Origin of the sequence: Micrococcus porci, assembly GCF_020097155.1 — a bacterium.
In the GTDB taxonomy this organism is placed as follows: Bacteria; Actinomycetota; Actinomycetes; order Actinomycetales; family Micrococcaceae; genus Micrococcus; species Micrococcus porci.
Map to the genome: position 1 here is coordinate 1,008,874 of NZ_CP083691.1, position 56,373 is coordinate 1,065,246.

50 protein-coding genes and 1 pseudogene (2 of these 51 cut by a window edge) are annotated in these 56,373 nt (G+C 74.4%); 32 read left to right on the plus strand and 19 right to left on the minus strand.

What is annotated here, in order from left to right; genetic code table 11:
• Together purD and KW076_RS04845 are read left to right on the plus strand one after the other, a co-directional pair.
• Window positions 1-851: the 3' end of a phosphoribosylamine--glycine ligase gene (purD, locus tag KW076_RS04840; protein ID WP_224356469.1), read on the plus strand. It extends 1,336 nt beyond the left edge of the window; 851 of the gene's 2,187 nt are visible here — the last part of the coding sequence; its start codon lies beyond the left edge, outside the window; it ends in the stop codon at window positions 849-851.
• A gap of 198 nt (window positions 852-1,049) precedes the next feature.
• A complete protein-coding gene (locus KW076_RS04845) occupies window positions 1,050-2,021 on the plus strand; it encodes an endonuclease domain-containing protein (protein WP_224356470.1) in 972 nt (323 codons plus the stop codon).
• 103 nt (window positions 2,022-2,124) lie between these two features.
• On the opposite strand, the gene KW076_RS04850 is transcribed toward KW076_RS04845, so the two are convergent.
• From KW076_RS04850 to KW076_RS04865, 4 genes are read right to left on the minus strand one after another with little or no spacing between them, the layout of a single operon-like run.
• Window positions 2,125-4,053 carry an ABC transporter ATP-binding protein gene (locus KW076_RS04850; RefSeq protein WP_224356471.1) on the minus strand — a complete coding sequence of 643 codons (1,929 nt, stop codon included), beginning with the start codon at window positions 4,051-4,053 and terminating at the stop codon, window positions 2,125-2,127.
• Window positions 4,050-5,966, minus strand: coding sequence for an ABC transporter ATP-binding protein (locus KW076_RS04855; RefSeq protein ID WP_224356472.1), 1,917 nt, complete (start codon window positions 5,964-5,966; stop codon window positions 4,050-4,052). Before KW076_RS04855 ends, KW076_RS04850 begins: the two co-directional genes overlap by 4 nt.
• 56 nt (window positions 5,967-6,022) lie before the next feature.
• The gene (locus tag KW076_RS04860) at window positions 6,023-6,979 is read right to left on the minus strand and encodes a metallophosphoesterase (protein WP_224356473.1); all 957 of its coding nucleotides are present in this window, start codon (window positions 6,977-6,979) and stop codon (window positions 6,023-6,025) included.
• On the minus strand, window positions 6,976-9,237 hold the full coding sequence (locus KW076_RS04865) for a transglycosylase domain-containing protein (protein ID WP_224356474.1): 2,262 nt from the start codon (window positions 9,235-9,237) through the stop codon (window positions 6,976-6,978). The genes KW076_RS04860 and KW076_RS04865 overlap by 4 nt, the downstream gene beginning before the upstream one ends.
• Before the next feature lie 54 nt (window positions 9,238-9,291).
• Between KW076_RS04865 and sp36 the strand changes: the two genes are divergently transcribed.
• From sp36 to KW076_RS04880, 3 genes are read left to right on the plus strand one after another with little or no spacing between them, the layout of a single operon-like run.
• Window positions 9,292-9,459 (plus strand): Sp36 family protein, encoded by a 168-nt coding sequence (sp36, locus tag KW076_RS04870; RefSeq protein ID WP_224356475.1) that lies wholly within the window; start codon window positions 9,292-9,294, stop codon window positions 9,457-9,459.
• Between the two features lie 2 nt (window positions 9,460-9,461).
• Entirely contained in the window at window positions 9,462-9,947 is a 486-nt protein-coding gene (locus KW076_RS04875; protein ID WP_224356476.1) for a RidA family protein, read from the plus strand.
• A complete protein-coding gene (locus KW076_RS04880) occupies window positions 9,937-10,854 on the plus strand; it encodes an NUDIX hydrolase (RefSeq protein ID WP_224356477.1) in 918 nt (305 codons plus the stop codon). Before KW076_RS04875 ends, KW076_RS04880 begins: the two co-directional genes overlap by 11 nt.
• Window positions 10,855-10,944: 90 nt before the next feature.
• Here the strand turns inward: KW076_RS04880 and KW076_RS04885 are convergent, their stop codons facing one another.
• Entirely contained in the window at window positions 10,945-11,622 is a 678-nt protein-coding gene (locus tag KW076_RS04885; protein WP_224356478.1) for a Crp/Fnr family transcriptional regulator, read from the minus strand.
• Window positions 11,623-11,813: 191 nt separating this feature from the next.
• Between KW076_RS04885 and KW076_RS04890 the strand changes: the two genes are divergently transcribed.
• From KW076_RS04890 to KW076_RS04900, 3 genes are all read left to right on the plus strand, one after another.
• Entirely contained in the window at window positions 11,814-12,383 is a 570-nt protein-coding gene (locus tag KW076_RS04890; RefSeq protein ID WP_224356479.1) for a CvpA family protein, read from the plus strand.
• Window positions 12,384-12,542: 159 nt separating this feature from the next.
• Window positions 12,543-14,120, plus strand: coding sequence for a sodium-dependent transporter (locus KW076_RS04895; protein WP_224356480.1), 1,578 nt, complete (start codon window positions 12,543-12,545; stop codon window positions 14,118-14,120).
• 1 nt (window position 14,121) lies between these two features.
• Window positions 14,122-14,268, plus strand: coding sequence for a methionine/alanine import family NSS transporter small subunit (locus tag KW076_RS04900; protein WP_224356481.1), 147 nt, complete (start codon window positions 14,122-14,124; stop codon window positions 14,266-14,268).
• A 180-nt stretch (window positions 14,269-14,448) separates the two neighbouring features.
• On the opposite strand, the gene acs is transcribed toward KW076_RS04900, so the two are convergent.
• Window positions 14,449-16,386: an acetate--CoA ligase gene (acs, locus tag KW076_RS04905; protein WP_224356482.1), complete on the minus strand. Its 1,938-nt coding sequence runs from the start codon at window positions 16,384-16,386 to the stop codon at window positions 14,449-14,451.
• Window positions 16,387-16,589: 203 nt separating this feature from the next.
• Between acs and nth the strand changes: the two genes are divergently transcribed.
• The 8 genes and pseudogenes from nth to KW076_RS04945 all read left to right on the plus strand — a co-directional run bounded on the left by nth (window position 16,590) and on the right by KW076_RS04945 (window position 22,460).
• On the plus strand, window positions 16,590-17,396 hold the full coding sequence (gene nth / locus KW076_RS04910) for an endonuclease III (RefSeq protein WP_224356483.1): 807 nt from the start codon (window positions 16,590-16,592) through the stop codon (window positions 17,394-17,396).
• 31 nt (window positions 17,397-17,427) lie between these two features.
• Window positions 17,428-17,792 (plus strand): annotated as a pseudogene (locus KW076_RS04915) (LysE/ArgO family amino acid transporter).
• 22 nt (window positions 17,793-17,814) lie between these two features.
• On the plus strand, window positions 17,815-18,585 hold the full coding sequence (locus tag KW076_RS04920) for an NUDIX hydrolase (RefSeq protein ID WP_224356484.1): 771 nt from the start codon (window positions 17,815-17,817) through the stop codon (window positions 18,583-18,585).
• Between the two features lie 151 nt (window positions 18,586-18,736).
• Complete coding sequence (locus KW076_RS04925; protein ID WP_224356485.1) at window positions 18,737-20,080, plus strand: TadA family conjugal transfer-associated ATPase; 1,344 nt, start codon at window positions 18,737-18,739, stop codon at window positions 20,078-20,080.
• Complete coding sequence (locus KW076_RS04930; RefSeq protein ID WP_224356486.1) at window positions 20,077-21,099, plus strand: type II secretion system F family protein; 1,023 nt, start codon at window positions 20,077-20,079, stop codon at window positions 21,097-21,099. The genes KW076_RS04925 and KW076_RS04930 overlap by 4 nt, the downstream gene beginning before the upstream one ends.
• 215 nt (window positions 21,100-21,314) lie before the next feature.
• Entirely contained in the window at window positions 21,315-21,548 is a 234-nt protein-coding gene (locus tag KW076_RS04935; protein WP_224356487.1) for a DUF4244 domain-containing protein, read from the plus strand.
• Window positions 21,541-22,029, plus strand: a complete 489-nt coding sequence (locus KW076_RS04940) for a TadE family type IV pilus minor pilin (RefSeq protein ID WP_224356488.1) — start codon at window positions 21,541-21,543, stop codon at window positions 22,027-22,029. The genes KW076_RS04935 and KW076_RS04940 overlap by 8 nt, the downstream gene beginning before the upstream one ends.
• Entirely contained in the window at window positions 22,026-22,460 is a 435-nt protein-coding gene (locus KW076_RS04945) for a hypothetical protein (RefSeq protein WP_224356489.1), read from the plus strand. Before KW076_RS04940 ends, KW076_RS04945 begins: the two co-directional genes overlap by 4 nt.
• On the opposite strand, the gene KW076_RS04950 is transcribed toward KW076_RS04945, so the two are convergent.
• Window positions 22,450-24,789: a DEAD/DEAH box helicase gene (locus KW076_RS04950; RefSeq protein ID WP_434084371.1), complete on the minus strand. Its 2,340-nt coding sequence runs from the start codon at window positions 24,787-24,789 to the stop codon at window positions 22,450-22,452. The genes KW076_RS04945 and KW076_RS04950 overlap by 11 nt on opposite strands.
• Before the next feature lie 170 nt (window positions 24,790-24,959).
• Window positions 24,960-25,736: a GNAT family N-acetyltransferase gene (locus KW076_RS04955; RefSeq protein ID WP_224356490.1), complete on the minus strand. Its 777-nt coding sequence runs from the start codon at window positions 25,734-25,736 to the stop codon at window positions 24,960-24,962.
• Window positions 25,737-25,853: 117 nt separating this feature from the next.
• On the opposite strand from KW076_RS04955, the gene trhO reads away from it, so the two are divergent.
• The 6 genes from trhO (at window position 25,854) to proC (ending at window position 34,279) form a co-directional block, all read left to right on the plus strand.
• On the plus strand, window positions 25,854-26,801 hold the full coding sequence (gene trhO, locus KW076_RS04960) for an oxygen-dependent tRNA uridine(34) hydroxylase TrhO (RefSeq protein ID WP_224356491.1): 948 nt from the start codon (window positions 25,854-25,856) through the stop codon (window positions 26,799-26,801).
• On the plus strand, window positions 26,798-28,492 hold the full coding sequence (locus tag KW076_RS04965; protein ID WP_224356492.1) for a DUF7059 domain-containing protein: 1,695 nt from the start codon (window positions 26,798-26,800) through the stop codon (window positions 28,490-28,492). Before trhO ends, KW076_RS04965 begins: the two co-directional genes overlap by 4 nt.
• Before the next feature lie 123 nt (window positions 28,493-28,615).
• A complete protein-coding gene (gene topA, locus KW076_RS04970; protein WP_224356493.1) occupies window positions 28,616-31,459 on the plus strand; it encodes a type I DNA topoisomerase in 2,844 nt (947 codons plus the stop codon).
• A gap of 3 nt (window positions 31,460-31,462) precedes the next feature.
• Window positions 31,463-32,485: a Ppx/GppA family phosphatase gene (locus KW076_RS04975; protein WP_224356494.1), complete on the plus strand. Its 1,023-nt coding sequence runs from the start codon at window positions 31,463-31,465 to the stop codon at window positions 32,483-32,485.
• Between the two features lies 1 nt (window position 32,486).
• Window positions 32,487-33,398 carry a sugar phosphate isomerase/epimerase family protein gene (locus KW076_RS04980; protein WP_224356495.1) on the plus strand — a complete coding sequence of 304 codons (912 nt, stop codon included), beginning with the start codon at window positions 32,487-32,489 and terminating at the stop codon, window positions 33,396-33,398.
• Window positions 33,399-33,421: 23 nt separating this feature from the next.
• The gene (gene proC / locus KW076_RS04985) at window positions 33,422-34,279 is read left to right on the plus strand and encodes a pyrroline-5-carboxylate reductase (RefSeq protein ID WP_224356496.1); all 858 of its coding nucleotides are present in this window, start codon (window positions 33,422-33,424) and stop codon (window positions 34,277-34,279) included.
• Between the two features lie 51 nt (window positions 34,280-34,330).
• Here the strand turns inward: proC and KW076_RS04990 are convergent, their stop codons facing one another.
• The 3 genes from KW076_RS04990 to KW076_RS05000 are packed head-to-tail and all read right to left on the minus strand — an operon-like array spanning window position 34,331 to window position 37,004.
• The gene (locus KW076_RS04990) at window positions 34,331-34,903 is read right to left on the minus strand and encodes an ATP-binding protein (RefSeq protein ID WP_224356497.1); all 573 of its coding nucleotides are present in this window, start codon (window positions 34,901-34,903) and stop codon (window positions 34,331-34,333) included.
• A gap of 54 nt (window positions 34,904-34,957) precedes the next feature.
• The gene (locus tag KW076_RS04995) at window positions 34,958-35,632 is read right to left on the minus strand and encodes a potassium channel family protein (RefSeq protein WP_224356498.1); all 675 of its coding nucleotides are present in this window, start codon (window positions 35,630-35,632) and stop codon (window positions 34,958-34,960) included.
• A complete protein-coding gene (locus KW076_RS05000) occupies window positions 35,625-37,004 on the minus strand; it encodes a TrkH family potassium uptake protein (protein ID WP_224356499.1) in 1,380 nt (459 codons plus the stop codon). The genes KW076_RS04995 and KW076_RS05000 overlap by 8 nt, the downstream gene beginning before the upstream one ends.
• A gap of 225 nt (window positions 37,005-37,229) precedes the next feature.
• Between KW076_RS05000 and KW076_RS05005 the strand changes: the two genes are divergently transcribed.
• From KW076_RS05005 to KW076_RS05015, 3 genes are all read left to right on the plus strand, one after another.
• Complete coding sequence (locus tag KW076_RS05005) at window positions 37,230-38,423, plus strand: acetoin utilization protein AcuC (protein ID WP_370643467.1); 1,194 nt, start codon at window positions 37,230-37,232, stop codon at window positions 38,421-38,423.
• Window positions 38,424-38,561: 138 nt separating this feature from the next.
• Window positions 38,562-38,660, plus strand: coding sequence for a 30S ribosomal protein bS22 (locus KW076_RS05010; protein ID WP_003792170.1), 99 nt, complete (start codon window positions 38,562-38,564; stop codon window positions 38,658-38,660).
• A 90-nt stretch (window positions 38,661-38,750) separates the two neighbouring features.
• Window positions 38,751-39,017, plus strand: a complete 267-nt coding sequence (locus KW076_RS05015) for a glutaredoxin family protein (protein ID WP_370643464.1) — start codon at window positions 38,751-38,753, stop codon at window positions 39,015-39,017.
• 1 nt (window position 39,018) lies between these two features.
• On the opposite strand, the gene KW076_RS05020 is transcribed toward KW076_RS05015, so the two are convergent.
• On the minus strand, window positions 39,019-39,717 hold the full coding sequence (locus KW076_RS05020; RefSeq protein ID WP_224356500.1) for a hypothetical protein: 699 nt from the start codon (window positions 39,715-39,717) through the stop codon (window positions 39,019-39,021).
• A 135-nt stretch (window positions 39,718-39,852) separates the two neighbouring features.
• On the opposite strand from KW076_RS05020, the gene KW076_RS05025 reads away from it, so the two are divergent.
• From KW076_RS05025 to ccsB, 5 genes are all read left to right on the plus strand, one after another.
• Window positions 39,853-40,527 (plus strand): histidine phosphatase family protein, encoded by a 675-nt coding sequence (locus KW076_RS05025; RefSeq protein WP_224356501.1) that lies wholly within the window; start codon window positions 39,853-39,855, stop codon window positions 40,525-40,527.
• 116 nt (window positions 40,528-40,643) lie between these two features.
• Window positions 40,644-41,255, plus strand: coding sequence for a TlpA family protein disulfide reductase (locus KW076_RS05030; RefSeq protein ID WP_224356502.1), 612 nt, complete (start codon window positions 40,644-40,646; stop codon window positions 41,253-41,255).
• A 9-nt stretch (window positions 41,256-41,264) separates the two neighbouring features.
• Window positions 41,265-42,023, plus strand: coding sequence for a cytochrome c biogenesis CcdA family protein (locus tag KW076_RS05035; RefSeq protein ID WP_224356503.1), 759 nt, complete (start codon window positions 41,265-41,267; stop codon window positions 42,021-42,023).
• Window positions 42,005-43,711 carry a cytochrome c biogenesis protein ResB gene (resB, locus tag KW076_RS05040; protein WP_434084356.1) on the plus strand — a complete coding sequence of 569 codons (1,707 nt, stop codon included), beginning with the start codon at window positions 42,005-42,007 and terminating at the stop codon, window positions 43,709-43,711. Before KW076_RS05035 ends, resB begins: the two co-directional genes overlap by 19 nt.
• 2 nt (window positions 43,712-43,713) lie before the next feature.
• Window positions 43,714-44,826: a c-type cytochrome biogenesis protein CcsB gene (gene ccsB, locus KW076_RS05045; protein WP_224356505.1), complete on the plus strand. Its 1,113-nt coding sequence runs from the start codon at window positions 43,714-43,716 to the stop codon at window positions 44,824-44,826.
• Window positions 44,827-44,931: 105 nt separating this feature from the next.
• Here the strand turns inward: ccsB and KW076_RS05050 are convergent, their stop codons facing one another.
• Window positions 44,932-45,336 (minus strand): PLDc N-terminal domain-containing protein, encoded by a 405-nt coding sequence (locus KW076_RS05050; protein WP_224356506.1) that lies wholly within the window; start codon window positions 45,334-45,336, stop codon window positions 44,932-44,934.
• Between the two features lie 41 nt (window positions 45,337-45,377).
• Between KW076_RS05050 and KW076_RS05055 the strand changes: the two genes are divergently transcribed.
• Window positions 45,378-45,653 (plus strand): DUF4229 domain-containing protein, encoded by a 276-nt coding sequence (locus KW076_RS05055; RefSeq protein WP_224356507.1) that lies wholly within the window; start codon window positions 45,378-45,380, stop codon window positions 45,651-45,653.
• A gap of 25 nt (window positions 45,654-45,678) precedes the next feature.
• Here KW076_RS05055 and KW076_RS05060 read toward each other — a convergent pair whose 3' ends face one another.
• The 5 genes from KW076_RS05060 to KW076_RS05080 all read right to left on the minus strand — a co-directional run bounded on the left by KW076_RS05060 (window position 45,679) and on the right by KW076_RS05080 (window position 52,133).
• The gene (locus tag KW076_RS05060) at window positions 45,679-46,551 is read right to left on the minus strand and encodes a 1,4-dihydroxy-2-naphthoate polyprenyltransferase (RefSeq protein ID WP_224356508.1); all 873 of its coding nucleotides are present in this window, start codon (window positions 46,549-46,551) and stop codon (window positions 45,679-45,681) included.
• Window positions 46,552-46,678: 127 nt separating this feature from the next.
• Window positions 46,679-47,860 carry an AMP-binding protein gene (locus KW076_RS05065; RefSeq protein ID WP_224356509.1) on the minus strand — a complete coding sequence of 394 codons (1,182 nt, stop codon included), beginning with the start codon at window positions 47,858-47,860 and terminating at the stop codon, window positions 46,679-46,681.
• Between the two features lie 66 nt (window positions 47,861-47,926).
• On the minus strand, window positions 47,927-49,492 hold the full coding sequence (locus KW076_RS05070; protein WP_224356510.1) for an aspartate:alanine exchanger family transporter: 1,566 nt from the start codon (window positions 49,490-49,492) through the stop codon (window positions 47,927-47,929).
• A 31-nt stretch (window positions 49,493-49,523) separates the two neighbouring features.
• A complete protein-coding gene (locus KW076_RS05075) occupies window positions 49,524-50,498 on the minus strand; it encodes a 1,4-dihydroxy-2-naphthoyl-CoA synthase (RefSeq protein WP_224356511.1) in 975 nt (324 codons plus the stop codon).
• 228 nt (window positions 50,499-50,726) lie between these two features.
• Window positions 50,727-52,133 carry a glucose-6-phosphate dehydrogenase gene (locus tag KW076_RS05080; RefSeq protein ID WP_224356512.1) on the minus strand — a complete coding sequence of 469 codons (1,407 nt, stop codon included), beginning with the start codon at window positions 52,131-52,133 and terminating at the stop codon, window positions 50,727-50,729.
• 145 nt (window positions 52,134-52,278) lie between these two features.
• On the opposite strand from KW076_RS05080, the gene KW076_RS05085 reads away from it, so the two are divergent.
• Window positions 52,279-54,171, plus strand: coding sequence for a glycoside hydrolase family 15 protein (locus KW076_RS05085; RefSeq protein WP_224356513.1), 1,893 nt, complete (start codon window positions 52,279-52,281; stop codon window positions 54,169-54,171).
• 70 nt (window positions 54,172-54,241) lie between these two features.
• Here the strand turns inward: KW076_RS05085 and KW076_RS05090 are convergent, their stop codons facing one another.
• Window positions 54,242-56,373 carry the 3' portion of a S9 family peptidase gene (locus tag KW076_RS05090; protein WP_224356514.1) on the minus strand. The gene runs 91 nt beyond the window's last position, so only the last 2,132 of its 2,223 coding nucleotides appear in the window; the start codon falls outside the window, past its right edge; it ends in the stop codon at window positions 54,242-54,244.

Here is a 56,373-nt window from a genome sequence, read left to right on the forward strand (position 1 = left end):
CCGGCAAGGTGCGCGACCTCTACGAGCCGGCCGACGCCGAGCCGGGGACGTCCGAGACGCTGCTCGTGGTGGCCTCGGACCGCATCAGCGCCTACGACTTCGTGCTGGAGCCGCCGATCCCGGGCAAGGGCGCCGTGCTCACCCGGCTGAGCCTGTGGTGGTTCGAGCAGCTGGCCGGCGTGGCGAACCACGTGGTGTCCACGGACGTCCCGGCCGAGGTGGCCGGGCGGGCCATGGTGGTGAAGCGCCTCGACATGCACCCGATCGAGTGCATCGCGCGCGGCTACCTCACCGGCTCCGGGCTCGCCGAGTACCGGGAGCACGCGACGGTGACGGGCATCCCGCTGCCGGACGGGCTCGTGGACGGCTCCCGGCTGGAGCCGCCGATCTTCACGCCCTCGGCCAAGGCGGAGGTCGGCGAGCACGACGAGAACATCACGTTCGAGCAGACCGTGGAGCGCGTCGGCGCGCCGACGGCCGAGGCGCTGCGCGCCGCGACCCTGGAGGTCTACACGCGCGCCGAGGCGATCGCCCGGAAGGCCGGGATCATCCTGGCCGACACCAAGGTGGAGTTCGGTGCCGACCCCGTGACCGGTGAGCTCGTCCTCGGCGACGAGGTGCTGACCCCCGACTCCTCCCGCTTCTGGGACGCCGAGGCCTACGAGCCCGGCCGCGCCCAGGCCAGCTTCGACAAGCAGTTCGTCCGTGACTGGCTGACCTCGCCGGAGTCCGGCTGGGACCGGACGTCGGGGGAGGAGCCGCCGGCGCTGCCCGCCGACGTCGTCGAGCGCACCCGCGCCCGGTATGTGGAGGCCTACGAGCGCCTCACCGGCCGCCGCTTCGAGGCTTGAGCCCCGCCCCCCTGGCACTTTCGCTGAAGAAGACGTCGCTACCATCTCGGCTCTCCGGGGTGGTAGCGACGCTTTTCTGAGCGAAAGTGAACGGGCCGCGGGGACCGCTCCTGCACAGGGGCATTCGAGACGGCGTGCCGTCCCCGGTCGTCTTCGCCTCGGCCCCGTCGCGACGCCGGTCCCTCCAGGATCGAGGGCATGGCACCTCGCGCCCCGCTCCCACTCCCCGCGCACCTCGCCGATCGGCCCTTCACACGGGTGGACCTGACCACCGCAGGGTGGAGCATCGAACGGGCGCGCCGCGGCGACCTGGTGCGTGTCGTCCACGGAGTCCACCGCTCCTGGGAAGCGGAGACCGGTGACTGGGCCGACCTCGGATTCCCCGTGGATCCGGTGCCGTGGCCGCCCGTGGACGCCGCCGCCGTCGTGCGCCGGGCGCGAGGAGTGCTCTCCCACCAGAGCGCGGCCCTCGTGCACGGGCTCGTCGTCCCGGCGTGGGTGCGCCCGGACGGGCGCCTGCACCTGAGCCGGCCGCACGACCGGGGTCTCAGCGGGCTGCCCCGGGTGCAGACGCATGCCCGATCGGTGCCGCCGGTGGACGTCACCAGCATCCACGGGATCCCCTGCACCTCGCTCGAACGCACCTGGGTGGACCTGGCGTCCCTGATGCCGCGGGGCCCCGTGGACCCCCTGGTGATCGCCGGGGACGCACTCGTGAACCACCCCTGGGCGGGGGAGGGGCAGGCTCGCGGGGCGGCCCGGACCACGGTGGTGTCCTTGCGCGCGGCGCTGGAACGGGCCGGCCGCTTCAAGGGGGTGCGAGCGGCGCGGCTGGCCCTGGACCTCGTCCGCGTCGGTGCCGACTCGCCCCCGGAGACCGAGCTGCGCCTCGCCCTGCTCGCGGCCGGCCTTCCAGAACCCGAGCTGCAGGCACGGATCGACCCGGCCGACCCGTGGGCGCCCGCCGTCGACCTCGCCTACCGCCCGTGGCGGCTGTCCCTGCAGTACGACGGCGCCCACCACAGGACCCGGGAGCAGCAGGGGCGCGACGCACGCCGGGACGGCCTGGTCCAGGACGCGGGGTGGCGTTCGCTCCGGCTCACTGCGGAGGACCGCCACGACGGTTTCCGACGCGCGGTCGAGTGGGTCCGTCGCCACGGGTCGCCGTGACTTTCGCTGAGGAAGCCGTCGCTACCATCCCGGGTCTCTGGGACGGTAGCGACGCTGTGTCGAGCGAAAGTGGGGGGTGGGGGGCGGGGCGGTGGAGCCCCGCTCAGCCCTCCCCGACGAGGGAGTCCTCCCAGGCCCGGTGCAGGGCGGCGAAGCGCCCGCCGGCGGCCACGAGCTCGGTCGGGGAGCCGTCCTCGACGATCCGGCCGTCGTGCACGACGAGCACGCGGTCGGCGATCTCCACGGTGCTGAGGCGGTGCGCGATGATCAGCGCCGTCCGGTTGCCGAGCAGCCGCTCCAGGCCGTCCTGCACGAGCCGCTCGCTGGGCAGGTCCAGGGAGCTGGTCGCCTCGTCGAGGATCAGCACCGCCGGGTCGGCCAGGAAGGCGCGTGCGAAGCTGACCAGCTGCCGCTGGCCCGCGGAGAGCCGTCCGCCGCGCTTGGACACGTCGGTCGCGTACCCCTCGGGCAGGTCCAGGATGAACTCGTGCGCGCCCACGGCCCGGGCCGCCGCCTGGATCTCGGCCTCCGAGGCGTCGGGCCGGCCGAGCGCGATGTTCTCCCCGACCGTCCCGGAGAACAGGAACGCCTCCTGGGTCACCATCACCACGTTGCGCCGCAGGTCCGCGCCCGCCAGGTCCTTGAGCTCCACGCCGTCGAGGGTCAGGGAGCCGGACGTCAGGTCGTAGAACCGGGCGATCAGCTTCACCAGCGTGGACTTCCCCGCGCCGGTCTGCCCGACGACGGCCACCGTCTGCCCGGCCGGCACCGTGAGGTCGAACCCGGGCAGCACGACGGCGTCCGAGCCGTAGCCGAACACGGCGTCGCGGAACTCGATCCGCCCGGAGGCCACGCCCTCGCCGGGCCGCTCGGCCCCGGGAAGCGCCACGGGGTGGGCGGGCTCCACGACGGCGGGCTCCTCCTCGAGCAGACCGGAGACCTTCTCCAGCGCGGCGGTCGCGGACTGCAGCGAGGAGTAGAACATGGCCACCATCTCCATGGGCTGGAACACGCGCCGGCCGGCCAGCAGCAGCGCGACGAGCACGCCCACCGCCAGATCCCCGGAGAGCACCCGGAGCCCGCCGAACAGCAGCAGCGCGGCCACGGTCAGGTTGCCCACCGCCACGAGCACGGGCTGCAGCACGCCGAACAGGTTCAGGGTGTGCATCATGTCGTCGCGGTAGTCGGTGGCCAGGCGCGCGTAGGCGCGTTCGCCGGCGCGTTGGCGGCGGAAGGCCTGCACGGCGCGGATGCCGGTCATGGTCTCCACGAAGTGCACGATGGACCGCGCGGAGGACACCCGCGACCGCCGGTACGCCTCCTCGGAGCGGACCTGGTACCAGCGGACGGCGATCGCCACGGGCACGAACGCCACGAGGATCACCAGGAACGACGGCGGGTCGAGCAGCAGGATGGACACGGCGGTGAACGCGGTGAACAGCACTCCGGAGACGAGCGAGGACACGCCCTGGTCCAGCAGTTCGCGGAGCGCCTCGAGGTCGGAGGTCTGCCGGGAGATCACGCGCCCGGAGGTGTAGGTCTCGTGGAAGCCGAGGGAGAGTCGCTGGGTGTGGCGGAACACGCGCACGCGCAGAGCCAGCAGCATCCGCTGGCTGGCCTTGGCGGTGAGCCATTGGTACAGCCCCAGCAGGACGCCGCCGACCAGGCCGGTCACCGCGTAGAGGGCGCCGGTCTGCACGACGACGCCGGTCGGGTCCGTCCCGGCGCGCACCGCCTCCAGGGCGCGGGGGAGGGCGTCGTCGATGGACCAGGCGATGACCAGGGGCATGGCGGCGCGGGCGGCGTTGGAGAGCACGACGAGCGCGGCCGTCAGCCAGAGCATCCCCCGGACGGGGCGGGCGAGCTGGCGCAGCAGGGCCCAGGAGCGGCGGCGGACGTGGCGGCGCTCGGCGGGGGTGTAGTCCAGGGACTCCTCGGCGCCCACGCCGAGCACGCGCAGCCCGGCGGCCTCGGCGGGGTCCACCACGGTGAGGGTGGACGTGACGGGGGCGGTGTCGGCGCGGCGGCTCATCGGGCGTCCTCCCGGTCGGTGGTGATGATCTGCCGGTACGCGCCGGAGCGGGCGAGCAGGTCGGCGTGGGTGCCGACGTCGGCGATCCGCCCGTCCTGCAGGACGGCCACGCGGTCGGCGAGGGCGACGGTGGAGGGCCGGTGCGCGACGATCAGCGTGGTGGTGCCGGCGAGGACCTCGCGCAGGCGCGCGGTGACGGCCTCCTCGGTGCGCACGTCGAGGGCGGAGAGCGGGTCGTCGAGGACGAGCACGTCGGGGCGGGCGGCGATGGCGCGGGCCAGGGCCAGGCGCTGGCGCTGCCCGCCGGACAGGCTGAGGCCCTCCTCGCCGATGGGGGTGTCCACGCCCTGGGGGAGGTCCGCGACGAACCCGGCCTGGGCGGTGTCCAGGGCGAGCTCCAGGAGGGCCTCGGCGGCGGGGGAGTCGGGCCCGTCGGCGACCTCCGCGGCGGGGGCGCCGAGCAGCACGTTGGCGCGCACCGTGTCGGAGAACAGGGTGGCGTCCTCGAAGGCGATGGACACCCGCCGGCGCAGCTCCTCCAGCGGGTAGTCCCGCACGTCCACGCCGTCCACCTCGACGACGCCGCCGGTGACGTCCCGCAGCCGCGGCACGAGCTGCAGCAGCGTCGACTTGCCGGAGCCGGTGAGTCCCACGAGTGCCATGGTCTCCCCCGGCACGAGCTCCAGGTCGACGCCGGCGAGCAGGTCGGGCGCGTCGTCGGGGGTGTCCGGGTGGCGGAAGCGGGCGCCGCGGAAGGCGAGCCCGCCGCGGGAGGGCGGCAGGGCGGAGACGTCCACGGGGGCGTCGGCGACGGCGGGGTCCGGGTCCTCGCCGACGGAGGCACCGGTGGCGGCCTCCTCGGCGGGGTCGGTGCCGGGCGGGGAGGCGATGGACACCGGCTGGCGCATCACCTCGAGGTGCCGGTCGATCGCGGTCTTGGCGGAGAGCGTCATGCCCAGGAGCTGGCCGATGCCCTCCACGGGGCGGGCGAGGACGGCGGTGGTGGCGAAGTAGGCGGCGAGCGCGCCCACGGTCATCTGCCCCGTGGCCACCAGCCAGACCCCCAGCGCCAGGGCGACGCCGAGCATCACCTCGGCCAGGGAGACCGTGAACGCGATGAACGAGGCCAGCACGCCGGCCTTGTGGACCTCCGTGCCCTGCAGGGTCTGCGCCTCGCCTCGGAAGCCCTCCAGGGCGTGCGGGCCGCGCCCGAACGCCTTGAGCACGCGGATCCCGTGCACGGACTCCTCGACGGTGGTGGCGAGGTCGCCGGCCTGGTCCTGGGAGAGGCGGGAGGCGGTGCGGAAGTCGTTGCGGAACCCGTAGGACCGCCACATGATCGGCAGCGCCGCCGCGAGGTAGACGAGCGCCAGCGGCCAGGAGAGCCAGAACAGCAGCCCCACGCCCACCACCAGGGTGACGGTCTCCACCACCAGCATCACGGAGCCGAAGGCGATCCACCGGCGCAGCAGGGACAGGTCGCCCTGCGCGCGGGAGAGCAGCTGTCCGGAGGGCCACGCGTCGTGGAAGGCGACGGGCAGGCGCTGGAGGCGGCGGTAGACCGCGATGCGGGCCCGGTTCTCCACGTCCGCGGCCGGCGGGAGGATGAAGAACCGGCGCAGCCAGATGAACAGGGCCTCCGCGGCCCCGAGCAGGGCGAGGCCGCCCACGGCCCACCACACGCTCGCCGTGGCGTCCTCGGCGGCGGGGGCGCCCGGCGTCGTCGGGGCGGCGAACACGGTGTTGACGAGCAGGCGGATGACCTGCGGGATGGCCAGGGCCACCAGGCCGGCGGCGAGGGCGGAGAGCAGGCCCAGCACCCAGCGGGTGCGCACGCCCTCCAGGTACGGTGCGATGCCGCGCACGGCGTCGCGCAGCGGGAGCGGGGCGGCGGCGGTGGTGGTGCGGGTCACCCGCAGGACTCTACCGGCAGCCCCGGACACGCTTCGGCCCCGGGGGCGGGGCGGGCTCACGCGCGGGGGACGAGGTCCAGGACCACGGCCTCCGGACGGCAGAAGGTCCGCACGGGGGCGGAGGGGGCGGTGCCGATGCCGGCGGAGACCTCGAGCGGCACCGTGCGGCCGGCCGCCGTCCAGGAGGACAGGCCGGAGGCCTGCGAGCGGGGCAGGTCGCAGTTGGTCACCAGCGCGCCCGCGAACGGCAGGCACACCTGACCGCCGTGCGTGTGCCCGGCGAGCAGCAGGTCCGCGCCGTCCGCCGTCATCGCGTCCAGCACGCGCCGGTACGGGGCGTGGGTGACGCCCAGGCGCAGCAGCGGGGCATCGCCCGCGGCCCCCTCGTCGGCGAGGTCGAAGCCGGGCCAGCGGTCCAGGCCGAGGTGGGGGTCGTCCGTGCCCGCCGCGCGGATCCGCACGGCGTCCGGGCCGGAGCCCACCACGACGTCGGCGGCCCGGTCCGTCAGGTCCGTCCAGCCGGCCGCGCGGAACGCGGAGAACAGGTCCTCCGTGGGCAGGCGGGAGCGGGAGGCCTCGAGCTCCGAGGGGCCGCGGAGGTAGCGCAGCGGGTTGGCGGGCTTGGGCGTGAAGTAGTCGTTCGAGCCGGGCACGAACACGCCGGGGACCGCCAGCAGCGGGGCCAGGGCGTCCAGCAGGAGCGGGATGGACGCGGCGGAGGAGATGTTGTCCCCCGTGTCCACGACGAGGTCCGGCTCCAGGTCCGCGAGGGAGCACAGCCACTCCAGGCGGCGGCGGTGCCGGGGCAGCAGGTGGATGTCGGAGAGGTGCAGGACGCGCAGCGGGCGCGCTCCGGCGGGGAGCACGGGCACCGTGTGCGTGCGGACCACCCGGGCCTCCGCCTCGACCCGGCCCCAGACCAGGGCGCCCGCACCGAGGGCCGACGCGCCTCCGGCGGCCCACGCGGCCGTGTGCGTGAGCCGCCGGAGGCGGGGACCGGGGGCGTCCGTCATCGGGTGAGCACGCCGCTCTCGAACTTCGCGGCGTTCTCCGCGCTGGAGAACGCGGTCTCGCCGGCGGCCGGGCCGAGGCTCGAGGTCGGGGTGCCGCCGTTGCGGTCGATGTCCTCCGGCCGGTAGAACCGGCCGTCCGGGTGGTCGCCCTCGAGGGCCGGGTCCTCGGACTGCGGGCCGTCGAACTCCGGCAGCTCCCCGGGGACGAAGGTGCGCTTGGCCATGTCGTTCCACTCGAGCCACGTGCCGCCGTTGACGGTGGCGCCGTAGAACTCCTTCTGCACCACGCCGTTGATGGTCTCGCCGCGCATGGTCTTCTGGCTGGTGTAGCGGCCGGCCCAGACGGCCGTGGCCAGCTCGGTGGTGTAGCCGATGAACCACGTGGAGGACATGTTGTTGTTCGTGCCCGTCTTGCCGGCGAACTCGTAGCCGGTGCCGTCCGGGGCGATGTTGTGCGCGGCGATGTGCCGGAGCAGCGGGGTCACCTCGGCCACCTGAGCCGGGTCCAGGACCTGACGGCACTCGGGGGCGGGGACCGTGTACTGGTTGCCGGTGGTGTCCGTGACCTCGGTGATGGCGCGCGGCTTGCAGTACTTGCCGTTCGCGGCGAGGGTCGCGTAGGCGCCGGCCATGGTCATCGGGGAGACGTCGTCCTTGCCGAGCACGAAGGAGGGCTCGGCCGGGCTCAGCGGGGCGCCGTCCCTGGCGGTGACGATGCCGACCTGCGTGAGCGTGTTGACGATGTCGCAGAGGTCCATCTGGTAGGCCAGGGCCACGGTCGGCGTGTTGACCGACCAGAAGATGCCCTCGTCGATGCGGTCGCGCTTCTTCATGCCGTCGATGACGTTGTTCAGCTGCCAGCCCTGCGTGCCGCCGCCGGCGGTGGTGTAGCCGCCGGGCAGGCAGGAGGCCTGGAAGCGGGCGTCCGGCGGGTAGCGGTCCTTGGAGCCGTCCACGGAGTCGATCAACTTGCCCCCGTTGCGCAGCCAGGTCAGGCCGATGAACGGCTTGAAGGTGGAGCCCGCGGCGAAGCCCGTGCCGCCGCCCCACTTGGCGTCCACGTTGAGGTTCAGGGTCGTCTTGCCGAGCTCGTCCTGGATGGAGTACTCGGTGTTCTGCGCCATCGTGACGATGTCGCCGGAGCCGGGGCGCAGGGAGATCAGCGAGTGGCCGGCACCGAGGGACTCGTTGTTCGGGATCACGCGGCGGGTGAGCTCCTCCGCCTTCTTCTGCAGGTTCGAGTCGATCGTCGTGCGGATGGTCAGGCCGCCGCGGTCCAGCAGGGCCTGGCGGGAGGCCGTGTCCGGGCCGAAGGTCGGGTCGGCCAGGATCTGGCGCTCCACGTAGTCGCAGAAGTACGCGCCGAAGGCGGCGCTCAGGCAGCCGGTGGACTGCCCCTTCATGGTGTAGGTGAGGGGCTGGGCGACCGCGTGGTCGTGCTCCTCCTGGGAGATGTACCCGTTCTTGAGCATGGCCTTGAGCACCGTGTTGCGGCGTGCCGTGGTGCCCTCCGGGTTGCGGGCGGGGTTGAAGCGGGTGGGGGACTGCACCATGCCGGCCAGGGTGGCGGCCTCCCACAGCTCCAGGTCCTTGGCGGGCTTGCCGAACACGTACTGGGAGGCGGCCTCGATGCCGTAGGCGCGGCCCTGGAACAGCACGAGGTTCAGGTAGCCCTCGAGGATCTGGTCCTTGGACATCTGCTTCTCGACGGCCACCGCGAGCTTGATCTCCTTGACCTTGTCCGAGGCCTGCTTGGTGCCGGAGAGGGTCAGGCGGGAGTCGCCGCGGACCTGCTGCGAGTTGATCAGCATGTTGTTGACGAACTGCTGGGTCAGCGTGGAGGCACCCTGCGTCGACGACGAGGACACGTTGTTCACCATCGCGCGGACCAGGCCCTTCGCGTCCACGCCGTCGTGCTGGTAGAAGCGCTCGTCCTCGATGGCGACGATCGCGTTGCGCATGTACGGGGAGATCTGGTCCAGGGGCACCGGCTGGCGGTTCTCCTGGAAGAACGTCGCGATCAGCTCGCCGTCCGCCGAGTAGATCTTCGACGGCATGGACACGGGCTCCGCCGGCAGCTGGTCCGGCAGCTCGTCCAGCATGTCCCGGCCGGAGGCGAAGACGATGCCGGTGGCGCCGGCGGCGGGCATCATCAGCCCTGCGACGAGGAGGCCGGCGAGGGCCGAGAGGCCCAGGAAGGACAGCAGCCGCCCCAGGGCGGAGGAGCGCGCGGGGAGGCGTGACGAGCGGGAGGCCATGGCGGGAAGTGTATCGCCCGTCCCTGGGACGGAGCCCCTCGCTAGGCTGGCCCCATGACTCAGCGCATCCAGTGGGAGTACGCCACCATCCCCCTCCTCATCCACGCGACCAAGCAGATCCTCGACCAGTGGGGCGAGGACGGCTGGGAGCTCGTCACCGTGATCCCCGGCCCGGAGGGTGCCAACCCGGTGGCCTACCTCAAGCGCCCGAAGGACGCGTGAGCATGGCCGGGCAGAACGCCTGGGGGGGCGGCCCCGCGGCCGAGCGCCTCGCCGCGCTCGGGATCGAGCGTCCGGCCGTCGCCGCCCCGGTGGGCTCCTACGTGCCCGCCGTGCGGGACGGGGACCTCGTCCTGACCTCCGGGCAGCTGCCGTTCGTGGCCGGCGCCCTGCCGCGCACGGGCAAGGTCGGCGCCGAGGTCACGCTGGAACAGGCGCAGGAGCTGGCCCGCACCGCCGCGGTGAACGCCGTGGCCGCCGTGCACGAGCTCGTGGGCGACCTCGAGGCGGTCGTGCAGGTGGTCAAGGTGGTCGGGTTCGTCGCCTCCGCCCCCGACTTCACGGCCCAGCCGGCCGTCGTCAACGGCGCCTCGGACGTGCTCGCAGAGATCTTCGGCGAGGCGGGCCGCCACGCGCGCTCCGCCGTCGGGGTGGCCGTGCTGCCCCTGGACTCGCCGGTCGAGGTGGAGATCACCGTCCGTGTCCGCTGAACCGGACGCCCCCCGCGTCCGCGTCCCCGGGCACGAGGAGGAGCTGACCCGCCAGTGGCTGGCCCAGCGCCACCGCCAGGTCCGCCCCGCCCGTCCCGCCTCCGCGGTGGTGCTGGTGCGGGACGGTGCCGACGGCGTCGAGGTGCTGCTGCGCCACCGGTCCGGCCGCACCCCGCTCGGCCGGATCGGCCTCCCCGGCGGCTCCCTCGTGGACTCCGACGCCGACCCCTGCACCTGGTACGGCCCCGCCCCCGACGAGTGGGCGCGTGCGCTGGGCCTGGCGGACCGCCGCCGGGTGCGCCAGCACGTGGTGGCCGCCGTGCGCGAGCTCTTCGAGGAGTCCGGCGTGCTGCTGGCCGGACCGGCGGACATGGACCTCGTCCAGGACGCCCGCGGGGAGACCTGGGGCGCCAGCCGCTCGTCCCTCGAGGAGGGGGACGAGTCCCTGCCGCGCCTGCTCGGCGACCGCGGCCTGGGGCTCCGTACGGACCTGCTCCGCGGCGTCGGTCGCTGGCTCTCCGCCCCGCACAGCCCGCGCCGCTTCGACACCGTGGTCTTCGCCGCCGCCCTGCCCCCGCAGCAGGAGCTCGTGCACCGCCCGGAGGGGCCGGTGCTGCAGGGGTGGTTCTCCGCGCGGCGGCTCCTCTCCGAGCCGGCCGCCCTGCCCGGGCCCGACGGCTGGCTGGGGGAGTCCGGCGTCGTCGCGCTGGAGGAGGTGTCCACGCCGATGACCCAGCTGGTGCTGCGCCGCGTGGCCGAGCACCGCACCGCCGCCGGGTTCCTGCTGTCCCCCGCCGGCTGCCGCGGCCCCGTGCCCGTGGTGAAGCTGCGGACCGAGGCCGAGCACGACGACCTCGCCACCGGCACGCTCTACACCGTCGCCGAGCGCGTGGACCCGGTCGGCTGACCGGCCCGCCGCCGACCGAGGAGGTCCGACGAGGTCCGCGGACGACGACGGCCCGCCCCCTGCCGGAGCGGGCCGTCGTCGTGGCGGGGGTCAGCGGGAGCGCTGGCGCAGGCGCTGCAGGTCGAGGATGACCACGGCGCGGTTCTCCAGGCGGATCCAGCCGCGCTGCACGAACTCGGCCAGGGCCTTGTTCACGGTCTCGCGGGAGGCGCCGACGAGCTGGGCGAGCTCCTCCTGGGTGAGGTCGTGGGCCACGAGGAGGCCGTCGGCGGCGGGGCGGCCGAAGCGGTCGGCGAGGTCCAGCAGGGCCTTGGCCACGCGGCCGGGGACGTCCGAGAAGACGAGGTCCGCCAGGGACTCGTTGGTCTTGGACAGGCGCTGGGCGAGGGCCTGGAGCAGCTGCAGGGACACGTCCGGGGAGGAGGCGATGGCGCGGCGCAGGTTCTCGTGGCGCAGGCCGGCCAGGCGCGCGGCGGAGACGGCCGTGGCGGTGGCGGAGCGGGGCGCCGGGTTGAAGAGCGCCATCTCGCCGAAGATCTCGCCCGGTCCGAGCACGGCGACGAGGTTCTCGCGGCCGTCGGACGCGGTGCGGCCCAGCTTGATCTTGCCGGACATGATCACGTAGAGCTGGTCGCCCTGATCGCCCTCGTGGAAGGCGGAGGCGCCGCGGGAGAGCTCCACCTCGGTGAGCTCGGAGGTGAGGATGGAGAACACCTCGTCGTCCAGGTTGGTGAAGAGCGGGGCCTTCCTGAGAACCTCGAGATCCATGCGTGCGCGTCCCTTCTGCGATACCGCGAGCCGCGGGCGCGGCGCGCCCGGGATGTCGGTGCCATTGTGCCCCATCGCACTGTCCCTGCCGAGTCGCGGCGGTCTCCGAGCCTGCGTCCAGGCGGGCTGGTTAGCGTGGGGGTCCACGCGCCACCCGGCCCCCCGGCCGGCCCGCGGGAAGGAGACCGACCATGACCACCGCCCCCACCTGGATCGACGCCGTCCTGGCCCTCGTGCTGCTCCTGGCCCTGGCCTCGGGGCTGCGGCGCGGGCTCGCGCTGACGCTCGGCTCGGCGCTGGGGCTGCTGGCCGGCGTCGCGGCGGCGGTGCTGTTCGCCGTCCCCCTGGGCGGGCTGGTGCCGGACCCCGCGTGGCGGCCGCTCGCCGTCGTGGCGGCCGGCGTGCTCCTGGTGGTCCTCGGGCAGGGGATCGGGCTGCGGATCGGCGCGGCCGTGCGTCGGGCCCTCGGCCGCGGCGCCCTGTCGCGGGCCGACGGGCTGCTCGGCGGCGTGGCCGGCCTGGCGGTCGCCGCCGTCGTGATCGCGCTGGCGGCGCCCGTGGCACGGCCCCTGCTTCCGGCCGACGCGGCGGACGAGGCCGGCCGTTCCCGCGTGGTGGCCGCGGCGGAGCACCTGACGCCCGAGCCGGTGCGCCAGGCCGCCGCCGACCTCGGGACCCAGGCGCGCCTGTTCGTCGCCGAGGCGATCGCCCCCGTGCTCCCCGAGCCGGGCCTGGGCGGGCGGGAGGCCGTGCGCGCCTGAGCCGCGGCGGGGGCCGCCCGATGTCCGAACCGGGAGGGTTCCAGCATGTGGACCGTCCGGGCCCACGCGGCGGCACGTGGAGTACGGTGTGCCCTTTCAGACGCACCGGTGGCCGCCGCGCATCCGCGCGCGGAGCCGCGACCCCCTGGAGGTCCTCCCATGTCCACGTCCACTGGCGCGACGGCGGCACCGTCGCGCACCCGCGAGGAGTTCACCGGCCGGTGGGCCTTCATCCTCGCGGCCATCGGCTCCGCGGTGGGCCTCGGCAACATCTGGCGCTTCCCGTACGTCGCCTACGAGCACGGCGGCGGCGCCTTCGTCATCCCCTACCTGGTGGCCCTGCTGACCGCCGGCATCCCGCTGCTGTTCCTGGACTACGCGATCGGCCACCGCTTCCGCGGCTCCGCCCCCATGGCGTTCCGCCGGATGAGCCGCTGGACCGAGGCCATCGGCTGGTGGCAGGTGCTGATCTGCGCGGTGATCGGCGTGTACTACGCGGCCATCATCGCCTGGTCGATCATGTACACCTGGTTCTCCCTGGACCAGCGGTGGGGCGACGACCCCGAGGGCTTCCTCTTCAGCACCTACCTGCAGCAGGTGAAGGACCCGAACCCGTCCTTCGACATCGTGCCCGGCGTGTTCTGGCCGATGGTCGCCGTGTGGGGGGTGCTGCTGCTCATCATGGGCCTGGGCATCCGCCGCGGCGTGGCCCTGGCCTCCATGATCGGCATCCCGCTGCTCGTGGTCATGTTCGTGGTGCTGGTGATCATCTCGCTCACCCTGCCCGGCGCCATGCAGGGCCTCGACGCCCTCTTCACCCCGAACTGGGCCGCCCTGAAGGAGCCCGGGGTGTGGATCGCCGCCTACGGGCAGATCTTCTTCTCCCTGTCCGTGGGCTTCGGCATCATGATCACCTACGCCTCCTACCTGAAGAAGCGCACCAACCTCACGGCCTCCGGCCTGGTGGTGGGCTTCTCCAACTCCGGCTTCGAGATCCTCGCCGGCATCGGCGTGTTCTCCGCGCTGGGCTTCATGGCGCAGGCCTCCGGCGTACAGGTGTCCGAGGTGGCCGGCTCCGGCATCGGCCTGGCGTTCATCGCCTTCCCGACCCTCATCACGCAGGCCCCGGCCGGCGCGCTCATCGGCGTGCTGTTCTTCGCGTCGTTGGTGATCGCCGGCTTCACCTCGCTGATCTCCATCCTCGAGGTCGTCGTCTCCGCCGTGAAGGACAAGCTCGGCTGGGGTCGCTGGACCGCCGTGCTCGTCGTCGTCGGGATCTCCGCCGTCATCTCGATCTCGCTGTTCTCCACCACCACCGGCGTGGCCATGCTGGACACCATGGACGCGTTCGCGAACAACTTCGGCATCGTGGGCGCCGCCCTCGTGGCCGTGATCGCCGTGATGTGGATCGCCCGGCGCGGCGGCGAACTGGTGGCGCACCTGAACTCGGTCTCGTCCTTCCGCGTGGGCCGCGTGTACCGGATCCTCGTGGGCGTGGTGATGCCCGTGCTGCTGGGCTGGATGTGGATCGAGTGGATCCGCGAGAACGCCGCCACCCCGTACGGCGGCTACCCGACGGACTTCCTGGCGGTCTACGGCTGGGGGCTGGCCATCGGGTCCGTCGTCCTGGCGGTCCTGCTCTCCCTGATCCCGTGGTCCCACAAGTCCAGCCTGCACGCGGAGGAGTCGGTCAACGAGATCGACCACACCGCCCCCGTCGCCTCGAAGGAGTCCTGACATGCACACCCCGGCGCTCATCATGATGGTCATCGCCATGCTCACGGTCTGGGGCGGCCTCGTCCTCTCCGCCGTCCACCTGCTGAAGCACCCGGACGAGACCTCCGGCACGCTCGCGGACGCCGTGGACGTCGACCACACCCTCTGAGTCCGCGCACCCGACGACGACGCCCGCCTCCCGGAAGGGAGGCGGGCGTCGTCGTCTCAGCGGTCCCCGTCCCCGTCCCCGTGGTGTTCACGGCTCGCCGCCGGCGACGGCGCCGGTGCGGCGAGTCGTGCACACGACGCGCCGGACGGGGGTGCCCCGCGCCGGCCGGGGTGCGGGAGCTCAGGAGCCGACGGCCTCCGTGATGCGGTCCATCACGGTGGGGTCGGCCAGGGTCGTGGCGTCGCCGGGACGGCGGCCCTCGGCGACGTCCTTGAGGAGGCGGCGCATGATCTTGCCGGAGCGGGTCTTCGGCAGCTCCGGGACCACGAGCACGCGCTTGGGCTTGGCGATCGGGCCGATGTCCTTGCCCACGTGCTGGCGCAGCTCCTCCTGCACGGCCTCGACGTCCTCGCCGGCGGCCGTGGCCTCCTCGGTGAGCAGCACGAACGCGACGACGGCCTCACCCGTGGTCTCGTCTGCGGCGCCGACCACGGCGGACTCCGCCACCTTCGGGTGTGCCACGAGGGAGGACTCGATCTCCGTGGTGGACAGGCGGTGCCCGGAGACGTTCATGACGTCGTCCACGCGGCCGAGCAGCCAGATGTCCCCGTCCTCGTCGTACTGGGCGCCGTCGCCGGCGAAGTACATGCCCGGGAAGCGGGACCAATAGGTCTCCTTGAAGCGCTCCGGGTCGCCCCAGATGCCCCGGAGCATGGACGGCCACGGCTCGCGGGCCACGAGGAAGCCGGGTGCGGTGCTGCCCTCCATGGGCTCGCCGAGCTCGTCCACCACCTCGAGGACGACGCCGGGCACCGGCCGCTGGGCGGAGCCGGGCTTGAGCTCGGTGACGCCGGGCAGCGGGGTGAGCATGTGGGCGCCGGTCTCGGTCTGCCACCAGGTGTCCACGATGGGGCAGCGGCCGCCGCCGATGACGTCGTGGAACCAGCGCCACGCCTCGGGGTTGATGGCCTCGCCGACGGTGCCGAGCACGCGCAGGGAGGAGAGGTCGTAGCCGTCCGGGATCTGCCGGCCCCACTTCATGAAGGTGCGGATGGCGGTCGGCGCGGTGTAGAGGATCGTCACCCCGTGCTTCTGCACGATCTCCCACCAGCGCCCCTGGTGCGGGGAGTCCGGGGTGCCCTCGTAGATGACCTGGGTGGCGCCGTTCACCAGGGGCGCGTAGGCGACGTAGGAGTGCCCGGTCACCCAGCCGACGTCGGCGGTGCACCAGTACACGTCCGTGTCCGCGTGGAGGTCGAAGGTGTCGTGGTGGGTGGCGGCGGTCTGCACGAGGTAGCCGCCGGTGGTGTGGAGGATGCCCTTGGGCTTCCCGGTGGTGCCGGACGTGTAGAGGATGAACAGCGGGTGCTCGGCCTCGTGCCACACGACCTCGTGCTCGTCGGAGGCGGTGGGGACGACGTCGTGCCACCACAGGTCCCGGCCTTCGGTCCAGTCGACGTCGGCCTCGTTGCGGCGGACCACGACGACGTGCTCGACGGTGTGGCCCTCGGCGGAGAGCGCCTGGTCCACGGCGGGCTTGAGCATGGAGGGCCTGCCGCGGCGGAAGGAGCCGTCGGCGGTGACGACGAGCTTGGCCTCGGCGTCGTCGACGCGGGAGCGGAGGGCGTCCGCGGAGAAGCCGCCGAACACCACGGAGTGCACCGCGCCGATGCGCGCGCAGGCGAGCATGGTGATGACGGCCTCGGGGATCATCGGCAGGTACACGGCCACGCGGTCGCCCTTGGCCACGCCGAGGGACTCGAAGGCGTTGGCGGCGCGGCGGACCTCGGCGGCCAGGTCGGCGTAGGTGTAGGTGCGGGTGTCGCCGGGCTCGCCCTCGAAGACGATCGCGGTGCGGTCCCCGCGCCCGGCCTCCACGTGGCGGTCCAGGGCGTTGTAGGCGGCGTTGGTGGTGCCGTCGGCGAACCACCTGGCGAACGGGGCGTCGGACCAGTCCAGCACCTGGGTGAAGTCCTGCTCCCAGTGGAGGTGCTCGCGGGCGCGACGCGCCCAGTAGGCGAGGCGGTCGGCAGCGGCCTCCTCGTAGAGGTCGGCGCCGGCCACGGCCTGCGCGGCGAACTGCTCGGACGGCGGATAGGTGGCGCGTGTCTCGTCCACGAAGGTCCTCCTGGTGTCGGGCGGGGGGCGCCGCGCCGGTGTGACGCGCGGCACGGTGAGTGCTGAGGGTCACAGTAGACGCCGAGAGCGGGTGGCGTTCAAGCCCGCGCCCCCGCGTGACGGATCACGTCGCCGGCCCCGCCTCCGTACGATGGCCGGGGCACCCCGGGGAGGGCGCCCGGCGGACGCGACGAGGAGGACCCATGGCCCCGGCCGACACGACGACGCCCACCGGCGAGACGCCCCTGGCCCTGACCCGGCGGGCCCGGCGGATCGACCGTGCCCTGGCCGAGGCGTACCCGTACGCGGTGGCGGAGCTCGACTTCGAGACCCCGTTCGAGCTGCTCGTGGCCACCGTGCTCTCCGCCCAGACCACGGACGTGCGCGTGAACGCCGTCACCCCGGCGCTGTTCGCCCGGTTCCCCGACGCCGTCGCCATGGCGGGCGCCGACGAGGTCGAGCTGCAGGAGCTCGTGCGCCCCACCGGCTTCTACAAGAACAAGGCGTCGGCGGTCCTGCGCCTGTCCCGGGAGCTCGTGGAGCGCTTCGACGGGGAGGTGCCGGATCGCCTCGAGGACCTGGTGACCCTGCCCGGCGTCGGGCGGAAGACGGCGTTCGTGGTGCTCGGCAACGCGTTCGGACGACCCGGGATCACCGTGGACACGCACTTCGGACGGCTGGCCCGCCGGCTGGGGTTCACGGAGGAGACCGATCCCGTGAAGGTGGAGCACGCCGTCGCCGCCCTGTTCCCGCCGAGGGACTGGACGATGCTCTCCCACCACCTCGTGTTCCACGGGCGACGCGTGTGCCACGCCCGGAAGCCGGCGTGCGGGGCGTGCCCGATCGCCCGCTGGTGCCCCTCCTACGGGGCGGGGGAGACCGAGCCGGAGGCGGCCCGCGCACTGCTCTCCTACGAGCTCAAGCCGGGTCGGGAGGAGCTGCTCGCCCGCATGCGGGCCGGCGCCACCCGCCGCCAGCTGCGTGACGAGGGATGGACGCTGGAGGCCTGAGGCGGCCGGGGGGCCGCTAGGGTCGGGCCCCATGTGGACCCACGCCCTCACCGGACTGCTCGCCGGGCTCGCGCTGATCGTCGCGATCGGTGCCCAGAACGCCTTCGTGCTGCGCCAGGGCGTGCGCCGCGAGCACGTCGGGCTGGTGGTCCTGGTCTGCCTGCTCTCCGACGCCGTGCTGATCGCCGCCGGCACCGCGGGCGTGGGCGTCCTGGTGACCGCGGTGCCGTGGCTGCTGGAGGCGCTGCGCTGGGGTCCGTGCTGTGGTTCTCCGCTCTCGGCTACGGTGCTCGCCTGCTGGCCACGCCCCTCGCCAGCCCGACCGCCTGGCGGGTGCTCGACAGCGTGATCGCCGTCGTCATGGCCGTGCTGGCGGTGCGGCTGCTCGTGGGGTGAGCCGCGGGCTAGCGTGGGGCGCATGAGCATCCCGCCCCTGCCCCCGTCCTCGCCCTCCTCCGCCCGCGCGGACCTGCAGCGGATCGTGGCCGAGCACGGCGTGGCCCCCGTCGCCGGCGACGACGAGGCGGGCCTCACGACGATCCCGGCGTCGTCCGTTCGGGTCTGGGGCTTCGACTGGCCCCAGGCGGCTCGCCCCCGCGCGTCGGCCGTGCTGATCCTCGTGGGCGAGCTCGACGACGTCCCGGCCGCCCACGACGGGCGCGCGTGCGGGGTGAGTCCCGCCGTGGACGTGCTGCTGACCCAGCGCGCCGCCGGCCTGCGCACCCACGCGGGCCAGGTCGCGTTCCCGGGCGGCGGGGTGGAGGCCCAGGACGCCGACGTGGTGGCGACCGCCCTGCGCGAGGCGCAGGAGGAGACCGGCCTGGACCCGGCGGGCGTCGAGGTGCTCGGCGTGCTGCCCGCGGTGCCCGTGGTGGTCTCCGGGTACGTGGTGCACCCCGTGATCGGCTGGTGGCGGGACCCCTCCCGCGTGGCCGTCGTGGACCACAACGAGGCCACGGCCGTGTTCCGGGTGCCCGTGGCGGACCTCGCCGCCCCCGCGAACCGGGTGCGGGTGCGGCGCCCGGGGGGCCGGCGCGGCGAGACCCCCGGGTTCCTGGCCGGCGACCGCCTGGTGTGGGGCTTCACCGCGGCGCTGCTCAGCCGGGTCCTCGAGCTGGCCGGCTGGGACGAGCCCTGGGCGGGCGCCCCGCTGATCGACGCCGGCAGCCGCGCGGTCCTCGAGGGCTGAGCGGGGCGGAGGCGGGGACGGCGCGGACCTCTCCTGCACAGGGTGCCGCGGCCCGGCGCGTCGTCCACGGCAGCAGGACGGGGCCGAGCGGGCGGGTACGGCTCGGGGCTGGAATGGCGGGACCCGTCTCCGAGCCGACGCAGGAGGGACCATGCCCGCCTGGGTGCCCGACGCCCCCCGCCCCGCCCGCCGCCCCGCGCTGCTGCCGGCGGGCCTGAGCCTGCCGGCTCCGCTCCTCCCGGACCTGCGCCGAGTCGGCCGGCGTCGTCCGGGCTCTGACCGGGGAGAGCCCGCCCACGTCGGTCCAGACCCCGACGCCCGACTGCGCCGCGCCGTGGCCGAGGCCCAGGCCCGCGCGGACCCCCATGCGCCCCCGCCACTGCGCGAGACCGTGAGCCGTGCGCTCGCGGACCTCGCGGCCGAGGACGGGGACACACCGCCGTCGGGATGTCCCCGGCCCGCGGGCCTGCGAGACCCGGACGCGGTGCTGGAGGAGCTCGTGGGCTTCGGTCCGCTGGCTCCGTGGGTGCGCCGGACCGGGGTCACGGACGTGCTGGTCGACGCCGCCGGCAGCGTGTGGACGGACGGCGTCGAGGGGTTGGTCCGCCGCCCGCTGATCCTGCCGGAGCCGACGGCCCGCGCCCTCGCGGTGCGGCTCATCGGGCTGGCCGGCCGTCGCCTGGACCCCGCGTGCCCCGTGGCCGACGCGCGCGTGGACGGGGTGCGCGTGCACGCGGTCCTGCCGCCCGTCAGCGGCGGCGGCACCGTCCTGAGCCTGCGCGTGCCCGCCGCCGAGCCGCCGTCGCTCGACGCCCTCGCCGCCGACTGGCCGGACGGGGAGAGGTGGCGGGACGCCGTCGTCGCCCTGGTGCGCGGGCGGGCGAGCGTGCTGGTCAGCGGGGCCACCGGCACCGGCAAGACGACCCTCCTGGCCGCCGCGCTCGGCCTGGCGGGTGCGGACGAGCGGATCGTGCTCGTCGAGGACACCGCCGAGGCCGCCCCGGCGCATCCCCACGTGATCTCACTGCAGGCCCGTGCCCCCACCGCGGACGGCGCCGGGGAGGTCACGCTCGCCGAGCTGATCCGGCAGGCCCTGCGCATGCGCCCCGACCGCCTGGTGGTGGGCGAGTGCCGCGGCCCCGAGGTCGCGGACCTGCTCACCGCCCTCAACACGGGACACCAGGGCGCGTGGGGCACCCTGCACGCCAACGCCGCCGCCGACGTCCCCGCGCGCCTGGCCGCGATGGGCGCCCTGGCCGGGTGGTCCGCCTCCGCGGTGGCCGCGCAGGCACGCGCCGGCGTGGACGCCGTCCTCCACGTGCGCCGGGACGGCCGCGGCCGCCACCCCGTGGAGCTCGCCGTGCCGGCGCCCGCCGCCCATCCCGACGCGCCGCTCAGTGTGCTCCCCGCCCTGACCTGGGACGGCGGCGGCACCCGCGCGGGCCCGGGCCTCGAGGTCCTCGAGGCCCGCCTGTCCGGCCGGGGGCACGGGTGATCGCCCTGCCCGGCAGGGCGGAGGAGCGCGCCGAGGAACGGGCCCAGGAGGTCGTCGAGGCGCTGCGCCGCTGGGCCGGGCTCACGGCGGCCGGGATGACGCCGGCCGAGGCGTGGACGGCGGTCGCCCAGGCGTCCTCCCCGTGCGGGCGCCCGACGCCGGGATGCTGCCCGCGCCACGAGGCCCTGCGCCGCGCGGCCCTCGCCCGATGGGGCGGGCCCGGCCGTGGCGCGGAGGGCGGTCAGCCGCGGCCCGGGGAGCGCTCGCCGTGGGACCTGGCGGACGCGGCGCTCGCGGCCGCCGCCCGGGCGGGCGCGTCGTTCTCCCGGACGGCGGCCCGGCTCGCCGACGCCCTGGAGGCCGACGTGGACGCCTCCCGGGCCCGCCGCACGGCCGCCGCCGGCCCCCGGGCGACCGCGCGTCTGCTGTCCTGGCTCCCGGTCGGCGGGCTCGGCCTGGCCTGGCTGCTGGGCATGGGACCGGCCGACCTGCTCGCCACCGGGTTCGGCTGGGTGCTGCTGGTGCTCGGCGGCGTCCTCACCGCAGCGGGCCGGGCCTGGACCCGGCTCGCGCTGCGCCGCGGTGCCCGGCCGCTCGGGGAGGCGAGCCCGGGCGTCGTCGTGGACGTGGCCGCTGTGCTGCTGGGCGCGGGCCGCTCCCTGCCGGCCGCCCTCGACGACGTCTCCGCGCACCTGCCGGGCGCCGCCGATCTGCGGGTGGTGGCCGTGCTGCTGCGCTGGGGCGCGGACTGGGACGAGGCCTGGGCCCCGGTGACGGAGGAGCCGCGGTGGGCGGCCCTGGGGGAGCGCCTGCGGCCCCTGCACCGCACCGGCATGGCCGGGGAGGCGGTGCTGCACCAGACGGCCGCGGCCCTCCGGCAGGAGACCCGGCGCGCCGACGAGCGCGGCGCCGAGGAGCTGGCCGTGCGGTTGGTCGTGCCGCTGGGTCTGTGCCAGCTGCCGGCGTTCGTCTGCTGGGGCGTTGCGCCGATGGCGCTGGCGCTGCTGGGTGCCCGGTGAACGGCGGCCCCATGCGGGCGGGCAGGGACGAGGCCGATCGCTCCTGCACAGGTCGCCGCACCCCGGAGCGCCGTCCACGGATCCGGGGCGGGGCCGCGCACCGGCCGGGACCGGCGCCGCAGGCTGGAGGAGGCGGCCCACCCGGGGCGCCACCAGCAGGACCCGCACACCGACGGCCCGGCGAACGGCGCCGGACCACCCCAGGAGGGAACACCATGACCCACAACTCCACCGCCCTGACCGAGACCCTCGTGCCGCTCGTCGGCCCGCAGCGCGCCGCCGCCCTCGCCACCTGGGCGGAGGACGAGACCGGCGCCCAGACCGCCGAGTACGGCATCCTCACGCTCGCCGCGGTCGGCTTCGCCGGCGTGCTGGCCGTCGTCCTCACCAGCCCCGAGGTGCGCGAGCTGCTCGTGGACCTCGTCTCCCAGGCCCTGCAGCGTGGCTGACCTCCCCGCGGAGGCCCCCCGGCCCGGGCGCCTCCGCGGCGCCCGGGCCGGGGCGTCGGGGACGGTGGCATTCCGGGACGCCGAGCGCGGGGAGGGGGAGCGCGGCGCCGTGACGGCCGAGTACGCGGTGCTGCTGCCGGCCGCGGTGGCCGTCCTGGTGGCGGTCCTGCTGGCCGGCGTCGCCGCCGTCCACCAGGTCCGTGCCCAGGACGCCGCCGCCTCCGCCGCCCGGATCCTGGCCCGCGGGGACGCCGAGTCCCTCGCCCGGGATGCCGTGGGCCGCATGGCCGGGGGAGACGCCGCCCTCGAGGCCCGCACGGCCGAGGGCTGGGTGACCGTCACGGTCACCCGCCCCGGCCCGGGACCGCTGGCCGCCGTGACCCTCAGCGCCGAGGCCGTCGCGCCCGTGCAGGCGACGTCGCCGACGCCACCGGGGCGGACGCCGGGGATCACCGCCCCCACCGGGGAGGCGGCGCCGTGAGCGGCACCGCGACCGCTCTCGGCACAGCGCTCCTCGGGGCGGGGCTGCTCACCGGGGTGCTGGCCGTCGGCCACGCGTCCGCCACCGCCGCCCGGGCCTCGGGCGCCGCCGACCTCGCGGCGCTGGCCGCCTCCGACGCCCGGCGCGGCCTCGGTGCGGTCCCGGACGCCGGGGTCCTCGAGCCGTGCCCGCTGGCAGAGGAGAGCGCGCGGCGCAACGGCGCGGAGGTCACCGAGTGCGTGCTCCTGCCGGACGGCTCCGTGCGCGTGGCCGTCGTCATCGCGGCGGACCCGCTGCCGGCGAGCACCGCCGTCGCCGTGGCCGGGCCCCCGGTGGGGCCGCGCGGCCCGGTTGCCGGCCCGGGCCGCGACGATGCCCCGGAGGACGCGCCGGACACCCCCGGCGCACCGCCCGAGGCGGCTACGCCGTGACGTCCGGTAGGTGTGCGGGGACCTCGATGAGGCCGTCGAAGCGCTCGGCCAGGAACCGCAGGACGGTCAGCGCGCCGGCCTTGTCCAGGGGGCTGTTCCGGTTGCCGCACTTGGGCGACTGCACGCAGGACGGACAGCCCTCCGCACACTCGCACGCGGCGATCGCCCCGGCCGTGGCCTCCACCCAGCGGCGAGCCTGGGCGAAGCCGCGCTCGGCGAACCCGGCCCCGCCCGGGCGCCCGTCGTACACGAACACCGTGGGCACCCCGGTGTCCGGGTGCAGCACCATCGAGACGCCGCCGATGTCCCAGCGGTCGTTCGAGGCGACCAGCGGCATCATGCCGATCATCGCGTGCTCCGCGGCGTGCAGGGCGCCGGGCAGCCGGTCCATGGTGAGCCCCGCGGCCACGAGCTCCTCGGAGGCGGCCTGGAACCACACGGCGGACGTGAACAGGTCCCGGGCGGGCAGGTCCAAGGGCTCTTCACCGAGCACCTCCCCGGAGAGCAGCGCCTTGCGCTGGAAGGAGATCACCTGCGTGGTCACCTGCACGTCGCCCAGGCACCAGCGCAGGGAGGACCCGGCGGCGTCGAGGCGCCGGTGCACGGCCACGATCTCGATCTCCGTGACGTCCCGGGCCTGCGTCGTGAAGTCCGGCCACGCCCGCTGCACGAGCACCGCGTGCGCGTCCTCGTCGAGGTCCTCCACCAGGAAGGTGCGGTCCTGATGCACGTACACCGCGCCCGGATGCGCCTGGTAGTGGGTCTGCGGGGAGTCCATGGTGCCCAGCAGCGCGCCCGACTCGACGTCGATGATGTCCATGGGCCCGCCGCCGTCGTCGCGCAGGGAGACCAGGGACGCCGCGTGCTCCGTGTGCGTCCAGAACCAGCCCGCCGGCCGCCGCCGCAGCAGCCCCTGCTCGACGAGGACGTCCAGCAGCTCCCGCACCCGCTCCGGGCCGCCGAACCAGGGCAGGTCCTCGGGGCGCAGCGGCAGCTCCGCGGCGGCCGCGCACAGCTGCGGTCCCAGCAGGTGCGGGTTCGCGGGGTCCAGCACCGTGTCCTCCACGCCCAGGTCGAACACCGCCCCCGGGTGCTCCACCACGAACGTGTCCAGGGGGTCGTCGGAGGCCACGAAGAACGCCAGCGCGTCCTGGCCGCCGCGCCCGGCCCGGCCGATCTGCTGGAAGAACGACGCGCGGGTCCCCGGCCAGCCCGCCACCACCACGGCGTCCAGGCCCGCCACGTCGATGCCCATCTCCAGGGCTGGGGTGGAGGCCATGCCCAGCAGCCGCCCGGAGCGCAGGGCCTCCTCCAGGGCGCGCCGCTCCTCCGGAAGGTAGCCGGAACGGTAGGCCGCGATGCGCGAGCCCAGCCCGGCCTCGACCTCCTCGAGCTGGCGCTTGGCGGCGCCGGCGATGGTCTCCGCGCCGCGCCGGGACTTGATGAACGCGAGCGTCCGGACCTGCTGCAGGGCCAGGTCCGTGAGCAGGTCGGCCGCGGTGGCGGTGGCGGAGCGGCGCACCGGCGCCCCGTTCTCCCCGCGACGGTCCGTCAGCTCCGGTTCCCAGAACGCGACGTGCACCGCACCGTGGGGAGAGGCGTCCTCCGTCACGGCCTCCACCTCCCCGGGGGCGGCGCCGATGAGCGTGGCGAGGTGCTCGGCCGGGGCCGCGGAGGTCGCCGAGGCGCCGATGAACACGGTCTCCGGCCGCTCACCCCGATAGTGGGCCACCACACGGCGCAGCCGGCGCAGCAGGATCCCCACCTGCGATCCGAACACGCCGCGGTAGGTGTGGGACTCGTCCAGCACCACGTAGGCGAGGTTGCGGAAGAACACGGCCCACCGCTCGTGGTGGGGCAGGATCCCCACGTGCAGCATGTCCGGGTTGGTCAGCAGCACGTTCGCGTGCTCGCGGGCCCAGATCCGGTCCTGGGGGGCGGTGTCGCCGTCGTAGGGCGCGGCGCGCAGCCAGGCGGCGCCGTCCCGCTCCAGGGCACGCCAGGAGGCCAGCTGGTCCGCCGCGAGCGCCTTGGTGGGCGCCAGGTACAGGACGGTCGCCCGCGGGTCGGCCGCGAGCGTGGCGCCCACGGCGAGCTGATAGGCCAGGGACTTGCCCGATGCCGTGCCCGTCGCCAGGACGGTGTGCCGCCCGGCCAGCGCCGCGGCCGTCCCGCGTGCCTGGTGCTCCCAGGGGGCCTGCACGCCGCGAGCGGCGAAGGCCCGCACCAGCCCGGCGGGAGTGCCGGCCGGCCAGGGGGCTGACCGCGGGGTGCGGGCCGGGATCGTGGTGACGTGGCGGATCTGCGCCGGCAGGGATCGACGTCCCAGCGCGGCCGCGAACGCCGCCCGCGCCTCGGGATCACCTGTGGCGAGTTCCTGGGGCGGCTCCCAGCCCGGCCCGCCGGGAGCGGGCGTGGGCACGTCCCGTGCGGAGCGGTCCTCCGCCGGGCCGCGAGCGGCCCACGGGTCGTCGTCGGGCCAGGGGACCGGGCCGCCGGTCACCGGGCCATCGTGCCGGTGTGCTCCGCCCCGGGGGCCTCGCCGTCGGCGCGGGTCCAGATGCGCACGGGGCCCAGGTCGGTCCAGCCGAGGTGGCCGTAGAGCTTCTGCCCGTCCGGGGAGGCGACCAGCAGACCCCGCTCGAGCTCGTCGTCCGCCCCGAGCGCCTCGCTGGTGAGGTGGCGCATGACCAGGCTGCCCAGGCCGCGGCGGCGGTGGTCCGGGGAGGTCCAGATGCGGTCGAACACGGCGGTCTCGCCCTCGAACGTCACCCAGCCCAGCGCGGCGAGCTCCTCCTCGCCCTCCGGGACGCCCGACAGGGCGCCGGCGGCGTAGAACCGGACGCGGCGCGAGCCGGGCCGCGGCTCGTCCACGTGCGCCTCGTAGCCCTCGGGCAGCAGCGGCGGCTCCACGTCCTGGACCTCGCGGTCCAGCTCCATGGACATGAACCGCTCGGGCAGCACGGCCGAGTGCAGGCCCGCGGACGTCAGGTCCTGGTCGGTCTCGCCGAAGACCGTGACCAGGCGGTCCGGCTGCTCCTCCAGGGACGCCAGGGCCGGGGCCAGGGCGTCGGCGTCGGGGGAGACGAGGACGTGCTCCCACGTGGTGGGGATGTCCATCGCGGCGCGGCCGGCGCCGCCGGGGATGCGCTGCGCCGAGCGCTTCTTGCGCAGGGCCGAGCGCATGCCGTCCTCGATGCGGGTCTCATAGCCTCGGGAGCGGGACCACGCGGCGAACCACGTGCCCACCAGGGTGTCGTCGATGCTCTGCGTCATGGTTCAGAGGGTACGGGCGGCGCACGCCGGGGGCCATGCCCCCCGCGTGATCGTCGTCACATCGTGACGCGGGGGACGTCCGGCCCCGCGCGGCCGCCCCGACTACGCTCGGATCCGATGACCGCCGCCGCCCCCGCCGCCCCGACGCCGCTCCCCGCCCCCGGAGGGCCGGGCCGGATCGCGCTGTACTACCGGTTCACGCCCCTGGCCGACCCGGAGGCCGTGCGGCTGTGGCAGCGGACCCTGGCCGTCTCCCTCGGGCTGGCCGGGCGGATCATCGTCTCCCCGCAGGGCATCAACGGCACCGTCGGCGGGCCCGCGGAGGCGGTGAAGCGCTACGTCCGCGGCACCCGCGAGCACCCGGCGTTCCGGGGCCTGGAGGTGACGTGGTCGGACGGCTCGGCCGCGGACTTCCCGCGGCTGTCCGTGAAGGTCCGCCCCGAGCTGGTGGCCTTCGGCGCCCCCGAACGGATCCGCGTGGACGAGCACGGCGTCGTCGGCACCGGCGAGCACCTGCCCGCGGATCAGCTCCACGCCCTCGTGGCCGAGCGCGCCGCCCAGGGGCGCCCCGTCCGTTTCCTCGACGGGCGCAACAGCGTGGAGGCCGCCATCGGCCGGTTCGAGGACGCCGTCATCCCGGCGGCGCACACCACGCGCGACCTGCTGGAGGCCGTGGACTCCGGCTCCCTCGACCACCTCAAGGACCAGCCCGTGGTCACGTACTGCACGGGCGGCGTCCGCTGCGAGGTGCTCTCCGCGCTGCTCAAGGACCGCGGATTCTCCGAGGTCTACCAGCTCGACGGCGGGATCGTCCGCTACGGCGAGGCCCACGGCGACGCCGGGCTCTGGCACGGCCGCCTCGCCGTGTTCGACCGCCGCCTCTCCCTGGCCTTCACCGACGGCGCGGAGACGCTCGGCCGGTGCGTCACCTGCGGCGGGGCCACGTCCCACCTGGCCAACTGCGCCGACCCCGCCTGCACCACCCTTCAGGTGCGCTGCCCGGACTGCGTGGCCGCCCATCCCGACCACGTCTGCCCCCGCTGCCTCGAGAGGACCCCCGCATGAGCCTGCCCGCCCCGCACCTGAGCCCCGCCGCGGCCGCCGCACTCGCGGCCGACCTCACCGCCCTGCCGTACACGACCGACGTCGTGGAGACGCTGCTCGGACCCGTGGCCACCGCGGCCCTGGACCGCGAGCACGCCGTGGCCGCGCGCCGCGTGGTCGCCGGGGTCCTCGCCGCGCCCGCCGCGCGCGATGCCGCCGCCGCCTCCCGCCCGCTGGCCGCGGTGGTCGGCGCCTTCATGCTGGGCGAGCCCGTCCCCGCGGCCGACCTCGCCGCCGCCCTGCCCGCGCTGGGGCTGGACGGGGCCGTGGAGGCGGGGCTCGTCGTCCTCGACGGGGCCGATACGGGAGCCGAGAGGGCACGCGCCACCGTGGACCTCTCGCCCTATGCCGCGGACGAGCCCGGGCCGATGTGGGTGGCCTCGGACCAGACCGCGCTGCAGCGCCGCGGACCGCTGCCGGAGGACCACGTGCTCGGCATCGGCCGGGCCTCCCTCACGCTGGCCGGGGCCACGCAGCGCCGGCCGGTCGCCCGGGCCCTGGACCTGGGCGTGGGCTGCGGCGTCCAGACCCTTCACCTGCTGGCCCACGCCGAGCACGTCACCGCCACGGACCTCTCCGAGCGCGCCCTCGACTTCACCCGGTTCAACCTCCTGCTCAACGCGGACGTCCTCCGCCTGGACCGGGAGCGCCTGGAGGATCGGGTCCGCCTGGCCGCCGGGGACCTGCTCGGGCCGGTGGCGGGGGAGCGGTTCGACCTGGTCGTCTCCAATCCGCCGTTCGTCATCACCCCGCGCACCGATCCCGACGCTCCCGTGCTCACCTACCGGGACGGAGGCCGCGAGGGGGATCGACTCGTCGCCGAGCTGATCGCCGCCCTGCCGGAGCACCTCGTCGAGGGCGGCACCGCGCAGCTGCTCGCCAACTGGGAGATTCCCGCAGGAGCGGCCGAGATCCCCGCGGGAGCGGCCGAGGTCCCCGCGGGAGACGACGCCCCTCCTGCTTGGGACGCGCGCCCCCGGTCCTGGGTGGGCCCCGGGATGCAGGCGTGGTTCGTCCAGCGGGACCGGCAGGACCCGGCCGGCTACGCCGAGACGTGGCTGCAGGACTCGTCCCTCGAGCTGGACCCGGCCGCCTACGAGGCCGCGTACCGCGGCTACCTGGACGACTTCGCGGCCCGCGGGGTCACCGGGGTGGGCTTCGGGCACGTGTGGCTGCGCCGCCCCGCCGCGGACCGCTCGCAGGGCCGAGCGTGGACGGTCGCCGAGGAGCTGACCCAGCCGCTCGACGAGGCCCTCGGCACGGCCTGGGCGGCCGCCGTCGCCCGCCGGGACCGGCTCGCCGCCGGACCGGAGGCGGGGGCGACCGACGCCGTCGTCACCGGTGACCCCGCCCTGGCCGCGCTGCGCGGCCTGCACCTGCGCGTGGCCGAGGACGTCACGGAGGAGCGGCACTCCCGGTTCGGCGCCGAGCATCCTGAGGTCATCCTGGCCCGTCAGGGCGCGGGCTTCCGGCGCACCGCCCGCCTGGACACCGCCACGGCGGGCGTCCTGTCCGCCAGCGACGGCGAGCTGTCCGTGGGGCAGCTGGTCGGCGCGGTGGCGGCCCTGCTGGAGCTGGACGACGCCGGCCGAGCCGGACTGCTGGCGGCCGTCCGGGAACTCCATGAGGACGGCTTCCTGCTCGAGGCCTGAGCGTCCGGGGCGGGGTCGGGTCCCGCCGGTGTGGCTAGTGTGGGGGGACTGGACCATAGGATGACGGCGCGCAGGCCCGCCGTCCGGCGGTCCCGTGCCCGTCCGTCCGAGGAGGAACCCCCCGTGCCCACTGCATCCGCGTCGACGTCCAGCTCCGTGCCCCAGGGCAAGAAGCTGGTCATCGTGGAGTCCCCGGCCAAGAGCAAGTCGATCGCGAAGTACCTCAACGCGGTCGGCGAGGGCTGGGTGGTGGACTCGTCCGTGGGGCACATCCGCGACCTCCCCAAGCCCTCGGATCTGCCCGCGGACATGAAGAAGGGCCCGTACGGCAAGTTCGCGGTGGACACGGAGCACGGCTTCACCCCGTACTACGTGGTGCACCCGGACAAGAAGAAGAAGGTCACCGAGCTCAAGCGCGAGCTCAAGGACGCCGAGGCCCTCTACCTGGCCACCGATGCGGACCGCGAGGGCGAGGCCATCGCGTGGCACCTGCTGGACACGCTCAAGCCCAAGGTCCCCGTGTACCGCATGACCTTCGGCGAGATCACCAAGGAGGGCGTGCGCCGCGGTCTGGAGAACATCCGCGAGCTGGACACCCACCTGGTGGACGCCCAGGAGACCCGCCGCATCCTGGACCGCCTCTTCGGCTACGAGCTCTCCCCGGTGCTGTGGCGCAAGGTCTCCCGCGGCCTGTCCGCCGGCCGCGTGCAGTCGGTGGCCACCCGCCTGGTGGTGGAGCGCGAGCGCGAGCGCATGGCGTTCGTGGCCGCGCAGTACTGGGGAGTGGAGGGCACCTTCACCGTGGGCCCGGACGCGAAGGCCGACGGCGCCGCCGGCTCCTCCTTCACCGCCCGCCTGTCCACGGTGGACGGGGCGCGCGTGGCCACGGGCCGCGACTTCGACGACGCCGGGCGCCTCAAGGAGTCCGCCGGCAAGAAGGTGGCGCACCTCGACGAGGCCGCGGCGGCGTCGCTGGCCGAGGGCCTGGACGGCAAGGACTTCACGGTGGACTCCGTGGAGGACAAGCCGTACACCCGCCGTCCGGCCGCTCCATTCACCACCTCCACGCTGCAGCAGGAGGCCTCCCGCAAGCTGCGCATGAGCGCGCGGGTGACCATGCAGGTCGCCCAGCGCCTCTACGAGAACGGCTACATCACCTACATGCGCACCGACTCGGTGAACCTCTCCCAGGAGGCCGTGCAGGCCGCCCGGAGGCAGGCCACCGAGCTCTACGGCCAGGAGTCCGTGCCGACCCAGCCGCGCGTCTACGCCAAGCGCACCGAGAACGCGCAGGAGGCCCACGAGGCCATCCGCCCCGCCGGCGACTCCTTCCGCACGCCCGCCCAGGTCAAGGCGGAGCTGCGTCCGGACGAGTTCCGCCTGTACGAGCTGATCTGGAAGCGCACCGTGGCCTCCCAGATGGCCGACGCCAAGGGCTACACCGCCACCCTGCGCTTCTCCGCGCAGGCCGAGGACGGCCGCACCGCCCAGTTCGCCGCCTCCGGCACCGTGATCACCTTCAAGGGCTTCCTCGACGCCTACGAGGAGGGCCGAGACGCCGAGCCCGAGGAGGAGAAGGACGCCAAGGACCGCCGCCTGCCGCAGGTGGCGGAGGGCGAGACCCTCACCGGCGCCCCCATCCAGCCCACGGGCCACGAGACCACCCCGCCCGCCCGCTACACGGAGGCCTCGATCGTCGCCGAGCTGGAGCGCCGCGAGATCGGCCGCCCGTCCACCTACGCGCCCACGATCTCCACGATCATGGACCGCGGCTACGTGTCCAAGCGCGGCAGCGCCCTGGTCCCGTCCTGGACCGCGTTCGCCGTGATCGGCCTGCTCGAGGACTACTTCGCGAAGTACGTGGACTACGACTTCACGGCGCGCATGGAGGACGACCTCGACCGGATCGCCGCCGGCGAGCTGGCCCGCGAGGCATGGCTGCAGACCTTCTACTTCGGCGCGGACTCCGCGGACACGCAGAAGGGCGTCGAGGGCCTGAAGCACGTGGTGGAGAACCTCGGCGAGATCGACGCCCGGCAGGTCAACTCCCTGCCCGTCACCGAGGACATCACCCTGCGCGTGGGCCAGTACGGCCCCTACCTGGAGCGCCGCCTCCCCGAGGGCGCCGCCGAGGGCACCGCGCCCGAGCGCGCCAACGTGCCCGAGGACCTCGCCCCGGACGAGCTCACCCCCGCCAAGGCGGAGGAGCTCATGGCCGCCGGCGGTGCGGACGAGCGCGAGCTCGGCGTGGACCCGGAGACCGGGCGGACCGTCGTCGCCAAGGACGGCCGGTACGGGCCGTACGTCACCGAGGTGATCCCGGAGATGGGCGAGGAGGAGCTGCAGGCCTGGCTCGACGCCCAGCCCACCGAGTACTACAAGAACGGCAAGCCCAAGCCGAAGAAGAAGCCGGCCAAGGAGAAGCCCCGCACCGGCTCCCTGTTCAAGACGATGTCCGTGGACACCGTCACCCTGGAGCAGGCGCTCCAGCTGATGTCCCTGCCGCGCATCGTCGGCGCCGACGCCGAAGGCGAGGTCATCACCGCGCAGAACGGCCGGTTCGGCCCGTACCTGAAGAAGGGCACCGACTCGCGCTCCCTGGAGTCCGAGGACCAGATCTTCACCGTCACGCAGGAGCAGGCGCTGGAGATCTACGCCCAGCCCAAGCAGCGCGGCCGCGGCACCGCCAAGCCGCCGCTGGCCGAGTTCGGCGAGGACCCGGTCTCCGGCAAGAAGGTCACCGTGAAGGAGGGCCGGTTCGGTCCGTACGTCACGGACGGCGTCACCAACATCACCGTGCCCCGCGGCCGCGCCCCCGAGGAGCTCACGGCCGAGGAGGCCTACCAGCTGCTCGCGGACAAGCGCGCCAAGGGCTCGGCGAAGAAGCCGGCGGCCAAGAAGCCCGCCGCCCGCAAGCCCGCCGCCAAGAAGACGACGACGTCCACCACCACGCGCAAGAAGGCCTGACCCGTGCGCCTGGGCGTCCTGGACATCGGGTCCAACACGGTCCACCTGCTCCTGGTGGAGGCCCGCGCCGGCGCGCGGCCGACCCCCTACGCGGAGCACAAGCGTTCCCTTCCGCTGATCCGCTACCTGGACGAGTCCGGCGCGATCAACGAGGAGGGCCAGGACGAGCTGGTCGGCTTCATCGGCGAGGCCGTGGCCTTCGCCGAGGAGCACCGCGCGGAGGACATGATCTCCTTCTGCACCTCGGCCATCCGCGAGGCGGAGAACGGCCCGGCCGTGCTGGCCCGGGTGGAGGCGGAGACGGGTGTGCACCTCTCCGAGCTCTCCGGCGAGCAGGAGGCGTCCATGACGTACTTCGCCGTGCGCCGCTGGCAGGGCTGGGGCGTGGGCTCCATCCTGAACTTCGACATCGGCGGCGGCTCCTTCGAGATCGCCTACGGCCAGGACGAGCTGCCCAGCCACGCCGTCTCCCTGCCGCTGGGCGCCGGCCGGCTCACGCGCGAGCGCCTCCCGGACGACCCGCCCAGCCCCAAGGCCGTGAAGAAGCTCCACAAGCACGTCAGCCGCGAGATCGAGGCGGTCTTCGCGGACTTCCCGCCGCTCGAGGCCCCCTACGTGGTCACGGCGACCTCCAAGACCTTCCGCTCCCTGGCCCGGCTCACCGGCGCGGCGCCCTCGGCGGCCGGCCCGTACGTCAAGCGACACCTCCGGGCGGACGACCTCCAGCTCTGGGTCAACCGCCTGGCCGCCATGACCTGGGAGCAGCGGGCCGAGCTGCCCGGCGTCTCCGAGGTCCGCGCCCCGCAGGTGCTGGCCGGCGCGCTCGTGGCGCTCGCGGCCATGCGCACCTTCGGCGTGGCCCAGCTGGAGATCTGCCCGTGGGCCCTGCGCGAGGGTCTGATCCTCAACCGCCTGGACGCCCTCATGCTGGAGGGCCACCTGACCCGCGAGGACGGCCTCGGGGTCGGGCACGTCAACCTCAACACCGACTCCCTGCTGCCGGGGCTCAGCCTGGGGGTGCGCTGACATGACGGGGCCCTCCGGCGCCGGCTCCCGCCCGTGGGACCCCCACGGGCGCCACCTGGAGCCGCCGCTGGTCTCCACCGCCCACCTGGCCCCCGCACCCCGGTTCGGCGCGGAGATCCCGGTGACGCTGTCGTCGTCGTCGGTGTTCCCCCTGGGCACGCAGGACGTGTTCGCCACGGCCGCGGACCTCGGGTACGACGGCGTGGAGGTCATGGTCACGCACAACGCGACCAGCCAGGACGCCCGCGCCCTGGCCCGGCTGTCCGAGCGCACGGGCATGCGGATCGACTCGATCCACGCGCCCACGCTGCTGTTCACCCAGCAGGTGTGGGGTTCGGCGTGGTCCAAGATCGTGCGCTCCGTGGAGCTGGCCCGGGCGGTGGGGGCCGTCACCGTGGTGGCCCATCCGCCGTTCCGCTGGCAGGGGAGCTACGCGTCGCAGTTCGCCCGGCGCACCGCGGAGATCATGGAGGCCACCGGTGTCGTGATCGCCGTGGAGAACATGTACCCGTGGCGGGCGCACGGCCGCGACCTCACCATGTACCTGCCCCACTGGGACCCGGTGCCGGAGCCCTACGAGCACGTGACCTGGGACTTCTCCCACGCGGCGATCGCGCGGGAGGACTCCCTGGCGAACATCCGCGGCCTCGGTGGGCGGCTGCGCCACGTCCACCTCACCGACGGCGTGGACGGGACCAAGGACGCGCATCTGGTGCCCGGCGAGGGCACGCAGAACGTGGCCGAGTCCCTGCGCTTCCTCGGCCGGGAGGGCCTGGCCGGCACGGTGTGCGTGGAGGTCGGCACGCGCGGCGTCGAGTACGCCGGCCAGCGCGAGGAGAAGCTGTCCGCCTCGCTCGCGTTCGCGCGCGAGCACCTCGGCCAGAACGATCAGTCCGGCCGGCACGAGTCCTGAACCCCGTCCCCGGAAGGAACCCCATGACCGCCCAGCCCCGCATCGCGATCCTCGGCCTCGGCTCCATGACCGGCGCCATCCTCACGGGCCTGCTGGCCGCGTCGGTGACGACGCCGGAGCGCGTCGTCGCCACCACGCGCACCGCCGCCTCGGCCCAGGCCAAGGGGAACCGGTTCCCGGGCGTGCGGGTGCTCTCCGGGGAGCAGGACGTGGACGCGAACCTGACCGCCGTGGCCGAGGCGGACGTGGTGCTGCTGGGCGTGAAGCCCAAGGACATCGTGGTGACGGCCCGGCAGATCGCCCCCGCCCTGCGCCCGGAGGCCGTGGTGGTCTCGGTGGCCGCGGGCGTGCGCGCCGAGACCCTCGCCGGGGCCCTGCCTGAGGGCCAGCCGCTGGTGCGGACCATGCCGAACACGCCGCTGACCGTGGGCTCTGGCGTGGTGGGCGTGGCCCCCGCCGCGGGCGTCACCGCGGACCAGCGCGCGCTGGTGGAGTCGCTGTTCTCCGGCTCCGGCGTGGTGGTGCCGGTGTCGGAGGAGCAGCTGCCGGCCGTCGTCGCGGCGTCGGGCTCTGCCCCCGCCTACGTGTTCCTGCTGGCGGAGGCGATCGCCGCGCACGCCGTGGAGCTGGGCCTGTCCGCCGAGGCGGCCGAGGCCATGGCCGCGGCCACCGTGAAGGGCGCCGGCGCCATGCTGGTGGATGCGGTGACCTCCGGCGAGCAGACCGCCGAGGGGCTGCGCCGTGCGGTCATGAGCCCGAACGGCACCACGGAGCGAGCCATCGCGGCGTTCGAGGACGGCGGCTTCGCCGGGCTCGTGGCGGACGCCATGGACGCCGCCGCCAGGCGGGACGAGGAGATGGGCCGCGAGTTCGGCGCCTGACCGCAGCCGGCGCCGCCCGGCCCGTGCCCCGGCTCAGGGCCGGGCGGCGGCTCAGCCCCGGACGTCGGCGAGCCACGCGAGGATCCGCTCGGCGGTCTCCTCGGCCGTGAGGTCGTCTGTCTGCAGGCCCAGGTGGGGGTGGGCGCCCAGCAGCACTTCCGCCGCTCCCGGGCCGTCCGCCGTGGTCATCGTCCAGGTGGCTTCCATCTCCCGGACGTTGCCGTCCGACCACTCCAGGTTCCGCTTCGAAGGCTTGTGTAAGAGGCGTTCCTCGGTCCTGTTGCGCTCCAGACGCGTCGCCAGATCCGCTCGCAGCTCGACGAACGCCGCGTCATCGCCTGCGGCCGCGACGCACCGGGCCACGTACTCGGCGTCGTCGGGATCCGTCACGTCCCAGACGAGCGTGAAAGCCAGGTCCACGCCGGCCCTGGCGGCCTCCTCGATCACGCGGATCCGGAACTCGTCTGTGAGGACGTTGAACGGCTCCGTGCCGTGGCCGAACACCTCGAGCAGGGGCTCGATGGTCATGTGGTTGTGGAACAACCGGAAGTCGGAGGCCGCCGCGACGGCTCGTCCGACGGTCATCTTGCCCACGGCCGGCGGCCCGAAGATCAGCAGCAGCATGCGGCCACCCTAGACGGCGCCTGAGCGGCGCCGGCACCGCCTGCCCCGGTCGGCTCAGGGACGGGCGGCGAACCGGTCGATGAGGTCGGTGTGCCCGGACACGATGAGCGTGTCCCGCGGGCCCACGCGGGTGTGCGGCTGGGCGTAGGTGAAGTCCTCGCCCGGGGTCTTCACGCCGACGATGGTCACGCCGTACTTCTGGCGCACGTTGGACTCTTCCAAGGTGAAGCCGACCGTCTCCGTGGGCGGGTACATCTTCACGATCGCGAAGTCGTCGTCGAACTCGATGAAGTCCAGCATCCGCCCGTTCACCAGGTGCGCGGCGCGCACGCCGGCGTCCTTCTCCGGGAAGATGATGTGCTGCGCGCCGATCCGCTTGAGGATCGTGCCGTGCGCGTCGGAGATCGCCTTCACCCAGATGTGCGGGATCTCCAGGTCCACCAGGTTCGCGGTGATCAGCACGGAGGCCTCGATGGACGTGCCCACCCCGACGACGGCCACGTCGAAGTCCTGGGCGCCCAGCTGGCGGAGGGCCTCGGCGTCGGTGGCGTCCGCCTCCACCACGTGCGTGAGCGTGGGGGCGAAGCGCTGGGCGAGCACGGGGTCCCGCTCGATGGCGAGGACCTCCCGGCCCTGCGTGACCAGCTCCTCGGCCGTGGCGGCGCCGAAGCGGCCCAGGCCGATCACGAGCACGGGGGCGTTCGGGTCGGTGCGCGGCTGGTCAGCCAAGGATCGGCCTCTCGACGGGGTAGCGGTAGAGGACGCGGCGCTGGCGCAGGGCCAGGGCCGCGGCGAACGTGATTGTACCGACGCGGCCGGCGAACATCATGGCCGTCAACAGGTACTTGCCGGCGGGCGGAGCCTCTGCGGAGACCCCCACGGAGAGCCCGCAGGTGCCGAACGCGGAGACCACCTCGAACAGGGGCCGCTGCAGCGGCTGGTCCACGATCGAGACGAGGGCGAGGGTGGCCAGGAGCACGAGCGTGGCGCCGAGCGCGAGCACGGAGATCGCGACGCGGAGGGTCTCCGGGGCGATCGTCCGCCCGTGCACGGTGACCTCCTTGTCGCCGCGGGCCTCGGCCACGATCGCCAGGAACATCACCGCCAGCGTGGTCACCTTGATGCCGCCGGCGGTGGAGGCGGAGCCGCCGCCCACGAACATCAGCGCATCCATGAGCAGCAGGGACTCGGGTCGGTGCGAGTTCGTGTCGTCGATCGCGAACCCGCCCGAGCGGGTCATCACCGACCCGAAGAACGAGTGCCCGATCCGCTGGCCCACCACCATGTCCCCGTGGGTGGCGGGGTTGCCGGCCTCGAAGAAGAACAGGGCGACGGCGCCCACGACCAGCAGCACGAGCGTCACCTCCACGGTGAGCTTGGTGTGCAGGTTCCAGGAGCGGAACCGCCAGCCCTTGTCCACGAGGACCATGACCACGGGGAAGCCGAGAGCGCCGGCGAACACGCCGACGGCGATCACCGTGAGGATCACCGGGTCGTGCATGAAGGCGGCGGTGCCGCCCTCGTGGATGGTGAACCCGGCGTTGTTGAAGGCGCTGACGGAGTAGAACACGCCCTGCCAGAGTCCGGTGGCCCAGGAGTCGGAGAGCGCGGCGAACCGGGGCACCAGGATCACCGCCAGGGCGCCCTCGCACGTCAGCACCGTCAAGACCACGACCTTGAGCAGGTGGCCGACCTCGCCCATGTTGCCGGTGGTCATGCCGGACTCCTGCGTGGCCAGCTTGGTCCGCAGGCCCAGGTGCCGGGACACGGCCAGGGTCAGCAGCGACGCCATGGAGAGGATGCCCAGGCCGCCGATCTGCATGGCCGCCAGCAGGATCACCTGACCCAGCGGGGTCCAGTGCTCGGCCGTGTCCAGGGTGGTCAGGCCGGTCACGGAGAACGCGGACACGGCCGTGAACATCGCGTCGTGCAGCGGTGTCACCCGCCCGTCCGTGGCCGCGGCCGGCAGCATGAGCAGCCCCGTGAACAGCAGGGCGCCCAGGGCGAAGGCGGACAGCGCCGCGCGGGCGGGGGAGCCGGCCACGACGCCGGTCACCGCCGTCACGACGCGGCGCGCCGGGGAGAGCGCACCCGAGGGCATGCGGTCACCTTCCGTCAGCGGGGAGCGGGCCGCACGGGCCCGGGACGGCCCGAGCGGGCCGCCCCCAGTATCCTCCCGTGAGCGGCCCCGCGCGTCGTCATGCGCCGGTCACCGGCGGGGGAGGGGTTGGCCCCGGGGCCCCCGGCGGATCTACCCTGAAGCGTGACCTCCGCCACGTCTGACTGCAGCCAGCCCGCCCCCTCCGCGGTGGTGTGGGACCCCAGCCTGCTGAAGTACCGCTTCAGCGCGCAGCACCCCATGGCGCCCCTGCGCCTGGACCTGACGCATCGGCTCGCCTCCTCCCTGGGCCTGCTGGACGCCGAGCACGTGCGGATCCTGCAGCCGCCGGTGGCCACGGACGAGCAGCTGGCCACGGTGCACGACCCCGCGTTCATCGCCGCAGTCCGGGCCGCCTCCCGAGAGGACGCGGAGGCGGACGAGCCCCACGGCCTGGGCTCGGAGGACTGCCCCACGTTCCCGGACCTGCACGAGTCCGCCGCGCGGATCGCCGGCGGTTCCCTGGTGGCCGCGGAGGCCGTCTGGTCCGGCGAGGTCTCCCGCGCCGTGAACGTGGCCGGCGGCATGCACCACGCCGCCCGCGCCAAGGCGTCCGGCTTCTGCATCTACAACGACTGCGCGGTGGCCATCCAGCGCCTCCTGGACCTGGGCGCAGAGCGCGTGGCCTACGTGGACGTCGACGCCCACCACGGCGACGGCACGCAGTCGATCTTCTACGACGACCCCCGCGTGCTCACGATCTCCCTGCACGAGACCGGCATCAGCCTCTTCCCCGGCACGGGCTTCGCCAACGAGACCGGCGGCCCCGGGGCGGAGGGCACCGCGGTGAACGTGGCCCTGCCCCCGGGCACCGGCGACGCCGGGTTCCTGCGCGCGGTGCACGCCGTCGTCCCCCAGCTGCTGGGCGCGTTCCAGCCGGACGTGCTGGTGACCCAGCACGGCGCCGACGCCCACCGCGGCGATCCCCTGGCGGACCTCCGCCTGTCCGTGGACGGGCAGCGGCAGCTCGCCTTCGACCTCGGCGACTGGGCGGACCGCTACGCCCACGGCCGCTGGCTGGCCACCGGGGGCGGCGGCTACAACCACGTCCGGGTGGTCCCGCGGGCGTGGACGCACCTGATCGGCGCCGTCACCGGGCAGCCGGTGCCCTCCTCCACCCCCGTGCCGGAGTCCTGGCTGGAGCACGTGCGCTCCCTGACCCCGGACGACCTCGAGGGGGACATGTCCCTGTTCGAGGGGGCCGAGGAGGACCGCTACCCGCTCACCATGACCGAGGACGCGGACGTGTGGTGGCGTTCCTGGGAGGTGGGCTACGACCCCGCCGACCCCGTGGACCAGACGATCATGGCCACCCGCCGCGAGGTGTTCCCGATCCACGGGCTGGATCCCTGGTTCGACTGAACCGGGGTCCGGCCGGTAGTGTGGCCGAGAACGTTTTCCGGCGTTCCACATCCGGTGGAATGCGGGTCGGCGTGAGGCATGCCGCGGCCCCCGCGGTCGCCCCGCCCGCCGGCCCTCACCCCGACGCAAGGAGTCCCCATGGGATCTGTGATCAAGAAGCGCCGCAAGCGCATGGCGAAGAAGAAGCACCGCAAGCTGCTTCGCAAGACCCGCCACCAGCGTCGCAACAAGAAGTGACGCCCGCTCGTCGAGAGCTCCGCGAGGCCGCCCGTCCCTTCCGGGGAGGGCGGCCTCGCCGCATCCGGGGGAGGGCCTAGCATGGCGGCCATGATGACCCCGCCCGCCTCCGCCGCCCGCGTCCAGCTCCTCGTGAAGCCCGGCTGCCACCTCTGCGCGGAGGCCGAGGCCGTCGTCGCCGAGGTCTGCGACGCGCGGGGCACCGCCTGGGAGCGGGTCGACGGCCCCGCCCACCCGGATCTCCTGGAGACCTACGCCGAGGAGGTCCCGGTGCTGTTCGTGGACGGCGTCCAACGCGACTTCTGGCGCGTCGACGCCCAGCGGCTCGGGCGACTGCTGGACGGCCCCGCCGCCTGACTCAGCGGCGCGCGGCGCGCTCCCAGGCCCGCAGGCGCATGAACTCTGTAGCCTCCTTGCGGTAGGCCGTCGCGATGCCCGCGACCCCGAGGAGGCACCAGAGCAGGTCCAGCGGGGAGAACTGGCCGGACGCCAGCGGGGCCAGCACCATCAGGACGGACAGGACGGCCAGCACCGTGCCGACCGTGCGGGCGGCCCGGGAGCCGCCGCGGATCTTGGACGCGATCAGCAGGTACACCAGCAGCGCCAGCACGCCGACGGCGACCATCACGCCCGCCATGACCGGCATCATCGGCGGGAGCATGTCCTGGTACTCCCGGATCTGCTCGGGCGTCATGCCGTAGTCGCCCCACACCTTCGTCATCGCGGCCTCCAGCTCCCGGCGGCCCGCATCGGAGGTGGCCACCAGGGCGGACAGCACCGTGGAGGCCAGGAAGACGACGCCGGCCGACACGATCAGCCAGAACGCGGCGTTGATCGGGCCGGGACGACGCGCCGGCACCGGGGCGGCCGCCGGCCACCCGGGCTGGCCGCCCCACTGCTGCGGGGCGCCCCAGCCCTGCGGCGGGGCGCCGTATGGGGCCTGGGCGGAGGCGTCGGGGGCCTGCCCGTAGGGCGCCTGCGCGGCCGCGTCCGGCCACTGGGGGCCGGACTGGCCCGCCGGGCGGCCATAGGGGTTGGAGTTCTCGGTGCCGGACATGGTGCTCCTCGGGGTCCTGACCCGGACGGGTCGGGCGGGCGGTTCCTTCCCGCCCACGCTAGCGCGCGCGGGCCAGGACGGGAGGTCCGGCGGCGCCGCGGCCCGGTGGCCGGGGCGGTCTGGGAGACTGGCCCCATGCAGACCCTCGCCACGGTGCACATCGTCCGCCACGGAGAAGTCCACAACCCCGACCGCGTGCTCTACGGCCGGCTGGACGGCTTCGGCCTGTCCGAGCTGGGCCAGCGCATGGCCGTCGGCGTCGCCGAGTGGTTCCTGGACCGGGCGACCGAGCTCCAGCGCCGGCCCGCGATCGTGGCCGCGTCCCCGCTCCTGCGCGCCCAGCAGACCGCCGCGCCGATCGCCGGGGCGTTCGCCACGCAGCTCCGCACCGAGCAGGACCTCATCGAGGCGGAGAACACCTTCGAGGGTATGTCCGACGTCGCCGCCACCCTGCGCCGCAGCCCGCGCCTCTGGCCGCTGCTGCGGAACCCGCTGCGCCCGTCCTGGGGCGAGCCCTACCGGCAGCAGGCCGCGCGCATGCTCGCCGTCGTCGACCGTGTGAAGGACGAGGCCGTGGACGCGCTGGGACCGGGCGCCGAGGCGATCCTCGTCTCCCACCAGCTGCCGATCTGGGTGACCCGGCTGGCCGTCGAGGGCCGCCCCCTGGCCCACGACCCGCGCCGGCGCGAGTGCTCGCTGACCTCCGTCACCTCCCTGGTGTTCGAGGACGGCCGCGCCCTGCCGCGCGTGGAATACCACGAGCCCAACGCCGCCCTGCTGAAGGACGCCTCCTCCCTCCCCGGGGCCTGAGCGCCGGGCCGCTCCCCGGGGCGGTGTGACGTCCAGGGTTCCATCAGGGTCGGGCCCGCGCCGTAGACTCGACAGGATCCCGCCGCAAGCCGTCCCCGTCTCGGAGTGCCAGCCCCATGCCGTTCCCGCCCCGTCCCTCCCGCCGCGCCGCGCTCGCCGGACTCTCGGCCGCCGCCCTGGCGCCCCTGCTGGCGGCCTGCTCGGGCACGGACGACTCCCTGGCCCAGCAGGCGGGCAACGCGGGCGGCAAGAACTACATCGCCGGCGACGGGTCCGTGGTGGAGTACGCCGCCGACCAGCGCGGCGCCCCCGTGGAGTTCTCCGCCGCCGGATTCGACGGCGAGACCGTCTCCGGGGAGACCCTCCGCGGCGAGCCCGCCCTGCTGAACTTCTGGTACGCGGCGTGCGCCCCCTGCCGCGTCGAGGCCCCCCACCTCGTGAAGCTCCACGGCGAGTTCGAGCCGAAGGGGGTGCGGTTCCTCGGTGTGAACGTCCGGGACACCGTCACCACCGCCCAGGCGTTCGAGCGCACCTTCGGCATTCCCTACTCCTCCGTGGACGACACCTCCGGGTCGGTGCTGCTGGCGATGTCCGACTACGTGCCCCCGCAGGCCGTGCCCTCCACCCTCGTGCTGGACCGCCAGGGCCGGGTGGCCGCCCGCGTCCTCGGCGCCGTCGAGGAGGGCACCCTGCGCGCCCTGCTGGACACCGTCGTCGCCGAGGCCTGAGGCGCGCCCATGCAGGACAACCGGTTCGCGGAGATCGCCCTGGACGGCTCGCTGCTGGCGGCCGCCCCCGTGGCGTTCCTGGCCGGGCTGATCAGCTTCCTCTCGCCCTGCGTGCTGCCCCTGGTGCCCGGCTACCTCGGCTACGTCTCCGGGCTCGGCGGCGCCGCCCTCGACGGTGCGCGGCGCGGCCGTGTGGCCCTCGGCGCCGCCCTGTTCGTCCTCGGGTTCACCGTGGTGTTCATGGTGATGAACATCCTGTTCGCGCAGGTGGCGTTCCGCATCCTGCGCGACCTCTCCTGGGTGATGCAGCTGCTCGGGGTGCTCGTGATCCTCATGGGCGTGGTGTTCATGGGCGGGCTGCGCTGGTTCCAGACCGAGCGCAAGGTCCACGTGAAGCCCGCCGCCGGCCTGACCGGAGCGCCCCTGCTGGGCATGACCTTCGGCCTCGGCTGGGCCCCGTGCATCGGCCCGACGCTGGCCGCCGTGTTCGCCCTCTCCTACACGCAGGACTCGTCCTCGGTGGCCCGCGCCGCCCTGCTGGCGTTCGTGTACTGCCTCGGCCTGGGCCTGCCGTTCGTGCTCATCTCCTTCGGGGTGGAGCGCGGCATGCGGGCCCTCGGCTTCTTCCGCCGCCACCGCCGCGGCGTCATGGTGTTCGGCGGCGCCGTCCTGATCCTCCTCGGAGCCGTCATGGTCACCGGGCTGTGGACCCAGTGGATGGTGCAGCTGCAGACCTGGTTCCAGAACGAATGGGTGATGCCCCTGTGAGCTCCACGTCCGCCCCGAAGGACCCCGCGCCCCGGAACCGCACCCGGGACGACGTCACCCTGCCCGCCCTGGGCGTGGGCGGCACCCTCCGCTGGGCCTGGACCCAGCTCACCAGCATGCGCACCGCGCTGCTCCTCCTCCTGCTGCTGGCCGTGGCCGCCGTCCCCGGCTCCCTGGTGCCGCAGCGCCGCGCCGGGCCCGAGGCCGTGGACCAGTGGATCGAGGACAACCCGTTCTGGGGCCCGATCCTGGACGCCCTCCAGTTCTTCGACGTCTACACGTCCGTCTGGTTCTCCGCGATCTACCTGCTGCTGTTCATCTCCCTGGTGGGATGCGTGCTCCCGCGCGCGCTCAAGCACGCGAAGGCGCTGCGCCAGCCCCCGGCCCGCACCCCGCGCAACCTCGGCCGCCTGCCGGAGTCCGGCGTCGTCGTCCTGGAGGCGGGCGGGCCGGCCCCCGAGGAAGCCGTGCGCCAGGCCCAGCGGTGGCTGAAGAGGAAGCGCTACCGCGTGGAGCTCCGCCCCGAGGCCGGCGGCGCGTCCGTGGGCGCCGAGCGCGGCTACCTGCGGGAGATCGGCAACATCCTGTTCCACTTCTCCCTGATCGGCGTGCTCGCCTTCATGGCCTACGGCGGCATGACCAAGTACACGGGGCAGAAGATCATCGTGGAGGGGGAGGGGTTCGCCAACAACCTCGTGGCCTACGACTCCTTCACGCCCGGCATGTACTTCGACGCCGCGTCCCTGCAGCCCTTCCAGCTCACGCTGAAGTCCTTCGACGCGACGTTCGAGCGCCAGTCCCAGACCCACTGGGGTGCGCCGCTGGACTACACCGCCGTCATGGAGGTCCGCCACGGCACCGGCGGCGACCCCGAGGAGCAGGTCCTCAAGGTGAACCACCCCCTCGAGATCGACGGAGCCAAGGTCTACCTGGTCGGCAACGGCTACGCGCCCGTGGTCACCGTGCGGGACGGCAACGGGGACATCGCCTTCCAGGGCCCCGTGGTCACCCGCGTGACGGACCAGAACTTCAACTCCCTCGCCGTGATCAAGGCCCCCGACGCGCGGCCCGACCAGCTCGGCTTCGTCGGCCAGTTCATGCCCGCCGCCGCCGACGTGGGCCAGGGCGTGGAGGTCTCGGTGGACCCCGAGCCGCTCAACCCCAAGCTGATCCTCAACTCGTACTCGGGCGACCTCGGCCTCGACGCCGGCGTCCCGCAGAACGTGTACGTGCTGGACACCTCCACGCTCACCGAGCTGAACTCCCGCAGGTCGGAGAACGGCGGCATCACGCTGTCCGTGGGGCAGACCCACGTGTTGCCCGACGGCAAGGGCTCCATCAGCCTCGACGGCGTGCGCCGCTACGTCGGCCTGGACATCCACTACGACGCCGGCAAGTGGGGGGTGGGCGTGTTCTCCGTGCTCGCCCTGATCGGCCTGGCCGTCAGCCTGTTCACCCGCCGCCGCCGCGTGTGGGTCCGGGCCCGCACCGGCGACGACGGCCGCACCCGCGTGGAGTACGCCCTCCTGGCCCGCGGCGAGGAGTTCGGCCTGCGCGAGGAGCACGTGGCCCTGCGCGAGGCCTTCGAGAAGATGTGGCCGGTCTCCGCCCCGGAGGCGGACACTGGTGAGACCACCCCCGCGACCCCCGCCCCGGCGGCCGCCCCGACCCCCCGATCTGGAGACTGAGAGTGTTCAACCCCACGGCCCCCGTGAACGAGCAGCTCGCGTACTACAGCGACCTGTTCATGTTCATCGCGGCGCTCGTCTATGCGGGCGCGTTCATCCTGTTCGCCGTCGACATGGCGACCGCCTCCGCCACCATCCGCCGCCTCGAGGCCGAGCTCGACGCCCAGGCCGGGGTCGACCGGGACGTCGCCTCCCGCGTGCGCGAGAGGCAGCTGGCCGGCGTCGGCGCGGGCTCCGGCGTCGGGACCCCGGCCGGGGGCGCGCACGCCCTCGGGACGGACGCGTCGGCGTCGTCCGCGGGCCGCTCCGACGCGGAGCTCGTCGACGACGACATGGACTACACCGGGGCCGGGCGCCGGCCCGTGGCCAACGTGGCCGTGGCCGTGCTGGCCGTCGGCTGGGCGCTGCACGCGTTCGCGGTGGTGGCCCGCGGCGTGGCCGCCTCCCGCGTGCCGTGGGGCAACCTCTACGAGTTCATGACCACCGGAGCCCTGGTGATCGTCACCGTGTACCTGGCGTTCCTCATCCGCAAGGACTTGCGGTTCGTGGGCACGTTCGTCTCCGGCCTGGTGGTGGCCATGATGTGCGCCGCCACCATGGGCTTCCCGACGCCGGTGGGCCACCTGCAGCCGCCGCTGCAGTCCGGCTGGCTCGTGATCCACGTGTCCATCGCCGTGCTCTCCTCCTCCCTGTTCGCCCTCAGCGCCGCGATGTCCGCCCTGCAGCTGCTCCAGGGGTCCGCCGAGAAGCGGGCGGCCGCCGGCCGCCGCGGCTGGTCCTTCCTGCGCCTGGTGCCCTCCGCCCGCGCCCTGGAGAACTGGTCCTACCGCATCAACGCCGTGGGCTTCGTCATGTGGACGTTCACGCTGATCGCCGGCGCCATCTGGGCCGAGGCCGCGTGGGGCCGCTACTGGAACTGGGACACCAAGGAGGTGTGGACCTTCGTGATCTGGGTGGTCTACGCGGCCTACCTGCACGCCCGCGCCACCCGCGGCTGGACCGGCACGCGCGCGGCCTGGCTGAGCATCACGGGCTTCCTCTGCATCGTGTTCAACTACACGATCGTCAACACGTTCTTCCCGGGGCTGCACTCCTACGCGGGGCTGCCCGCCTGAGCCCCCGCCGTCGCGCCCGGCACTTTCGCTGAAGAAGACGTCGCTACCATCCCGGAGGGCCGGGATGGTAGCGACGTTTTTCTGAGCGAAAGTGGGGGTGGGGGATCAGGCGTCGGCGTCGGGCTCGCCGGTCGCATCGTCCTCGCCCCGCTCGCGACGCCGACGCAGCTCCTCCTCGCGGGCGCGCAGCTCGGCCTCACGCCGGTCGAGGTTCCTGGCGCGCTCCGTCTGTGCTCGCTGGACGCGGAGGGTGCGCAGGAACTCGTCGTCGTCGTCGGGGGAGGCCGGGCGCGAGGCCGGTGCGGCGGTCCGTCCGGAGAACAGCGGGACGGGGCGGCCGAGGAACAGCCAGAGGAGCGGGCCGGCGAGCGGCAGCAGCAGCACCGTCGGGATCCAGGCCCACTTCGGCATCCCGCGGTGCCGCCCGGCGGGGGTGAGCAGGGCGTCGAAGAGGGCGAACAGGGTCAGGGCCACCAGCAGGATCGCGGTGGGGACGAGGATCCGGGCCATGCCGACCAGTCTAAGAGGGGCCCCGCTCGTAGAATGGGGGGATGCGTCTCTTCCTGTACGGCCTGGTCCGCGTGGTCCTGTTCTTCGTGATCTGGGCCCTGTGCTACTACGTGTTCGGCCTGGGGATGCTGTTCTCCACGCTCGCCGCCGTGATCCTCACGTTCGCCGTCAGCTACCTCTTCCTCACCCGGCTGCGGCTCGACGCGTCGACGGACCTGCAGAACGCGTGGGAGGGCCGACCGTCCCGCCGCGGCCGCACCGAGGCCGCCGACGCCGCCGCCGAGGACGCGTACACCGACGGCCGCTTCCCGGGCTGAGCCGCCCTCGCTCCCCGGGCCACGCTCAGAGGGCGACGCCGAGCGCGAACGCCGCGGCGTAGACCACGCCGACGATCCCGGTGGCCTTGAGCACGGGGATGAGGGCGGCGCGCTCGTGGGCGTGGAGGACGGTCAGGCAGGGCTTCACGGCCACCGCGCCGGCGGCCAGCACGAGCCACAGCCACGGGTGGGCGCCCGTGAACAGCAGGGGCAGGACCACGGCCACGGCCAGCATGGCCACGTACGACGCGCGGGCGGGCCCGTCCCCGATGCGCGCCGCCAGGGTCATCTTGCCCACTTCGCGGTCCGTCGGGATGTCGCGGATGTTGTTGGCCATGAGCAGGGCCGTGGAGATCAGCCCGCAGCCGACCGCCCCGGCCCAGGCGAGGCCGTTCACGGCCAGAGCCTGCGTGTAGGTGGTGCCGAGCACCGCCACGAGCCCGAAGAACACGAACACGAACACCTCGCCCAGGCCCATGTACCCGTAGGGCTTCTTGCCGCCCGTGTAGTACCAGGCGGCCACGATGCTCGCCACGCCCACGATCAGCAGCCACCACGTCCCGGAGAGGGCGACCAGCGCGAGCCCCGCCACGGCGGCCACCCCGAAGCACGCGAACGCGGCGTGCTTCACGGTCTTCGCCGGCACGAGCCCGGAGACGGTGAGCCGGAAGGGGCCCACGCGCGCGTCGTCGGTGCCGCGGATGCCGTCCGAGTAGTCGTTGGCGTAGTTCACGCCGATCTGCAGCGCGAGCGACACCACCAGGGCCAGGAGGGCGCGGCCGGGGCGGAACTGGTCCAGGGCGTGGGCGGCGGCGGAGCCGACGATCACGGGTGCCACGGCCATTGGCAGGGTGCGCAGGCGCGCGGCGGCGACCCACTGGGAGAGCGTGGCGGCCATGGGCGGGGGTTCCTCCTGGGGAGCGGGGTGGGGATCGGCGCGCGGCGGGCCGGGTCGACGGCGGAGCGCGGCCGGGGCACGACGTCGGCCGGGCCCGGGTCATTCTCCCACGCGGGCGGGGCGACGCTCAGCCGGCGGTGAACCGGGCGGCCAGGGCCTGCCGGTCGGTCTTGCCGGTGGAGAGCAGCGGCAGGGCGTCGAGGACGAGCCACGTCTTGGGCACCGCGACCGCACCCAGCGCCGCGCGCACGTGGGCGCGCAGGACGGCCTCGTCAGGGGCCGCGGCCGGGTGGGCGGGCACGACGGCGGCGCACAGCCGGGCGCCCCACTCGGGATCCGGCACGCCGGCCACGTGGGCCGCCGCGACGCCCGGGTGCGCCTCGAGCACCGCGGTCACCGCGGCCGCGGACACCTTCACCCCGCCCGTGATGACGACGTCGTCCAGGCGGCCGGTGACGGCCAGCCGCACGCCGCCGTCGTCCGTGGGGGAGAGCACGCCCGTGTCCTCGGTCAGGAAGGCGCGGGCGCCGTCCGCGGCGGGGACGAAGTGGGCGGCGGTGCGGGCGGGGTCGTCGAGGTAGCCGGCCGCCACCATGGGCCCGGCCAGGCGCACGCGCGGCGGGGCGTCGGGGCCGTCCGGGGCCACCGCGACGGCGACGCCGGGCAGCGGCACGCCGTCGTAGACGCAGCCGCCGCACGTCTCGGCCATGCCGTAGGTGGCGGTGAGGCGCACCCCCGCCGCCTCGGCCGCGGCCCGCAGCGCGGGATCGAGCCGGGCACCGCCCACGAGCACGCGGTCGAAGGAGCGCAGGGCCGCCCGCCCGGCCGGGTCGGCGTCGGCCGCCAGGAGGCGCGCGAGCTGGGTGGGGACGAGCGAGACGAGCCGGGGGCCGGCGTCGTCGGGCAGGGCGGCCGCCCCGGTGGCGAACGCCGCGGGCGTGAAGGGGCCCGGGGGCAGGGCCACGGGTGCGGTCCCGGCCGCGATCGAGCGGGAGAGCACGGCGAGCCCGGCCACGTAGTGCACGCCGAGGGCCAGCAGCCACGCCCCCTCGCCCCCGAGCCGCCGGGCCGTGGCCGCGGCCGAGGCGCGCAGGGCCGCGCCGGTCAGGACGATCTGCTTCGGCGTGCCCGTGGACCCGGAGGTGCGCACCACGGCGACGGCGTCCGGGTCGCCGCAGCGGCGCGGGTCGCGGGCCTCGGGTCGGGGGAGGACGGCGCCGTCGGCGGTCAGCTCGACGGGGGCCCCGCCGTCGAAGGCCGCGGCGAGGGCGTCCGTGGCGCGGGCGAGGGCGTCGGCGGTGGCGGGCATGGCCCCGAGTGTAGGAGGCCCGGCGGTCGGACGGACCCGCCCGGTGGACCGGATCCGCCCGGCCGGTCAGAGCATGAACGGCACCGTGGCGATCTTGACCACCATGATCAGCGCGAACAGCTGGGCGTACCCCTCGGTCACGCGGGCGTCGGTGGACCGGGAGAGCGCGTAGTCCAGGATCGCCGGCTGGCCCGTGATGCCCGCCAGCGCCCCGAAGGTGCGATCCACGGACTGCCCCAGCAGCCGTGCCGCGGCGATGAGCAGGGCCGCGGTCAGCGCGGTGAGCACGGCGGACATCAGGATGGCCAGCCCGCCGACCCGGGTGAACACCGTCTCGATGAACGCCGGGCCGGCGGCCAGGCCCACCACGCCCAGGAAGAGCATGAGGCCGAACTGCCGCAGCGTCAGCGCGATCTCCGTGGAGGGCTCCCACACCGTGGGTCCGGTGCGGCCGATCGCACCGAGGGCGAGGCCGACGAGGATGCACCCGGCCGCCGGGCCGAGGGAGAAGGAGGCTCCGCCCGGAAGCGGGATCGTCACCATGCCCAGCAGGTAGCCCAGCGCCATGCCCGTGCCCAGGGAGATCCAGTCCAGGTTCGAGAGCCCCCGGGTCGAGTTGCCGAAGAAGTCGCGCACCGCCTCCATCCGCGGCGCGGTGGTCACGATGAGCACCCGGTCGCCGACCTTGAGCTCGGTCTGCGGGGTGGCCAGCGACTCGACGTCGTCGCGCCGCAGCCGGGCGACGTCGGTGCCGAAGCGCTCGCGCAGGGACAGCGTGCCCAGGCGGCGATCGGCCAGGGCGCGGGCCGTGACGATGACCATGGAGGTCTGCAGCGGGTTCATGACCCGCGCCGGGTCGGCGTCGGTGCGGCGGCCGAAGGCCTGCACGGCCGCGTCGATGTTCTTCTCCGTGCCGTCCAGGACGACCTCGTCCCCGGGTTCGATCCGGTCGGCGGAGCCGGCGATCCGGGCCACGCCGCCGTGGCGCAGCGCCACCACGCGCACCAGCCCCTCGGAGATCCCCGGGATCTCCCGCACGGCGAGGGCGGAGGTGGCGGCCGCGGCGGTGAAGCGCAGCTTGCCGTCGGTCACCGGCGCCGGATCGCGCGGGGAGCTGCTCCACGGGCGGGCGGCGAGCAGGGTGATCGCGATGATGGTGCCGACCACGCCCACCAGGTAGGACAGCCCGTAGCCCACGGCCGGGGCCTGCCCGCCGGTGAGCTGGTTCGCCAGCGCCATCGCCGGCGTCGCGGTGAGCGAACCCGTCCACACGCCGATCGCCGTCGGCAGGTCCAGGTGGAGCAGCGCGGCCAGCGGGTGCACCGTGAAGGCGGTGAGGATCACCACGACGACGGCGGCCAGCATCAGGGGCAGGTTGCGGCGCAGGTCCCGGAAGAACACCTTGCCGGCGCCGAGCCCGATCAGGTAGGCGAACAGGGCCAGGCCGAAGCTCTGGAACAGGGCCAGCCGGTGGCCGACGTCGGGCAGCACCGCCCCGACGAGCAGGCCCACGAACAGTGCTCCGGAGGCGCCGAGGCGGATCTTGCCCAGGGGGATGGTGCCGACGGCGGCGCCCAGGGCGACGGTGGCCATGAGGACGAGGATGGGCTGGTCGTTGAGCAGTGCGAGCATGGGCGGGTCTCCGTCCTGCCGTGGTGGTCGGTCAGAAGTAGTACGAGAAGGCGGACCAGTCCGGGTCGCGCTTCTGGAGGAACGCGTCCCGGCCCTCCACGGCCTCGTCCGTCATGTAGGCCATGCGGGTGGCCTCGCCGGCGAACACCTGCTGGCCGGCCATGCCGTCGTCGGGCAGGTTGAACGCGAACTTCAGCATGCGGATGGCCTGCGGGGACTGACGGTTGATGTCCGCGGCGTACTCGAGGGCGACCTCCTCGAGGCGCTCGTGGTCCACGGCCTCGTTCACCGCTCCCATGGCCACCATCTCCTCGGCCGAGTACTCGCGGGCGGTGAAGAAGATCTCCCGGGCGCGCTTCTGGCCCACCTCGCGGGCGAGCAGGGCCGAGCCGTAGCCGGCGTCGAAGGAGCCCACGGTGGCGTCCGTCTGCTTGAACTTCCCGTGCTGGCGGGAGGCCAGGGTCAGGTCCGCGACCACGTGGAGCGAGTGGCCGCCGCCGGCCGCCCAGCCGTTCACGACGGCGATGACCACCTTGGGGGAGTTCCGCATCAGGCGCTGGACCTCGAGGATGTGGAGGCGTCCGGCGCGGGCCGGGTCGATGGTCTCGGCCGTCTCCCCCTCGGCGTAGCGGTAGCCGTCGCGGCCGCGGATGCGCTGGTCCCCGCCGGAGCAGAACGCGTGGCCGCCGTCCTTGGGGGAGGGGCCGTTGCCGGTGAGCAGCACGGTGCCGACGTCCGGGGTCATGCGGGCGTGGTCGAGCGCGCGGTAGAGCTCGTCCACCGTGCCGGGGCGGAACGCGTTGCGGACCTCGGGGCGGTCGAAGGCGATGCGCACCGTGGGCAGGTCGCGCACCCAGCGGCCGTCGGCGTCGCGCTCCACCTGCCGGTGGTAGGTCATGTCCTCGAACTCGAAGCCCTCCACCACGCGCCAGCGGGTGGGGTCGAAGACGTCGGAGACCTTCTCGGGGAGGCGGTCGCGGTCGTGGTGCGGGGTGGACTCGGTCATGCTCAGCACTGTAGTGGCGACGACCGCGTTTTCGTTCGTGACATGGATGCCTCCGGGGATGCTGTCGTTCGAGAAACGGACGGCGGGCACGACGACGGGCGGTCACCACGGACGGTGGACGCCCGTCGTCGTCGGGGTGCCGGGACGGCATCCCGGGCCGCCGTCCGCGTCACGCACGAAAGCGGTCGACACGCCGTCCGTTTCTCGAACGGAAGCGACCGGTGGGCCTCAGTCCCAGCCCTCCGGACCGGCGGACCCGGCCGGGTACTCCTCCAGGGGCACCTCGTCCGCCTCCCAGGCGGCGATCACGGGCTCGAGGATCTTCCACCCCAGCCCGGACGCCTCGGCGGCCACGCTCAGCAGCGGGTCGCCGGTGAGGAGCCCGCGCAGCACCTCGCCGTAGGCGTCCACGCGCTCGGCCCCGAGCTCGGCGGCCAGCGGGGTGCGGCGGGCGTCGAACGGGGTGTCGGCGCCGTCCACGGCGAGCTCGACCCTCACCCCGCGCGGGTTCAGCCCGACCACGATCCGCTCCGGACGCCCCGCCGCGGAGAGCCCCTCGGGCACGTCCTCCGGGGCGCGCAGGGTCAGGATCACCTCCCAGCGGGTCTCCGCCAGCGCCTTGCCGGAGCGCAGCCGGAAGGGGACGCCGCGCCAGCGGTCGGTGTCCACCGCGAGGGTCACCTCCGCCAGGGTCTCTGTCCCGCGGGAGGCGTCCACGCCCTCCTCGTCCGCGTAGGCCGGGGTGCGCGTGCCGTCCAGCACGCCCGCGGTGTAGCGGGCGCGGCGCGAGGAGGCCGCGGCGTCGTCGTCCCAGAGGCGGGTGGTGCGCAGCACCTCGACGACGGCACCCTGCAGCCCGGCCGCGTCCACGCGGGCCGGCGGCTCGAGGGCGGCCATGGCGAGCACCTGGAGCAGGTGGGACTGCAGCATGTCCTGGAGTGCGCCGGTGCCGTCATAGAACTCCGCGCGGCCCTCCAGGGCGATCGACTCGTCCGCCACGACGTCCACGCGCTCCACGTCCGCCGCGCTCCACACGCGCGCCAGGGTCCGGTTGGCGGTGCGCAGCCCGACCAGCGCCGTGACCATGGACTCGCCCAGGAAGTGGTCCACCCGGAAGATGCGGTCCTCGTCCACCACCTCGGCGAGGGCGGCGTTGAGGCGGCGGGCACTCTCCTCGTCCCGCCCGAAGGGCTTCTCCAGGGCCAGACGCAGCCCCTCCGGCACGTCGTCCATCCCGCCGAGGGCCTCCACGGCCTGCTCCGCCACTCCCGGGCCGACCGCGAAGTACACCACCGGCACGACGTCGTCGCTCCCCACCGCCTCGGCCGCGGCGGCGAAGAGGCCGCGCAGGTCGTCGGGGTCCGAGGCGTCCGCGGCGCACCAGACGGCCCGGCCGGCCAGGTCCTCGGCGGCGTCGGCGTCCAGCGGGGTCTCGGCCAGGGCCTCGCGGACCACCGTCCTCCACTCGTCCTCGCCGTGCTCGGAGCGCGCGGAGCCCACCAGGGTCACGCGGGGCATCTCGTGCGCGGCCAGGGCCCGGCCCAGGCCGGGCAGCAGCAGCCGGGAGGTGAGGTCGCCGGTGGCGCCCAGGATGATCAGGGCGACGTCACGGGCGGCGGTGTCGGCGGAGGCCATAGGTGCTCCTTCGGGGCGGACGGCGGGAACGGTCCCGGCCAGTGTTCCCCGCCGCCGCGCGCCCCGGCCAGGGCCCACCCCCAGCGGTCCGGGTGCGCCGGTCCGTCCTGGCGGCCCGCGCGTCGCCGATGGTCCACTGGAGGGCATGACCGCGCAGACCGCCCCCGCCTCCCCACTCATCGAGGACCACGCGTACCTCTCCAACCAGCACTCCGGCGCGCTGGTGACCCGCGCGGGAGACGTCACCTGGCTCTGCCTGCCGCGCTTCGACGGGCCCTCCGTGTTCACCTCCCTCCTGGGGGCGCCCGAGCACGGGCAGTGGAGCCTGGGCATCGCCGACGGCGAGGTCGTCGAACGCGCCTACCTGCCCGGCACCCTCGTCCTGCGCACCCGCTGGCGGGGCCCCGAGGGCGAGGCCGACGTCCTCGACTTCATGCCGCTCGCGGACCACGCCGGCTCCGGCGTCGTGGACGCGGACGACGTCGGCATCCTCATGGGCGAGGGGGAGGGTCCCCTGCGCCGCGCGGACCTGGTGCGCCTGGTGCGCTGCACGTCCGGCACCGTGGAGGTCGACCAGTGGATCCGGGCGCGGCTGGACTACGGCGAGGTCACCCCGTGGGTGTCCCGGCAGGAGGACCCCGCGGGGGAGGAGTTCCTCGCCGTGGTGGCCGGCGGCGACGCGCTCGCGGTGCACGGCCCGGACCTGCGCCCGGACGGGATGAGGCACCGCGGGTCCACCCGCCTGGAGGAGGGCCGGTCCCAGGCGTGGACCCTGGCCTGGTACCCCGCGTGGACCACGGCCCCCGCCGCCCCCGACGCCGAGCACGCCCTGGAGAAGACGGTCACCGGCTGGGTCGAGTGGCTGGGCGATCCCCGCGCCCGCGGTCCCCGCGCCGAGCGCGTGGCCCGGTCCCTGCTGGTGCTCAAGGGCCTGACCCACGAAAACACGGGCGGGATCGTGGCCGCCCCGACGGCGTCGCTGCCGGAGGACATCGGCGGGGTCCGCAACTGGGACTACCGCTACGTGTGGCTGCGGGACACCTCCCTCACCCTGGAGGCGCTCATGGCGCACAACCACACCGACGACGCCGCCCAGTGGCGCGACTGGCTGCTGCGGGCCATCGCGGGGGAGCCGAAGGACAACATCCAGATCATGTACACGCTCTCCGGCGAGCGGCGCATGCCGGAGCGGGAGTTGGGGCACCTGCCCGGCTACGAGGGCTCCACCCCGGTGAACGTGGGCAACGGCGCCGCGGACCAGTGGCAGGCGGACGTGATCGGCACCGTCATGCTGGCACTGGACCGGCTGAGGGACGCCGGCGTGGACGAGGACCAGTGGTCCTGGCCCCTGCAGAAGCGCCTCGTGGAGCGCGTGCTGGCCCACCGGGACACGAAGGAGCACGGCCTGTGGGAGATGCGCGGGGAGCCCGCGTACTTCACGCACGGCCGCGTGATGATGTGGGCCGCCCTGGACCGCGCCCTGCACGGCGTCCGCGAACACGGGCTGGACGCCACCGAGGAGGAGACTGCCGAGTGGGAGCGCGTCCGGGACGAGCTGCGCGAGGAGATCCTCACGGAAGGCGTGCAGGAGGACGGCGCGTTCCGACAGACCTACGGCTCCGACGAGACGGACGCCTCGCTGCTGCAGATCCCGCACACCGGGTTCCTGCCCCACGACGACCCGCACATGCTCGCCACCGTCGCCCAGGTGGAGCGGGACCTGACGACGGAGACGGGACTGGTGCGCCGCTACCGGGCCACGGGCATGGACGGGCTGCCGGGGGAAGAGGCGCCGTTCATGATGTGCGCCTTCTGGCTCGTGGAGCAGTACGCCCGCTCCGGGCGCGTGGAGGACGCCGAGCGCCTCATGGCGCGCCTCGACGACTGCGCCAACGACCTGTTCCTCATGGCCGAGGAGTACGACGACGACCGGGGCCGCATGGCCGGCAACTTCCCCCAGGCGTTCTCCCACCTGGGCCTCATCCGCGCCGTGGACGCGCTCGAGGAGTGCGCGGAGGACGCCCGGGCCGCCGAGTGACCGCCTCCGTGCGCGAGGTGGACGGCGCGCCGCCCGCTGTCGTGCGCGGAACGGACGACGCGCCGCTCGGTCAGTCCACTCGCGCCGTGGCGCCGAGGGCGGTGAGCAGGAACGCGTACTCCCAGGCGGTGTCCTCCCAGCCCTGGTACCGGCCGGAGGCGCCGCCGTGGCCGCCGTCCATCTCGGTGCGCAGCAGGATCGGGGAGCCGCCGGCGGCGATCGGCGTCGTCTGGTCCGAGGTGACGGTGCGGCGCAGCTGCGCCACCCACTTGGCGGGCTCCACGTAGAGCACGCGCGTGTCGTTGAGCGAGGTCACCGCCGCGATGGCCGGGTAGTCCACGGCCCGCACGTTCTCATAGGGCGTGTACGCCTTCATGGTGGCGTACACCTCCGGGTCCTCGATCGGGTTGCCCCACTCCTCCCACTCCAGGGCGGAGAGCGGCAGGTCCGGGTCGAGGATCGAGGTCAACGCGTCCACGAACGGGACCACGGCCAGGCACGCCCGGTACAGCTCGGGGGCCAGGTTCAGCACCGCGCCCATGAGCAGCCCGCCGGCCGAGCCGCCCGTGCAGGCGATCCGCGCCGGGTCCACCCAGCCGGAGTCCGCGACGAACCGAGTGGCGTCCACGAAGTCGGTGAACGAGTGCCGCTTGGCGGCCTTCTTGCCGTCCTCGTACCAGGCCCGGCCCAGCTCGCCGCCACCGCGTACGTGCGCCACGACGTAGACGACGCCGCGGTCCAGCAGGGACAGCCGCGCCACCCCGAACACCGGGTCCATGGACATCTCGTAGGAGCCGTAGCCGTAGACCACGGCCGGGGCGGTTCCGTCCTGGGCCACATCCCTCCGGCGGATCACGGTCAGCGGGATCCGCACCTGCTCGCCGGTCAACGAGCTCGGTTCGGACGCCGGCGCCCACCAGCGCTCGGCCACGTAGTCCTCGCGGTCGAACCCGGGGACCTCCACCTCGCGGCGCAGGCGCACCTCGCCGGTGGCGGCGACGACGTCCAGCACGCGGGCGGGCGTCGTCCAGGAGGCGTAGGACAGGCGGAGGAACGGGGAGTCGAGGTTCACCCCGGCCAGGCGGCACATGTAGAGCTCCTCGTCGAACGAGGGCTCGGTCCAGGCGGGCGCGGAGCCCTCGCGCAGCCCCTCCAGCGGGGCGATCAGCACGCGCGGGGTGGTGTCCCGGCGCACGGCCAGGCCCACGTGGGTGCGGGTGACGAGCACGCCGTCCACACGGACGTCGTCGGCGTGCGGGACCACGGGGCGCCAGGCGTCGCGGTCGGCGACGTCGGCCTCGTCCACGATCGACAGCATCCCGTTGGGAGCCGTGGTGCCGTCGGCGAGGCGGTCGTGCACGATCAGCAGCCGGCGCCGGCCGTCCATGTCGAACGGCTCGACGTCGGCCAGCATCCGGGCGGTGCGGGGCACCAGCACGCGCGGGGCGGGCAGCGGGGAGGCGTCCACGGGCAGGTCCACGGCCCACGTCTCGGAGACCTCCGAGTTCCCGACGCCGATCAGCAGCTGGGTGCGGTCCGCGGAGGCGTCGAACCCGGTCCACATGCCCGGGTCGGACTCCTCGTAGAGCACGGCGTCCTCGGCGGCGTCGGTGCCGAGCGTGTGCACGCGCACCTGGTACGGCCGCCACGTCTCGTCCCACACGGTGTAGATCAGGCGGGTGCCGGAGCGGTCGAAGCGCACCCCGGGGGCGATGTTCCGCACCACGTCCGGCAGGTCCGTCCCCGTGGCGATCTCCCGGACGCGCAGGGTGTACCGCTCGTCGCCGGCGAGGTCTACGGCGTAGGCGGCCAGCGCGCCGTCGGGGCTGATGTGCATCCCGCCCAGGGAGAAGAAGGGGTGGCCGGCGGCCTCCGCGTTGCCGTCCAGGATGACCTGCTCGCCGGGCAGGGCGGCGTCCGCGGGGACGACGGGCGGGGTCCAGTCCGCGAGCGCGTCGCCGGTGTCCTGGGCCGGCACGCGGCAATGCACGGCGTAGTCCTTGCCCTCGACGGTGCGCACGAAGTACCACCAGCCGTCCCGACGGGCGGGCACGGACTGGTCGGTCTCCACGGTGTGCGCCTTGATCTCCCCGTAGATCGCGGCGCGCAGGTCCGCCTGGTCTGCGGTGGCGGCCTCCGTGTAGGCGTTCTCGGCCTGCAGGTGGTCGAGGACCTCCTGCTCGGTCTTGGCACGCATCCACT

Bases quoted from the DNA above. Each gene is read 5' to 3' on its own strand.
- KW076_RS05060 (WP_224356508.1), bottom strand. From the start codon at position 46,551: ATGGCCGCCACGCTCTCCCAGTGGGTCGCCGCCGCGCGCCTGCGCACC.
- KW076_RS05065 (WP_224356509.1), bottom strand. From the start codon at position 47,860: ATGCCCGCCACCGCCGACGCCCTCGCCCGCGCCACGGACGCCCTCGCC.
- KW076_RS04845 (WP_224356470.1), top strand. From the start codon at position 1,050: ATGGCACCTCGCGCCCCGCTCCCACTCCCCGCGCACCTCGCCGATCGG.
- KW076_RS05030 (WP_224356502.1), top strand. From the start codon at position 40,644: ATGCCGTTCCCGCCCCGTCCCTCCCGCCGCGCCGCGCTCGCCGGACTC.
- KW076_RS05000 (WP_224356499.1), bottom strand. From the start codon at position 37,004: ATGCCCTCGGGTGCGCTCTCCCCGGCGCGCCGCGTCGTGACGGCGGTG.
- resB (WP_434084356.1), top strand. From the start codon at position 42,005: ATGGGTGATGCCCCTGTGAGCTCCACGTCCGCCCCGAAGGACCCCGCG.
- KW076_RS04860 (WP_224356473.1), bottom strand. From the start codon at position 6,979: ATGACGGACGCCCCCGGTCCCCGCCTCCGGCGGCTCACGCACACGGCC.
- KW076_RS04865 (WP_224356474.1), bottom strand. From the start codon at position 9,237: ATGGCCTCCCGCTCGTCACGCCTCCCCGCGCGCTCCTCCGCCCTGGGG.
- KW076_RS05070 (WP_224356510.1), bottom strand. From the start codon at position 49,492: ATGCTCGCACTGCTCAACGACCAGCCCATCCTCGTCCTCATGGCCACC.
- KW076_RS04885 (WP_224356478.1), bottom strand. From the start codon at position 11,622: ATGGATCTCGAGGTTCTCAGGAAGGCCCCGCTCTTCACCAACCTGGAC.
- KW076_RS05025 (WP_224356501.1), top strand. From the start codon at position 39,853: ATGCAGACCCTCGCCACGGTGCACATCGTCCGCCACGGAGAAGTCCAC.
- KW076_RS05010 (WP_003792170.1), top strand. From the start codon at position 38,562: ATGGGATCTGTGATCAAGAAGCGCCGCAAGCGCATGGCGAAGAAGAAG.
- KW076_RS04990 (WP_224356497.1), bottom strand. From the start codon at position 34,903: ATGCTGCTGCTGATCTTCGGGCCGCCGGCCGTGGGCAAGATGACCGTC.
- KW076_RS04895 (WP_224356480.1), top strand. From the start codon at position 12,543: ATGTCCACGTCCACTGGCGCGACGGCGGCACCGTCGCGCACCCGCGAG.
- proC (WP_224356496.1), top strand. From the start codon at position 33,422: ATGACCGCCCAGCCCCGCATCGCGATCCTCGGCCTCGGCTCCATGACC.
- KW076_RS04850 (WP_224356471.1), bottom strand. From the start codon at position 4,053: ATGAGCCGCCGCGCCGACACCGCCCCCGTCACGTCCACCCTCACCGTG.
- KW076_RS05075 (WP_224356511.1), bottom strand. From the start codon at position 50,498: ATGACCGAGTCCACCCCGCACCACGACCGCGACCGCCTCCCCGAGAAG.
- KW076_RS04965 (WP_224356492.1), top strand. From the start codon at position 26,798: ATGAGCCTGCCCGCCCCGCACCTGAGCCCCGCCGCGGCCGCCGCACTC.
- KW076_RS04920 (WP_224356484.1), top strand. From the start codon at position 17,815: ATGAGCATCCCGCCCCTGCCCCCGTCCTCGCCCTCCTCCGCCCGCGCG.
- KW076_RS04980 (WP_224356495.1), top strand. From the start codon at position 32,487: ATGACGGGGCCCTCCGGCGCCGGCTCCCGCCCGTGGGACCCCCACGGG.
- KW076_RS05035 (WP_224356503.1), top strand. From the start codon at position 41,265: ATGCAGGACAACCGGTTCGCGGAGATCGCCCTGGACGGCTCGCTGCTG.
- KW076_RS05020 (WP_224356500.1), bottom strand. From the start codon at position 39,717: ATGTCCGGCACCGAGAACTCCAACCCCTATGGCCGCCCGGCGGGCCAG.
- KW076_RS05055 (WP_224356507.1), top strand. From the start codon at position 45,378: ATGCGTCTCTTCCTGTACGGCCTGGTCCGCGTGGTCCTGTTCTTCGTG.
- KW076_RS04955 (WP_224356490.1), bottom strand. From the start codon at position 25,736: ATGACGCAGAGCATCGACGACACCCTGGTGGGCACGTGGTTCGCCGCG.
- KW076_RS05015 (WP_370643464.1), top strand. From the start codon at position 38,751: ATGATGACCCCGCCCGCCTCCGCCGCCCGCGTCCAGCTCCTCGTGAAG.
- nth (WP_224356483.1), top strand. From the start codon at position 16,590: ATGGCCCCGGCCGACACGACGACGCCCACCGGCGAGACGCCCCTGGCC.
- KW076_RS04935 (WP_224356487.1), top strand. From the start codon at position 21,315: ATGACCCACAACTCCACCGCCCTGACCGAGACCCTCGTGCCGCTCGTC.
- KW076_RS04900 (WP_224356481.1), top strand. From the start codon at position 14,122: ATGCACACCCCGGCGCTCATCATGATGGTCATCGCCATGCTCACGGTC.
- KW076_RS04890 (WP_224356479.1), top strand. From the start codon at position 11,814: ATGACCACCGCCCCCACCTGGATCGACGCCGTCCTGGCCCTCGTGCTG.
- KW076_RS05080 (WP_224356512.1), bottom strand. From the start codon at position 52,133: ATGGCCTCCGCCGACACCGCCGCCCGTGACGTCGCCCTGATCATCCTG.
- KW076_RS04875 (WP_224356476.1), top strand. From the start codon at position 9,462: ATGGCCGGGCAGAACGCCTGGGGGGGCGGCCCCGCGGCCGAGCGCCTC.
- trhO (WP_224356491.1), top strand. From the start codon at position 25,854: ATGACCGCCGCCGCCCCCGCCGCCCCGACGCCGCTCCCCGCCCCCGGA.
- KW076_RS04925 (WP_224356485.1), top strand. From the start codon at position 18,737: ATGCCCGCCTGGGTGCCCGACGCCCCCCGCCCCGCCCGCCGCCCCGCG.
- KW076_RS05085 (WP_224356513.1), top strand. From the start codon at position 52,279: ATGACCGCGCAGACCGCCCCCGCCTCCCCACTCATCGAGGACCACGCG.
- sp36 (WP_224356475.1), top strand. From the start codon at position 9,292: ATGACTCAGCGCATCCAGTGGGAGTACGCCACCATCCCCCTCCTCATC.
- KW076_RS05050 (WP_224356506.1), bottom strand. From the start codon at position 45,336: ATGGCCCGGATCCTCGTCCCCACCGCGATCCTGCTGGTGGCCCTGACC.